Annotated in this window: 49 protein-coding genes and 4 pseudogenes (2 of these 53 cut by a window edge); 12 read left to right on the forward strand and 41 right to left on the reverse strand. The window is 60.6% G+C overall.

Annotated features, from left to right (window positions below; all coding sequences use genetic code 11):
* The 8 genes from ACZIRK_RS19515 to ACZIRK_RS19550 form a co-directional block, all read right to left on the reverse strand.
* Positions 1-973: the 5' portion of an ABC transporter substrate-binding protein gene (locus ACZIRK_RS19515; protein WP_130225206.1), read on the reverse strand. 245 nt of this gene lie to the left of the window's left edge; 973 of the gene's 1218 nt are visible here — the first part of the coding sequence; it begins with the start codon at positions 971-973; the stop codon falls past the left edge of the window.
* A gap of 154 nt (positions 974-1127) precedes the next feature.
* Positions 1128-1655: an oxidoreductase gene (locus ACZIRK_RS19520; RefSeq protein WP_463327957.1), complete on the reverse strand. Its 528-nt coding sequence runs from the start codon at positions 1653-1655 to the stop codon at positions 1128-1130.
* Between the two features lie 177 nt (positions 1656-1832).
* Positions 1833-2204 (reverse strand): hypothetical protein, encoded by a 372-nt coding sequence (locus tag ACZIRK_RS19525; protein WP_165435153.1) that lies wholly within the window; start codon positions 2202-2204, stop codon positions 1833-1835.
* Positions 2205-2274: 70 nt separating this feature from the next.
* The gene (locus tag ACZIRK_RS19530) at positions 2275-3201 is read right to left on the reverse strand and encodes a TauD/TfdA dioxygenase family protein (protein ID WP_130225205.1); all 927 of its coding nucleotides are present in this window, start codon (positions 3199-3201) and stop codon (positions 2275-2277) included.
* A gap of 637 nt (positions 3202-3838) precedes the next feature.
* Positions 3839-6211 (reverse strand): hypothetical protein, encoded by a 2373-nt coding sequence (locus tag ACZIRK_RS19535; protein WP_130225204.1) that lies wholly within the window; start codon positions 6209-6211, stop codon positions 3839-3841.
* Positions 6212-6241: 30 nt separating this feature from the next.
* The gene (locus tag ACZIRK_RS19540) at positions 6242-6991 is read right to left on the reverse strand and encodes an ABC transporter permease (RefSeq protein ID WP_130225203.1); all 750 of its coding nucleotides are present in this window, start codon (positions 6989-6991) and stop codon (positions 6242-6244) included.
* A gap of 8 nt (positions 6992-6999) precedes the next feature.
* Positions 7000-8001, reverse strand: a complete 1002-nt coding sequence (locus tag ACZIRK_RS19545; RefSeq protein ID WP_130225202.1) for an ABC transporter substrate-binding protein — start codon at positions 7999-8001, stop codon at positions 7000-7002.
* Entirely contained in the window at positions 7998-8777 is a 780-nt protein-coding gene (locus ACZIRK_RS19550; RefSeq protein ID WP_463327958.1) for an ABC transporter ATP-binding protein, read from the reverse strand. The genes ACZIRK_RS19545 and ACZIRK_RS19550 overlap by 4 nt, the downstream gene beginning before the upstream one ends.
* Before the next feature lie 122 nt (positions 8778-8899).
* On the opposite strand from ACZIRK_RS19550, the gene ACZIRK_RS19555 reads away from it, so the two are divergent.
* Positions 8900-9718 (forward strand): GntR family transcriptional regulator, encoded by an 819-nt coding sequence (locus ACZIRK_RS19555; protein WP_474418363.1) that lies wholly within the window; start codon positions 8900-8902, stop codon positions 9716-9718.
* 326 nt (positions 9719-10044) lie between these two features.
* A pseudogene (locus ACZIRK_RS19560) lies at positions 10045-10398 on the forward strand (hypothetical protein); the annotation flags it as partial.
* Positions 10399-10935: 537 nt separating this feature from the next.
* Here ACZIRK_RS19560 and ACZIRK_RS19565 read toward each other — a convergent pair.
* A pseudogene (locus ACZIRK_RS19565) lies at positions 10936-11298 on the reverse strand (efflux RND transporter permease subunit); the annotation flags it as partial.
* A 164-nt stretch (positions 11299-11462) separates the two neighbouring features.
* Here ACZIRK_RS19565 and ACZIRK_RS19570 point away from each other — a divergent pair.
* Complete coding sequence (locus ACZIRK_RS19570) at positions 11463-12020, forward strand: hypothetical protein (protein ID WP_463327959.1); 558 nt, start codon at positions 11463-11465, stop codon at positions 12018-12020.
* A gap of 160 nt (positions 12021-12180) precedes the next feature.
* Positions 12181-12375, forward strand: a complete 195-nt coding sequence (locus ACZIRK_RS19575) for an integrase core domain-containing protein (RefSeq protein ID WP_463327960.1) — start codon at positions 12181-12183, stop codon at positions 12373-12375.
* A 194-nt stretch (positions 12376-12569) separates the two neighbouring features.
* Here the strand turns inward: ACZIRK_RS19575 and ACZIRK_RS19580 are convergent, their stop codons facing one another.
* The 22 genes and pseudogenes from ACZIRK_RS19580 to ACZIRK_RS19685 all read right to left on the reverse strand — a co-directional run bounded on the left by ACZIRK_RS19580 (position 12570) and on the right by ACZIRK_RS19685 (position 38013).
* Positions 12570-13508: an electron transfer flavoprotein subunit alpha/FixB family protein gene (locus tag ACZIRK_RS19580; RefSeq protein WP_463327961.1), complete on the reverse strand. Its 939-nt coding sequence runs from the start codon at positions 13506-13508 to the stop codon at positions 12570-12572.
* A complete protein-coding gene (locus ACZIRK_RS19585) occupies positions 13508-14257 on the reverse strand; it encodes an electron transfer flavoprotein subunit beta/FixA family protein (protein ID WP_463327962.1) in 750 nt (249 codons plus the stop codon). Before ACZIRK_RS19585 ends, ACZIRK_RS19580 begins: the two co-directional genes overlap by 1 nt.
* A gap of 78 nt (positions 14258-14335) precedes the next feature.
* The gene (locus ACZIRK_RS19590) at positions 14336-15130 is read right to left on the reverse strand and encodes an SDR family oxidoreductase (RefSeq protein WP_463327963.1); all 795 of its coding nucleotides are present in this window, start codon (positions 15128-15130) and stop codon (positions 14336-14338) included.
* 7 nt (positions 15131-15137) lie between these two features.
* On the reverse strand, positions 15138-16751 hold the full coding sequence (locus ACZIRK_RS19595; RefSeq protein ID WP_463327964.1) for an AMP-binding protein: 1614 nt from the start codon (positions 16749-16751) through the stop codon (positions 15138-15140).
* A gap of 47 nt (positions 16752-16798) precedes the next feature.
* Entirely contained in the window at positions 16799-17185 is a 387-nt protein-coding gene (locus tag ACZIRK_RS19600) for a Zn-ribbon domain-containing OB-fold protein (RefSeq protein WP_463327965.1), read from the reverse strand.
* Positions 17186-17191: 6 nt separating this feature from the next.
* Entirely contained in the window at positions 17192-18358 is a 1167-nt protein-coding gene (locus tag ACZIRK_RS19605) for a thiolase domain-containing protein (RefSeq protein WP_463327966.1), read from the reverse strand.
* A gap of 21 nt (positions 18359-18379) precedes the next feature.
* Positions 18380-19300 carry an SDR family NAD(P)-dependent oxidoreductase gene (locus tag ACZIRK_RS19610; RefSeq protein ID WP_463327967.1) on the reverse strand — a complete coding sequence of 307 codons (921 nt, stop codon included), beginning with the start codon at positions 19298-19300 and terminating at the stop codon, positions 18380-18382.
* Between the two features lie 136 nt (positions 19301-19436).
* Positions 19437-20983: pseudogene (locus tag ACZIRK_RS19615) on the reverse strand (acyl-CoA synthetase).
* On the reverse strand, positions 20980-21840 hold the full coding sequence (locus ACZIRK_RS19620) for a MaoC/PaaZ C-terminal domain-containing protein (RefSeq protein ID WP_463327968.1): 861 nt from the start codon (positions 21838-21840) through the stop codon (positions 20980-20982). The pseudogene ACZIRK_RS19615 and the gene ACZIRK_RS19620 overlap by 4 nt, the downstream one beginning before the upstream one ends.
* A gap of 15 nt (positions 21841-21855) precedes the next feature.
* Positions 21856-23064 (reverse strand): CaiB/BaiF CoA transferase family protein, encoded by a 1209-nt coding sequence (locus ACZIRK_RS19625; protein ID WP_463327969.1) that lies wholly within the window; start codon positions 23062-23064, stop codon positions 21856-21858.
* Positions 23015-24046 carry an ABC transporter ATP-binding protein gene (locus tag ACZIRK_RS19630; RefSeq protein ID WP_463327970.1) on the reverse strand — a complete coding sequence of 344 codons (1032 nt, stop codon included), beginning with the start codon at positions 24044-24046 and terminating at the stop codon, positions 23015-23017. The genes ACZIRK_RS19625 and ACZIRK_RS19630 overlap by 50 nt, the downstream gene beginning before the upstream one ends.
* A gap of 7 nt (positions 24047-24053) precedes the next feature.
* Positions 24054-24908: an ABC transporter permease gene (locus ACZIRK_RS19635; protein WP_463327971.1), complete on the reverse strand. Its 855-nt coding sequence runs from the start codon at positions 24906-24908 to the stop codon at positions 24054-24056.
* Positions 24908-25864, reverse strand: a complete 957-nt coding sequence (locus ACZIRK_RS19640; RefSeq protein ID WP_463327972.1) for an ABC transporter permease — start codon at positions 25862-25864, stop codon at positions 24908-24910. Before ACZIRK_RS19640 ends, ACZIRK_RS19635 begins: the two co-directional genes overlap by 1 nt.
* Positions 25865-25885: 21 nt before the next feature.
* A complete protein-coding gene (locus ACZIRK_RS19645; protein WP_474418369.1) occupies positions 25886-27277 on the reverse strand; it encodes an ABC transporter substrate-binding protein in 1392 nt (463 codons plus the stop codon).
* Positions 27278-27486: 209 nt separating this feature from the next.
* Entirely contained in the window at positions 27487-28524 is a 1038-nt protein-coding gene (locus tag ACZIRK_RS19650) for an ABC transporter ATP-binding protein (protein WP_463327974.1), read from the reverse strand.
* A gap of 10 nt (positions 28525-28534) precedes the next feature.
* Positions 28535-31885: an acetyl-CoA carboxylase family protein gene (locus ACZIRK_RS19655; RefSeq protein WP_463327975.1), complete on the reverse strand. Its 3351-nt coding sequence runs from the start codon at positions 31883-31885 to the stop codon at positions 28535-28537.
* A gap of 41 nt (positions 31886-31926) precedes the next feature.
* Positions 31927-33420, reverse strand: coding sequence for an MmgE/PrpD family protein (locus tag ACZIRK_RS19660; protein WP_463327976.1), 1494 nt, complete (start codon positions 33418-33420; stop codon positions 31927-31929).
* A 35-nt stretch (positions 33421-33455) separates the two neighbouring features.
* Positions 33456-34172 carry an ABC transporter ATP-binding protein gene (locus ACZIRK_RS19665; RefSeq protein ID WP_463327977.1) on the reverse strand — a complete coding sequence of 239 codons (717 nt, stop codon included), beginning with the start codon at positions 34170-34172 and terminating at the stop codon, positions 33456-33458.
* Positions 34169-34942, reverse strand: coding sequence for an ABC transporter ATP-binding protein (locus ACZIRK_RS19670; RefSeq protein WP_463327978.1), 774 nt, complete (start codon positions 34940-34942; stop codon positions 34169-34171). The genes ACZIRK_RS19665 and ACZIRK_RS19670 overlap by 4 nt, the downstream gene beginning before the upstream one ends.
* Positions 34939-35937 carry a branched-chain amino acid ABC transporter permease gene (locus ACZIRK_RS19675; protein ID WP_463327979.1) on the reverse strand — a complete coding sequence of 333 codons (999 nt, stop codon included), beginning with the start codon at positions 35935-35937 and terminating at the stop codon, positions 34939-34941. The genes ACZIRK_RS19670 and ACZIRK_RS19675 overlap by 4 nt, the downstream gene beginning before the upstream one ends.
* 2 nt (positions 35938-35939) lie before the next feature.
* Positions 35940-36809 carry a branched-chain amino acid ABC transporter permease gene (locus ACZIRK_RS19680; protein WP_463327980.1) on the reverse strand — a complete coding sequence of 290 codons (870 nt, stop codon included), beginning with the start codon at positions 36807-36809 and terminating at the stop codon, positions 35940-35942.
* Positions 36810-36852: 43 nt separating this feature from the next.
* Positions 36853-38013, reverse strand: coding sequence for an ABC transporter substrate-binding protein (locus ACZIRK_RS19685; RefSeq protein WP_463327981.1), 1161 nt, complete (start codon positions 38011-38013; stop codon positions 36853-36855).
* A 137-nt stretch (positions 38014-38150) separates the two neighbouring features.
* Between ACZIRK_RS19685 and ACZIRK_RS19690 the strand changes: the two genes are divergently transcribed.
* Together ACZIRK_RS19690 and prpB are read left to right on the forward strand one after the other, a co-directional pair.
* A complete protein-coding gene (locus ACZIRK_RS19690; RefSeq protein ID WP_463327982.1) occupies positions 38151-39686 on the forward strand; it encodes an aldehyde dehydrogenase in 1536 nt (511 codons plus the stop codon).
* Between the two features lie 47 nt (positions 39687-39733).
* The gene (prpB, locus tag ACZIRK_RS19695) at positions 39734-40660 is read left to right on the forward strand and encodes a methylisocitrate lyase (protein ID WP_463327983.1); all 927 of its coding nucleotides are present in this window, start codon (positions 39734-39736) and stop codon (positions 40658-40660) included.
* Positions 40661-40696: 36 nt separating this feature from the next.
* Here prpB and ACZIRK_RS19700 read toward each other — a convergent pair whose 3' ends face one another.
* The 5 genes from ACZIRK_RS19700 to ACZIRK_RS19720 form a co-directional block, all read right to left on the reverse strand.
* Positions 40697-41470 carry a GntR family transcriptional regulator gene (locus ACZIRK_RS19700; protein ID WP_463327984.1) on the reverse strand — a complete coding sequence of 258 codons (774 nt, stop codon included), beginning with the start codon at positions 41468-41470 and terminating at the stop codon, positions 40697-40699.
* 218 nt (positions 41471-41688) lie between these two features.
* A complete protein-coding gene (locus tag ACZIRK_RS19705; RefSeq protein ID WP_463327985.1) occupies positions 41689-43647 on the reverse strand; it encodes an oxidoreductase in 1959 nt (652 codons plus the stop codon).
* A 14-nt stretch (positions 43648-43661) separates the two neighbouring features.
* Positions 43662-44804, reverse strand: coding sequence for a PrpF domain-containing protein (locus tag ACZIRK_RS19710; RefSeq protein WP_463327986.1), 1143 nt, complete (start codon positions 44802-44804; stop codon positions 43662-43664).
* A gap of 13 nt (positions 44805-44817) precedes the next feature.
* Entirely contained in the window at positions 44818-45609 is a 792-nt protein-coding gene (locus ACZIRK_RS19715; RefSeq protein ID WP_463327987.1) for an N-acyl homoserine lactonase family protein, read from the reverse strand.
* A 13-nt stretch (positions 45610-45622) separates the two neighbouring features.
* Entirely contained in the window at positions 45623-46630 is a 1008-nt protein-coding gene (locus ACZIRK_RS19720) for an NAD-dependent epimerase/dehydratase family protein (RefSeq protein ID WP_474418375.1), read from the reverse strand.
* A 217-nt stretch (positions 46631-46847) separates the two neighbouring features.
* Between ACZIRK_RS19720 and tcuA the strand changes: the two genes are divergently transcribed.
* Positions 46848-48350, forward strand: a complete 1503-nt coding sequence (gene tcuA / locus ACZIRK_RS19725) for an FAD-dependent tricarballylate dehydrogenase TcuA (RefSeq protein WP_463327989.1) — start codon at positions 46848-46850, stop codon at positions 48348-48350.
* 230 nt (positions 48351-48580) lie between these two features.
* Positions 48581-49465 carry an NAD(P)-dependent oxidoreductase gene (locus ACZIRK_RS19730; protein WP_463327990.1) on the forward strand — a complete coding sequence of 295 codons (885 nt, stop codon included), beginning with the start codon at positions 48581-48583 and terminating at the stop codon, positions 49463-49465.
* Positions 49466-49565: 100 nt separating this feature from the next.
* Here the strand turns inward: ACZIRK_RS19730 and ACZIRK_RS19735 are convergent.
* The 3 genes and pseudogenes from ACZIRK_RS19735 to ACZIRK_RS19745 form a co-directional block, all read right to left on the reverse strand.
* Positions 49566-51121, reverse strand: a pseudogene (locus tag ACZIRK_RS19735) (tripartite tricarboxylate transporter permease).
* Entirely contained in the window at positions 51121-51594 is a 474-nt protein-coding gene (locus ACZIRK_RS19740) for a tripartite tricarboxylate transporter TctB family protein (RefSeq protein ID WP_463327991.1), read from the reverse strand. Before ACZIRK_RS19740 ends, ACZIRK_RS19735 begins: the two are co-directional and overlap by 1 nt.
* 63 nt (positions 51595-51657) lie before the next feature.
* Entirely contained in the window at positions 51658-52539 is an 882-nt protein-coding gene (locus ACZIRK_RS19745; protein ID WP_463327992.1) for a Bug family tripartite tricarboxylate transporter substrate binding protein, read from the reverse strand.
* A gap of 256 nt (positions 52540-52795) precedes the next feature.
* Here ACZIRK_RS19745 and ACZIRK_RS19750 point away from each other — a divergent pair, with 256 nt between their 5' ends.
* Positions 52796-54328 carry a class I adenylate-forming enzyme family protein gene (locus ACZIRK_RS19750; protein ID WP_463327993.1) on the forward strand — a complete coding sequence of 511 codons (1533 nt, stop codon included), beginning with the start codon at positions 52796-52798 and terminating at the stop codon, positions 54326-54328.
* Here ACZIRK_RS19750 and ACZIRK_RS19755 read toward each other — a convergent pair whose 3' ends face one another.
* Positions 54329-54802, reverse strand: a complete 474-nt coding sequence (locus tag ACZIRK_RS19755) for a MaoC/PaaZ C-terminal domain-containing protein (protein WP_463327994.1) — start codon at positions 54800-54802, stop codon at positions 54329-54331.
* A gap of 17 nt (positions 54803-54819) precedes the next feature.
* Positions 54820-55977: an acyl-CoA dehydrogenase family protein gene (locus ACZIRK_RS19760; protein ID WP_463327995.1), complete on the reverse strand. Its 1158-nt coding sequence runs from the start codon at positions 55975-55977 to the stop codon at positions 54820-54822.
* Positions 55978-56143: 166 nt separating this feature from the next.
* Between ACZIRK_RS19760 and ACZIRK_RS19765 the strand changes: the two genes are divergently transcribed.
* The 3 genes from ACZIRK_RS19765 to ACZIRK_RS19775 form a co-directional block, all read left to right on the forward strand.
* Positions 56144-56575, forward strand: coding sequence for a hypothetical protein (locus ACZIRK_RS19765; protein ID WP_463327996.1), 432 nt, complete (start codon positions 56144-56146; stop codon positions 56573-56575).
* A 50-nt stretch (positions 56576-56625) separates the two neighbouring features.
* Positions 56626-56979 carry a MaoC family dehydratase gene (locus ACZIRK_RS19770; protein ID WP_463327997.1) on the forward strand — a complete coding sequence of 118 codons (354 nt, stop codon included), beginning with the start codon at positions 56626-56628 and terminating at the stop codon, positions 56977-56979.
* Between the two features lie 530 nt (positions 56980-57509).
* Positions 57510-57671 carry the beginning of an ABC transporter substrate-binding protein gene (locus tag ACZIRK_RS19775; protein ID WP_463328024.1) on the forward strand. 1032 nt of this gene lie beyond the right edge of the window, so 162 of the gene's 1194 nt are visible here — the first part of the coding sequence; its start codon is at positions 57510-57512; its stop codon lies off the right edge, out of view.

The following is a 57671-nucleotide window of genomic DNA, read 5'->3' on the forward strand; positions in this document are numbered from 1 at the left end:
CGGCGTATCCGAACATGGCGGCGCTTTCGTCCCTGCCACCGATTCGTTGATATTTCTCCAGAAATGATTGCCAATCAGAGCCGGACTGTCCGACCTTCCAAGCCGGATCGTCGGCGTCCTTGAGGTATGCGGCGGTGATTACACCTACCGCATTGTCCAAGCCGGCAGGTTTTAGAGCCATTGCGATCGACGAGGCCATCTGGTTCAGGATGAAGGTGGGACGCCAATTAATGTCCGCTGCCAGGCGGATCACTTTCGCGGCGTTTGAGGCTACGCCCGCAAAGACAACGATTTCTGCACCTGATCGCTTCAGGATCGATACGTGTGTGTCTAGATGTTCGTCCCTAAGATCGTAGGCGATACCGACCCTGATCATTCGGGCGATCTCTCCTAGCCCATCCTCCAGACCCTTGATGATCTCACGACCGAAGTAGTCATTCTGCCAGAGAACCACGATCCTCTTTCCCGGGTACACTGCCTGGATGTAGTTCGCGTAGATGCGTCCCTCTTCTCGGAACGAAGGCTGCCAGCCCATTGTCCATGGGAACGAGCTTGGATCGCTGAGATGATCGTCGCCGGAAGCAACAAACAGCTGAGGGATCTGTTTTTCATTCAAGTATTGGCGAACGGCGAAATTGCCTGGTGTACCGAAGGAACCAAACATCAGGAGAACATTGTCCTGCTCGACAAGCGCACGCGTCAAGCTCAGGGAGGATGCCGCATCAGATTTGTCATCGTAGGAGATGAAGCGCACTTTGCGGCCATTGATGCCACCGCGCTCATTGAGCATCTCAAAATAGGTCGCCTCGGCCTTGCCGATTGCCCCGAAGATCTCAAGGTTTCCACTATACGGCATGAGATTGCCGATGCGGATTTCGTTGTCGGCCACCTCCTCACGCACGCGCTCCGAGATCGCGCCCAACGAGGCAACAGCAACAGCGATGGTCAGCAGGGTCCGGAGCAGCGTATCCATTGCAGAAACTCGACTAGATGGAGCGCGCTTGCCTAGATTTCGAGCCTGCCGGAGTGATTACTTGATCTAGATCAATAGAGGGCTGCTTTGGCGGTGTCAGCGGCGCGGCTGCCGCCGCGAGGTTGTTGTCTTTACTGCGCGCAAAAGTGGCGGGTCAATTTAGCTGACGCAAAAACGATCGGCGTCGCAACGGTATCTGTTCGCCCGGAATGAGCGTCTGCCGGAGCGTGGGCATTTGACCTTTGACTACAGTGTTCTCCAAGACTTCCATCAGGAAGCGCGTGCGATCTTCCATGCGGCCCCCGCCGTAACTGTCGGTGCGCGTATTGAGCACCGAGTTCATGAACTGCTCGAACAGATAGCCGTTGGCTGCATGGAGTTCGACACCATCGAACCCGACCTTCCGTGCATTGGCGGCAGCTTTGGCAAAGGTGCCGACTATGGCCGACACTTCATCCGTGCTGAGGGGCCTCGGCGTCTCCGTAGGCATATAACCCAACCGGCCATCCGGGCCGTGGGAAAACACCGACGAGCCCTTTGCCCGTTGCTCGGTCACGCCCACCGGCGCCTGGCCGTTCGGCAGAATCGAGGAATGGGCCATCCTGCCGACGTGCCACAACTGCAGAAAGATCGTGCCGCCATGACGGTGAACCTCATCGGTCACCGGGCGCCAGCCCTGCATTTGGGCTTCCGAGTGTCCTTGCGTAACCGTGGCTGGACTGATCCACGTCGGCGGCCTCGGTGATGATCAGGCTCTGGATCTGGCTGAAGGCAAGCGTGACGATACCGCTTGACGTCTGCGCGTCGGTGCCGAGATAGGCAATGACCGCCTTGATAGGCGCGCCCGCAGCGGCGAGCTTCAGGATAGAGCCGTTGAAAGCGCCGCCGAAGTCGATGTCACCGTCACTGCCGCCTGGATGTCCTGAGGGCCACTAATTGTATTGCCGATCCAGTTGAGTTTGACGGGCGCGAGGTATCCGAGCTCCTCGGCGAGCTCGGGGTAGAGCACGCGGCCCGACCAGCCCTGATATCGCAGCTCGAGCTTTTCCGGCGCCGGCCCCGGCTGCTTCGGCGCATCCTCCGCACGGAGAGGGCCCGGGGCCGAGACCAGCAGAAAGCAGAAGAGAGTGAAGAAACGCAACGCCTGTTCAGCAGCGAATTTCGGACATTCACAAGCTGCAGCCAGAGTTCGGCCGCCTCCGCTCCCGATCCGCAGATAACAAATACGCATCGACCGTCTCTCCTGGCTTGAGATTGCACGCCGGCCCCCATGGTAGGGCTGGCGCGCAATCATCGGACGTCTAGAATACGCCGTCATATTCCAATGTGAGGCGGTGGATGCGGCGCGGAGCCTTGCCGTAGTCACGAGTCGCGTAATGCTGGACCTGTCTGTTGTCCCAAATCGCGACGTCACCCTCCTGCCACTCGAAGCGAGCCTGCACTTCGGGCGTCTTGATGAGATCGTACAGATAGTTCAACAAGCTCTGGCTGGCGGTCTTGGAGACGCCGAGCAGATGGCTGGTGTGGGCCTCGTTGACGAAGATCAGCTTGCGGCCCGTCTCCGGGTGCGTCTTGACGACGGGCACTTCGATCGGCGGAAACTTGACGGCGGCATCCCTGACGCGCGCCAGCCCCTCTTCAGCCGTTTCTTGTCCTCCTGCCGCATAGCCCGAGAGAAGATCCGACAGCCCGGCCTTTTTCGGCGAGGCCCAGAAGGTGTTCACTGCCGTCAATTTCTCGAAATAGCGGGCTAGGTCGGGATCGAGCAGATCATAGACAGCGCCGGAGGAAGCCCAGATCGTATCACCGCCCCCGCCGGGAGGCACCTGCTTGATATGCAGCACCGTCGCCTTGGGAGGCTCGCGTTGCCATGAGACATCGACGTGCCAATTGTCGGTTCCGCCCGACTTGGTGTGTTCGTCATGGGCGATGACCTCGATCTCGGGAAACTCGTTCACCGACGGCAGATAGATATTCTTGCGGATGGGGTTGCCGAAGACGCGGGCGAGTTCGACATGCTGGCCGGAGTCCAGCGCCTGATTGCGGATGAAGATGACGCCGTGCTCGATCAACGCACGGTTTAGATCCTGCTTGTTGCGATCGCTGAGCGGCTTGGTCAAATCGACGTTCTCGATCACCGCTCCGATCAGTGGCTTATAGCGACGGACAGAAAGGTCTTGATGTTGCCCTGTATTCCCGACGGCAGCCTCCGCCAGCGCAATGCTCATTGTTGATGGCCCTCCCGGAAAGTTAAAGCGATTAAAATCGTTAGTCTGCGCACAACCGGAGTCAAGCTTGATCGGAAAATAAGTAAACTCCATTCGACAAACCGGTGAGCAACCCCTCATCCATGTTTTCCTTCATGAAGAAACGAAAATTTTGACCTATGGAACATCGGCGCGAGCAAACGAGTCCTGCGAAAATACGACCGTGCGCTCGATGCGGCCATGAATGAAGCTCACGCCCGCTCCCAAGCCAGCGGACCAGCGGATATTTGTTGCTGTTTGCAATGGAAATTTGGAATGGCGAGGTCCGTCCTTTCTTGTATTTTCCTTGTCGCCTCACGTCGGGTGATGCAATGGCTCAGTCACTTTCGATCATCGACTTCCATAGCCACCACGTCCCGCCTCAATGGCAACTGACAACATTGCGGAATTTTGCGCCGAGCGAGCGCTCACGATGAGGGCGCATCAACACCCGCCTCGTCGATCCCGGCGCGCTGACCGCTGCGATCGATGACGGTGATATCGCCGGACGCGTGGTAAACATCCTGACCGCATTATCCTCGTTCGGGCGCGAGGTACCTGCCATTGACGTGTTAGGCAATTGCAAGCGCAGATTGGAGACGCGGCTGCTGATCCTGCCTCAATTTCCCGGCGTCAGGAAGAGCGGCGACGTCCAGATTCTCGACTGGTCCCGCTGCCGCGCGGTGATGAACAGCGGATGCTCGACGCCCGATGTGAGATCGAAGCCGGAGAGATCGATCTCGCCGCCGACATCGCGCGGCAGCGCGACGTCAGAGACACGCTCAACGGCCACCTCCAGCTCGATTCCGCTGAGAGCGAGCGCGCGGCCGCCTGCAAGAAGGTCGGTGCCGGAGATCTCGAGGCTGAACTGCGGCGCATGTACGTGAGGCGACGGACTCAAGGGATCACCGACCTTCACATAGCCCGCAATGCCCCCTCGCACTTCGATCCTGGCACCCGCGAGGCTCGACAGGGTCAATTCGATGGCATCCGTGTCTCCATGGGTCGCCGTGACAAATCCCACGGTGGTCGTGTCCTTGCGCCAGGCCCGCTGTTCCGGATGATCGAATCCGACGCCGCGGACATCAAGGATTGCGGCGCCGAGCACCGTGATCTCGCCGCTCCAGTTGGCGGCACGATAGCGATCCCTGATGCGCGCACCGGCGAGACGCACCCTCACCTTGCGCTCGGAGAGACCGGCTTCCGCATTCAGGTCCCGGCGCCAGATCAGGCGGCCGGCATCGAACAGTTCGACGCTTTCCCAGCCCTGATCGCCCAGCAGCCGGTAGGTCAACGGCTCATGCCGATTGGCGGCGACAACCTCGCCCATCCAGGCCGCGCCGAGCCGCAGGCTCGCGAAGCTGCGCTCGCCGGTCGTTGCGAAGGTGCGCCGCGCGCGCAGTGCCTGCCCCACACTCGCGCGGTCGAGGCGCTCCGCGAGGACGCCCGTCAATCCACCGCGGGAGCCGAACACGGCCGTGGCCGGCGCACCACCGCCGCATCGTCCCTGGTGTTCGTCACCCGCAGCGGACGCACCGACGCGATAGCCACGCGCCAAGGCGTCGGTATAGAACCAGTGGAACTGGCCCCAGGACGATCCCACCTCGACAAGGCGCTCCAGTTCAGGGTGATGCCAATCGAGGATGCAGCGTCGCCCGCCCACATGGGGAATGAGGAGATGCTCCTCCGGGCTATCGGCATACGCCGCATAAAGCTCGTCAACCGGCCACACGCCGGGACGAATGGTGCCGGCCGTCGTCTCGTTCCACTCGAACGAGCGCACTGAATGGCCTTCTGCATCAAACGGAAACCGCGGCTTGCCTTCCCCCAGAAACACGACGTTGCGGTCGCCGCCGGCGCTGGAGTTGCCGCACCACTCGGTCCCCGGATAGCAGACGAACCGGCCCGGCGCGTTGAGCCCGGCAATGATCTCGACCGCCCGCTCCCAGTCGGCCTGCTTGATGTTGAAGTCGTTGACGGTGTACCCGACGATGTCGAGCGCCGCCACGTCGCGGCCATAGGCAAGGTTGTAGAGCGTATCGTTGGTGCCCACGGTGTCATGGGAATGCACATGGAGATCCGCGTAAAGCGGACGCATGTCCTGCGCAAGCGGTTCGACCTGGACGAAGGCAACCGCCGGCGCGGCGAGACCTTCGACCTGCGCCTCCAACCGCCACTCGCCTCTGCGCTCCAATGCCAGGCCGTGGACGCGCGCGACGTTCCATCCCTCGGCAGCGAAGTTGAGCGGCTGCGATTGCACATGCCCGGCGGGATCGATCAGGCGCAGCTCGCCACGCGCTGCACGGTCGCGACAGGTGTTACCCCACAGATCGTCCAAGCGAACCACGATGTCGAACAGAGACTGCGGTGCCACCAGCCGCGGCGCGGTCAACACTGGCGACCGCGGCGGCCCGGGCACGATGTTGATGACACAGTCGCCGGGCACCTCTGCGAATTTCGAGCTGCCGAGCGGGTCGATGAACAGGCGGAAACGAAAGTCCTTCTCGACGAAGCTCTGCACGCGGGTGCCACCGCCGCCCTGCCGGCGGTCGCCGAGCCGGATCACGATGCGGTCGCCAGGGTTGAGATAGCCGTCCACGATGTCGACGATGATCGCCTTCTGGAAGGGCCGCTCGTGCCCTTTCTGGTCGAAGCGCACCTTCAAGCCCTGCACCGTCGACGGACTTTGCCCCGGCCGCAGCGGTCCAGCGTGATATTCGGCGGACACGTAGTTCGCACCGGCCGGATCGGAGGTCTGGAACAATGCCCAGTCGGAATAGAACTTGAACGCGAGCTTGAGCCAGGCGCCGTCGGCGAGGCCGACCGCGCCGACCTCATAGACCAGCTCGATCTCGGTCCATTCGCCGGCGACGAGCTGCTCGCGACTGCAGCTGACCCGCCCGAGGAACGGCAAGGCCTTGTTCTGCTCGTACAGGCCCTGTGGCGCGACGTAGCGGCCGGCGCGAATGCGCGGATCAGTCTCTGCGGTCATGCGATGCTTTCTCTGAGGGCTGTTTCAAAATCATGGGGTACGCCAGGCCTGGTAGTGGCGCTCGACGCGACGAAACACCAAGCTCTCTGCAAGCCATGCGATCAGGCCGATCAGCACAATTCCAAGCAGCACCTGGCTGGCATTGCCGACCTGGCCACCCATTGCGACCATCCAGCCGATGCCCTGCGACGCTCCGATCATTTCCGCGGCGACGAGTGCGCGCCAGGCCTGGCTGAAGCCGATCCGCAGCGCCGCAGTGACGAAGGGAAGCGATGCCGGCAGATAGACGTGACGCAGCAGTTGCACAGGGCTTGCGCCGAGCGTGCGCGCGGCGCGCACCTGGCCGGCAACAATGCCGAGCACGCCTTCCTGGATGGTGACCGCCATCGGGAATACGGCGGCGATGAAGATGACTACCGCAATGGCGAGATAGCCGAGCCCAAAGAAGATCAGGCAAAGCGGCGCCCAAGCGATCGGTGGAATGGCCATGAACAAGCTGACCAGCGGCGAGGCGAAGGCGCGGAACCGCTGCGACAGCCCGCCGGCAGTGCCGATCGCCAGCGCGACGAGCACCGCTATGGCAAAGCCGCCGGCTTCGCGCGCGAGGCTTGCACCCACCTGCCGGCCGAGATCGCCGCTCCGGATCCAGCGCAACGCTTCAATCGCCACGTCCCAGGGCTGCGGCAGCACGTAAGGAGGCACCCGGCTCGCGGCCATGCACCAGACCAGCAGCAGAACCGGCAGCGACGCCCAGCCCCAGGACGGTTTCGGCATGCGCATTGCGGACGTCAATTCTGCTCGACCGCGCGCGTCCATGGACCGTCATCGACGAGCTGCTCCACCTTCAGCGGCCGCGCGAGCAGACCTTGATCACGGGAATAGTCCATCAGCCGCTGGATGAAGGCGCGGTCCGACGCGGTCAGCTCGTCAGACCAGCCCAGGCGCTTGCGCGCCTCGGCGACAATCGCCTCCGGCGGGATCGTGCTGCCGTCCCGAGCCGTGACTGCCTCCAGCTTGAATTCGCGGGCGATGATCTGATCAGCCTCCGCGGCATGATCGCGCAGAAAAGCGATTGCCCGGCGATGTGCGCGCAACAATTTCACCAGATCGTCAGGACGATCCTTGAGCGTCTTCGCCGGCGCCATCACGACATACCATGGATATCCTGGAATGGCCGCGTTGACGTCGAACACGAGCCGGCCGCTGCCGCGCAGCAGCGCCTGGCTGACGAACGGCTCCCAGGAAAACACCGCATCCACCGTGCCGGTGTCCAGCGCCACGTTCATGCTGCCGACGGGCAGCTGCGACAGCGCCAGATCGGCCTCGGGATTGAGAGCCGCGGTGTCCTTCAGCACGTAGCCGCGTAGCAGCACATCCATGCCGCTGCCGCGCGCCACGCCAGCGAGTCTGCGGCCACGCAGGTCATCGAGACTGCGGACCGGTCCATCAGCCCGGGCCACAACCGCGGCCTGGCCGTAGTTCACCTTCGCAAGGATGCGGCTGTCGAGGCCACGAGAAAACCACTGATAGACCGGCGGCGCGCCGATATAGCCGACATCGAGCTCGCCGCTGGCCATCGCCTGCTGAATCAACGGGCCGTCGCCAAACGGCTTCAGGTCCACCTTGAGACCTTCCTGGACATAGAATCCCTTCTGATCGGCGATCAGCGCCGGCGCATTGGCCATGGCAGCAACCCATCCGATGCGCAGCGGAGCCGGTTGGCTCTGCGCCGACGACGGCCCGCTCGCCGCGAGCATCGCGACCATCGCACACAACAGAGATCTGATCATTGGACTGACTCTTGTTCGACAAAGGAAGCGGGCGTCGACCGCGCCTGCATCACACCGGCGATCCGCTGCAACAGCGTGTCGCAAAGCTCGGCGAACCCGGGCAGCACGCGGGTGCGGCGGAGGTCGCGCGGCCGCGGCAGATCGATCGTGACCTCGCTGTCCAGGCCATGGGGAGGGAAGCCGAGGACGAGCACACGATCGGCAAGAAAGACCGCCTCCTCCACATCATGGGTGATGAAGAGAATGGTCTGGCCGAGCGTGGACCACAGCCGCAGCAGCTCCGCGTTCATTGCGCTGCGCGTGATCGCGTCCAGCGCGGCGAACGGTTCGTCCATCAGCAGCAGGCTTGGTTCGAGCACGAGCGCGCGTGCGAGGGCGACACGCTGCTGCATGCCGCCCGAGAGCCGATTTGGCAGCTCATCGGCCACATCAGAAAGGCCGACCAGGTCCAGATACTGCAGCGCCTTGCGCCGCTGCTCGTCAGGATCAAGCTGCCCTGCCATGCGCAGGCCGAACCGTACGTTCTCGCGCACGCTCAGCCACGGAAACAGGTTCGGCGCCTGGAACACGTACCCGAGCTCGCTCATCTCGGGCCTGACCGCGCGGCCGTCGATCGTCACCGTGCCGGAATGCGGCGCAAGAAAGCCTGAAAGCAAGTTGAGCAGAGTCGTTTTGCCGCAGCCTGAAGGACCGAGCAGCGCGACGAACTCGCCGGGCCTCGCCTTCAGTGTGACATTCCGGAAGATGTCCCTCCCCGGCCGGTAGCCAAAACCCATGCCATCAACGATGAACGAGGCGCCGCGACGCGTGGTCGGCGCTGCGGCGCGCGCAAACTGAAAAGGCTCGGTGGCGCGGGCGCTGGTGTCGGAAGCAAGCATGTAATACATTATGATACAAGTTGACGCTGCCGCAACCGGCGCGCAGCGGCCGACCGCAAAACGAAAGATCCGCCCCTGCTTCCGGCTGGAATGAGCACAGAATGTCTCTCGTGAGAGAAAACGCGACAGCTCTCTACCAACAGATCGCCGATCGGCTGCGCCAGGAGATCGCGGCCGGCCGGTTCGAACCCTCCGGCCGCCTGCCCTCGGAAGCCGAGATCGGCGCGCGCTTCGACGTCAGCCGGGTCACCGTACGCCTCGCCCTCGACGATCTGGACAAGGACGGCCTGATCGACCGGAGAAAGGGCAAGGGCACTTTCGTCGCCGGCAAACAGGTGCGCCACGAGCTCAACGTCCTGCGCAGCTTCCACGAGACGTTGCGGCGCCAGGGACTGGAAGCCACCATGCGCGTAACGGCCCTGCGCATGGTCGCAACGCCAACCGGCCTGCGTCCCCTGTTCGGCAAGGCACGCCGCGATTGCCTGCTGCTTCAACGGCTGCACCTGATCGACGCGGAGCCGATCGCGTTCGGCCGCAGCTACCTTCCCGTGGACATCGGCAGCCTCACGCCCGCGGAGGTGGAGCAACAGCCGACCTACTCGGTCATCTCGACCCTTGCCGGCGCCCCCGTGATCCAGGCGAAGATGGAGCTCGGCGCACAGATCGCCAGCAAGGAGCTCGCCGGCAGTCTGCACACGACACCGGGCGCAGCTCTGCTGACGATGGAGCGGACCTCGTACTTCAGGGACGGCAAGTGCGCCGAGCACTCGACCTTCTTCATCAAGCCGGAGCGCTACAAGTTCGTGCTGAACGGAATCTTCAGTGAGACGGCATCATGAGGTGCATTGCGAACGGCAATAAAAACTAAAGTTCCGTGGGCGGGGTGGGCGGCCGCCCGGAGACAATCGCCTGCTCCAGCAGATCGAGGCGATCCTGGCCCCAGAACGGTTCGCCGCGATAGAATAGCCCTCAATTCGCGGAGCCTTATCATGTCTTCTCTCAAAGAAGCTGCTCGATTCAGGACCAGCCGCCCTTTCCAGCTCGATCTCGCGGAAGACAACAGCTTGGCCAACACCCTGCGTAGACGCGAGGAGATCTTCAATGGGGATGTGCTGCCCAGCGATGCCGCGCTGGTGGATCCGAGCGACTTCTATGCAACGATTGCTTTCGGGCCATCGCGAAGACCTATTTCGAAAGCGCCGGCAGACAGATCGAACAGCAACAAGCGACGTTCAAGGACATCGCCGCCGCGCAGGCAAAGGCCTGGCGCGAGGCCGTCGACAAGTTCCGTGAAGCCGAGGGCAAGGTTGCCGCAACGCATACCGGGGATTCCGATGCCGCACTCAAGCAGCTGAAGTCCGACGCAACGGAGGTCGAAGCGCGCTTGCAGAAGCTGAAGCAGGCTGGCGGCGAGTCCTGGTCGGTGCTGAGCGCAGCGCTCGCGGAGTCCCGCAAGGCGTTCGATCTGGCCAATCAGGCGGCCTGGAATGCTCTTAGAGGTTCTGGCGCGAAGAGCTGAAGGTTTCTGACAAGCCCCGCCTCAGGCGAGATGCGCTGGGGAAGATTCGCTCAGTTCTCAACGGAGGTCGAGCGCCTGCGGCACAGCGTTTTGACCGCGGAGTTGATCACCTTGGTGAAGCAGGGGAGCGGCAAATCTCTCTGGGAGACAATTCCGGCCCCTGCAATAGCCCGTTACCATCAAGGGCGCGAAATCGTACAAGATCGTAGCTTGGCGGGTAAAATCGCAGGATTGGTAGCGGGGGTCCGCTACATCACTATACCCACTATTTCGGAACCGCTATTTTCTTATCGACGAGCAGCGTAGCTGGCTTAGCCACGCCTTGATAGTGCGCCGAAAGCCGCCTTTTGCACGCGATCCAACTACGCCTCGAATGTTGATGGGCGAACTTTAGATCCAGGAGGCGCAATACCCGATCTCTAAGAGGGTACCCGCAGGAGACCCAGCATAGCGGCGCCACGTCGCGGCGGGCAAGTTCTCCGAAACCCTTGCAGCGAATTGGCTGAAATCGAGGTGGTTGTTCATCGAATCTCCGACCTACGGGCTTGGAAACCGCTCACATGTGACAATAGGTGACTCAGCGACCGTATGTTGCAGATCTGTTGTTGGTGCACACCATCGCGTGATGCCGTCGAGATAGATGTACGCGACCGGCGTCGTGAACAGCGTCATCAGCTGCGAGACGATCAGCCCGCCGACGATGGCAAAGCCGAGCGGCTGGCGCAATTCGGATCCGGTGCCAGTGCCGATCATCAGCGGAACGCCGCCGAGCATCGCGCACATCGTCGTCATCAGGATCGGGCGGAAGCGCGCCCGGCAGGCCTGATAGACCGACTGTTCGGCGGAAAGGTGCTGTTGGCGTTCGGCCTCCAGCGCGAAATCGATCAGCATGATGCCGTTGTGTGTACCGAAAACCTTATCCGGGTTGATGACGTAATGGAATCGCCTAAGCTGGCGGAATGATCGGGCTGCTCTGTTTCGTACTGGCCGTCTTGGCTTCGCCTCTCAAGTCGAAGAGCCGACTTGAAGCAGAGAATGCGGCGCTCAGACATCAGTTGATTGTCTTGAGGCGTAAGCTGCAGGGTCGCGTCCGGCTCAGCAACGATGATCGCTGGTTCTTCATTCAGCTGTATCGCTGGTTTCCATCGATCTTGCAGGTCCTCACGATCATCCGGCCCGAGACGGTCGTGCGTTGGCACCGGGCCGGCTTTCGCGGCTATTGGCGTTGGAAGTCGCGCCCGATCGGTGGGCGACCGCCGATCGACACGAGGCTGCGCGCGTTGATCCGGCGGATCAGCGTCGACAATCCGCTTTGGGGCGCGCCACGCATCCACGGCGAACTGCTCAAGCTCGGGTTCGAGGTCGCGCAGTCCAGCGTCGCCAAGTACATGGTGAAGCGACGCGGGCCACCCAGCCAGGGATGGCGCACCTGCTTGCGTAATCACGCGCCGGACATTGCCGCCATGGACTTGTTCGTTGTTCCCACCGTCGGATTCGATCTGCTCTATGCTTTTGTGATCGTCCGGCTCGACCGCAGAGACCTCGTCTGGATCAACGTCACAGCAAATCCGACGGCGGAATGGGTTTGCCCGTCAAATCACGGAGGCATTTCCTTGGGATGAGGCTCCGCACTACCTCATCCGCGATCGCGACCGGATCTATGGCAGCGTCGTCACGCGCCGATTGCGCGCCATGGGCATCCGGGACAAGCCTACCGCACCAGCCTCGCCTTGGTAGAATGGCTTTGCTGAACGGCTGATCGGATCGATCCGGCGTGAGTGTTTGGACCACGTCATTGTTTTGGGCGAGGCGCATCTGCGTCGGGTTCTGCAATCCTACGCCGACTATTACAATAACGTCAGAACGCATCGATCCTTGAACAAGGACGCGCCGATTTCTCGCCCGGTTCAGCGAACCGGTGCGATCAGTTCACGCCCCATCCTGGGCGGACTTCATCACCACTACGCCCGAGCTTAAGTTTTCGGTACACACAGGAGTGCTCCGAGCAGCATATACTTCGAAAGCTTCCCAATTCTCATTGTCATCTCCACCGATGTTCGCTCAACTAAGAAGACGGGCGTAAATCGAGCCTGCAGGCCGGTGCGCGACGCACGCGTTGCTGTCTCGATTCACGCCCGCTTCTAGTGACGCACCATTGCGTCGATCGAAGCCTACCCAAGTTTCGCCGTGAATTCGGGAAGCACTTCGTAGAGGTCGGCGACCAGGCCGTAGTCGGCGACCTGGAAGATCGGGGCGTCCTCGTCCTTGTTGATCGCGACGATCACCTTGGAGTCCTTCATGCCGGCCAGATGCTGGATCGCACCGGAGATGCCCACGGCGACATAGAGCTCGGGGGCCACGACCTTACCGGTCTGGCCGACCTGCCAGTCGTTCGGCGCATAGCCGGCGTCCACCGCCGCGCGCGAGGCACCGACACCGGCGCCCAGCTTGTCGGCGAGCGGCTCGATGTATTTGGCGAAGTTCTCGCGGCTCTGCATGGCGCGGCCGCCGGAGACGATGATCTTGGCCGAGGTCAGCTCGGGACGGTCGCTCTTGGCGACTTCCTCGCCGACAAAGGACGACAGGCCGGGATCGGCCGCCGCGGCGACGCTCTCGACCGGCACGCTGCCGCCGGCAGCGGCGGCCTGGAAGGTCGAGGTACGGACCGTGATGACCTTCTTGGCGTCCTTCGACTTCACCGTCTGGATGGCGTTGCCGGCATAGATCGGACGCTCATAGGTGTCGGGGGCGACCACCTTGATGATCTCCGAGACCTGCATGACGTCGAGCAGCGCGGCGACCCGCGGCATCACGTTCTTGAAGCGCGATGTCGCGGGCGCAACGATCGCGTCATAGGACGGGGCCAGCGAGACGATCAGCGCGGCCAGCGGCTCGGCGAGGTCGTGCGCGTAGGCCTCGCCTGCGGCGACCAGCACCTTGGCGACACCAGCGAGCTTCGAGGCGGCCTCGGCCGCAGCCTTGGTGCCCTGCCCGCCGCCGGCGACCAGCACGTGAACATCGCCGCCGAGCTGGGAGGCCGCGGTCAGCGCCTTGTTGGTGGAGTCCTTGAGGACCTCGTGTTCGTGTTCAGCAATCAACAGAGTCGTCATCAGAGCACCCCGGCTTCGTTCTTGAGCTTCGACACCAGCTCGGCGACGTCCTTGACCTTGACGCCGCCCTTGCGACCCGCCGGTTCAGTCGTCTTCAGAACTTCGAGGCGCGCGGTGACGTCGACGCCGTAGTCGGCGACGGTCTTCTCCGCGATCGGCTTCTTCTTGGCCTTCGTGATGTTCGGCAGCGAGGCATAACGCGGCTCGTTGAGACGAAGATCGGTGGTGACGATCGCCGGTCCCTTGAGCTTGACGGTCTGCAGACCACCGTCGACTTCGCGTGTCACCTTGAAGTCGGAGCCTTCGACTTCGAGCTTCGAGGCGAAGGTCGCCTGTGACCAGCCGAGCAGGGCGGCCAGCATCTGGCCGGTCTGGTTGCTGTCGTCATCGATCGCCTGCTTGCCGAGGATGATGAGACCCGGCTGCTCTTCTTCAGCAACCTTCTTCAGGATCTTGGCAACGGCGAGCGGCTCGACGGCGCCCTCGGCCTTCACCAGGATGCCGCGATCGGCGCCCATGGCGAGTCCGGTCCTGACAATCTCAGATGACTGCGCTGGGCCGATCGAGACCACCACGACTTCGGTCGCCTTGCCGGCTTCCTTTAGGCGCAGTGCTTCCTCGACCGCGATTTCGTCGAACGGGTTCATCGACATCTTCACGTTGGCGAGTTCGACGCCCGATCCATCGCCTTTGACGCGGACCTTGACGTTGTAATCGACCACTCTCTTTACTGGTACCAAGACCTTCATAGACACCTCGCTTCAGGTACTTCACCTTCCGGCCAGAAGGGCCAGAGTATTCGATAGATCGCTCATCCAATTTCCCCGCTAGTTGCCGGGCCGCGTTGGAATGGGTTCACCGGCATAGTTTCGCCCCCCAAGCAGTGAGGCTCCCCCATCCACGGGGATCAGGGCTCCCGTGACGTAGCTCGCGCGCTTCGACGCGAGGAACATCGCCAGCTCAGCGACATCCGCGAGTTGACCGACACGCCGTAGCGGAATCCTGTCCTCGATGCGCCGTCGTTCCTCCCGAGAGACTAGCTTTGCGAAACCAGGCGTGCCGTCTATAGGCCCTGGCATGATCGAGTTCACGCGGACACCGTGCATGCCCCATTCCATGGCGAGCACGCGCATGATCTGGTCGAGGCCTGCTTTCGCTGCGCAGGCATGCACTTGCATAGGACTCGGAGCCACGGATTGGTTCGAGGAGATGTTGATGATCGAGGCGCCGGGCCGTCGAAGAAAGTCGAACGCAGCTCTAAGCACATGGAACGTCCCGACGAGATCGATGTCGATTACGGCCCGAAACCCATTCGAAGAAAGGTTCAGTGCCGGAGCAAGAAAGTTTCCGGCCGCGCCCGACACGAGCACGTCAAAGTCTCCGAACGATCGGTGAGCCGCTTGCATGTTTCGGCGGACCACATCCATGTCGCGCACATCGCCGACGCATCCCAAGCCGTCACCTCGATGCCGCCGAAGGCGTTCGGTCGCAATCTTCACCCGTTCGGGATCGCGGCTCATGACGCAGACCCGCGCGCCGGCTGCCGCAAACGCCTCCGCTATCCCGAGGTTTATTCCGCTGGTGCCGCCGGCGACGAACACCGACGCTCCTTCGAATTCCATGACTTCTCTACCGATTTGTCTTCGGGACGGACGTGGCGTCGAGCTTTTGACGCCATTTCCTTAGCTCCGCCTTGGAGACCTTCCCTATGTTGGCCCGCGGGAAGTCCTCAAGAACGTGTACTTCTCGCGGAACCTTGAAGTCCGCCAACAGGCGCCTGCATTCGGCCTGAACGATTTGAGCCACCTCTGCGTGATTTCTGTCCTGCAGGATGCCGCCGACCCTCACAAAGGCGATCGCGACTTCGTCCAACATGGGGTGTGGCCACGCGACGACTGCCGACTCCTCTATCCCTTCGACGGCGCCTACGACTCGTTCGATCTCGAGCGATGCGACGTTCTCACCGCCAATCTTCATCATATCCTTGATGCGATCTGCGAAGCGGAGATACCCGTTCTCGAGCAGAGTTACTTGATCGCCCGTGCGGAAGAACCCGTGCTCATCGAAGGCGTCTCGCGTAGCGTCGGCGTTCCGATAATACTCTCCGAACAAGGAGACGCCCCTGATTCCTCCGATATGCAACGAGCCGGACGCACCCTGTTCGACGGGCTTTCCGTCGGGATCAAGTACGCGAATTCGATACTCCGGAGCAGGACGGCCGATAGCGCCGTACGGAACGGGCATGTGCGGAAAGCCGACGATGCCTTGGGTTAGCGTTTCCGTCATGCCCCACCAGCTCACCGGCCGGATGTCGAACTTCTCGACCACGACGGGATCGGAGAACGCTATCCCCCAATTTCGGAAGAAGTGCGATCTCGGAATATCGCCGTTGAGAAGCGCGCGATAGCAGAATGCTGTGATTGAACTCCAGGTGCAGCGATTGCGCAATGCCACGGACCAGAAGCGACTCGAGGAAAACCGAGGCTGCAAGACAAGCGTTACACCCGCCCACAAGCATGCCAACCACGAGTACGACAGCGCGTTGGTATGAAACAGAGGCAACACGCAATGGTGCGTGTCCGTCGGCAGCAGACCTTCATGCGTCGCACTGATCCTTGCAGCCCACAACGCGTTGGCGTGTGTCCATAATACCGCCTTGGGACGAGCAGTGGTTCCTGACGTATATTGGATAGCCAACGGATCCAACGGACCGGATCCACCCGGGCTGCCCTCCTCGGCCTCGATCAGCAAGCCGGAGAATGCTTCGCTGGCCTCGCGACGCTCGTCGCTTGGTTGCCCACTATCGTTGTCAGTTACCACGACCCATCGGAGCTCGGGACAGGCGCGTTTGACCAACATCGCGTAAGCGGGCTGCGTGATGGCGGCGACGGGCTCGCTATGCGCCGCGTAGTATCTTAGCTCTTCCTCCGAGGAGCGCGTGTTGGTCGTGACCGCGACAGCGCCGGCGAGAGCGCAGGCGGACCAACTCAACAAGAACTCCGGACAATTGTCGAGGTGGACGATAACGCGGTCGCCTGGTCGAACTCCTCGCCGCCTCAATCCAGCCGCCAGCCCGCTTGCTGCCGCGTAAAACCCCCTATAAGTCAGCACCACTGCGGGGCGGTCGAACGGTTCAAAGACCAGAAACGGGTGACCTCCACGTTCGTTCGCTTGCGTCGCGAGCAGCCAACCAAAGTTGAGGCCCTCGAACGGATTTAGGCACTCCGGAGTGGAGCTCGCCATGACTCGTGCTTCCTGACTGGGAGACCGACCTCGGTCGGGCCGATGGGCTAGAGCGGCTCGAAGACCGGAAGCTTTCCGCCCTCGAAGTCCGAGAAGCAGAGCCGTACGCTCTGACCGATCCGAATTTTGTCGAAGTCACAATTGACGAGGTTGGTTAGCATGAGGGGGCCTTCGGCCAACTCGATGTAGGCGACCGCGTAGGGCACGGGCGCGCGGCGCAACACGGAAAACGCGTGGATCTTGCCTTCGCCCTCGGCATCGCGCCACTCGGTTGCGTCGCTGAAGCAGTGCGGGCAGATGGCCCGTGGATAATAGTGATGCTTCTTGCAGGAGTTGCAGTACCTGAGCGCCAACCGCTTCTCGCGGGCGGACCTCCAGAACTCCTCCGTCTCCGGGTTCGGAAGGGGAGGAATGATCTCTCGTGACTTGCTCATGTCGAGTTACTCCCGCTCAAGGATAAGGGTGGCGCTGCAGTGCTTGTTGGCCAAACCGCCGCCCCCGATGCCGTTGACGAGCGCAAGCCGACAGTCCTTGACCTGAACGGCGGGATTCGCCTCACCTCTCAATTGGCGCACCGCTTCGATCGCCTTGGTAATACCCCCGCGGTTCGCCGGGTGATTGTTGCAGAGACCACCGCCGTCCGTATTGAAGGGAAGTCGGCCAACGCCAGAGATCAGATTGCCGTCCGCTACGAATTTCCCGCCATCTCCCTTAGCGCAGAAGCCGAGATCCTCGAGCTGCGTGAGCACTGTGATGGTGAAGCTGTCGTAGAGCGACGCGTAGTTGATATCTTTCGGGGCAACTCCCGCCTCTGAGAATGCGGCCGGGCCAGACTTCGCTGCCGCGGACGACGTCAGATCGATTTGCCCTCCGGCACTATGCTTGATTGCCTCGGCTGCACCGCGCACTTTGACGAGCGGCTTCTTCAAGCTCCGCGCGATCTCGGGGCGGACGACCACGAGTGCTCCACCACCGTCGCTGATCACGCAGCAATCGAGCCGGTGAAGCGGTTCGGCGACGAGCGGAGAGTTGACCACATCCTCGACCGTCACGACTTCTCGAAGCATCGCATTCGGATTATGCTGCGCATGGTGCGAGGCGGCGACCTTGATCCATGCGAGCTGTTCGGAGGTCGTTCCGAACTGGTGCATATGACGCGCTGCCGACATTGCGTAGAGATGCACCAAGGTCGCTCCGAACGGCGCCTCGAACTGCACATCTGGCGCAGAAATGTTATAGATGCGCGGCGTTGTGCCAGTCGCAACGCCCTCGGACCTCGGACGTCCGCCGAGAGTGATGAGCGCGACATTGCACTTCCCGGCGGCGATAGCTTGCGCCGCGTGGCCCACGTCCAGGACGTAGCTGGTGCCGCCGGCTTCGGTCCCGTCATAGTGCCTGATGTTGAGCCCGAGATACTCGATCATCTGGACGCCGCCAGGCGCGTCTCCGGCGCAGAAGTAGCCGTCGACGTCGGCCGCCGAGAGCCCACAATCGCGCAAGGCCCCCAACGCCGACTCGGCGTGCAGTTGGGCGACCGACTTGTCCGTTGCTTTGCGCGTCGGATGTTCGTAGATTCCGGCGATGTACGCCTTATCTCGGATGCTCACCTTGAATTCTCCGTCGCTAGATCAAACAGGGTCCCATCCGATGACGTCGCTCGTCCGATGCAGAGGAGAGAAGTTGCTCTCCATTGCCGGCATGCCGTGCTCGGCGATAGTCTCCGGCGTCCAGCCTTCGCTGCGATGCATCCCGCGGATCGGCCTGGTCTGGTTGAAGAGATAGATCTCGTTCATGCGCGAAGCGAAGATCTGCCCAGTCACGTGCTTCGACAGATCACTCGCGAGATACACCGCGAGCGGCGCGACCTTGTCGGGCCCCATCGCCTTCAGTCGCTCTACCCGGCGCGCCGTCTCCTCGGAATCGGTCGGGATTGTTCCAATCAACCGGCTCCATGCAAACGGCGCGATGCAGTTCGAGCGGACGTTGTAGCGCTGCATATCCATCGCAATGCCCTTCGACAGGCCCACGATGCCCATTTTCGCCGCGGCGTAGTTCGATTGGCCGAAATTGCCGATAAGGCCGGAGGTCGACGTGAAATGGATGAAAGAGCCGCTATTCTGGTCCTTGAAATACGGAGCGGCGGCGCGCGCGACATAGAAGCCACCTAGGAGATGGACCTTGATTACCATCTCGAAATCGACGACTGACATCCGGTGGAAGATGCGGTCGCGCAAGATTCCCGCGTTGTTGACGACGCTGTCGACGCGACCGAAATTGTCGATCGCCGTCTGTATGATCCTGTTGGCGCCGGCGGGCTCCGCTACGCTGTCGCCGTTGGCAACCGCAATCCCGCCGCTCTTCCTGATTTCGTCGACGACGGCCTCCGCCGCAGTCTTATCGGCACCTTCGCCGTCAGGGCTCCCGCCGAGATCGTTGACCACCACCTTGCCGCCGCGGCTTGCAGCAAGCAGAGCAATCTCGCGGCCGATGCCCCGCGCCGCCCCGGTCACGACGATGACCCGATCCTTCATGCAACCTTCGCTCGACATATTCCTCTCCTGACGCTGAATCTGGCCGTTAGCCGCGCGGCCCGGCCTGGGTCTAAATGTAATCTGTCGACAGTTTTCACAATAGTCAAGCGCGGTCGCGGCATGGCCGCATTCCGCGCCGGCGCCGAATAGACGTTCAGATTCGGCGCTGCTCGCCGGCCCAGTACGGGTCTCGAAGACGCCGCTTCAGAAGCTTGCCCGCATCGTCGCGCGGCAGATGGTCTCGAAATTCGATAGCTTTCGGCATCTTGAACTTGGCAAGGCTCTTTGCGAGCGCTGCGCGGATGGCCGCTTCTGTTATCGAACCATCCTGCACGACGAGGGCATGGACGGCCTCGCCATATTCGGGATCGGGGATGCCGATGACTGCGCAATCCAGAATCGAAGGATATTCAGGAGAGCAGCCTCAATCTCCGAGGGATAGATGTTGACTCCGCCCGAGATCACCATGTCTTTCCTGCGATCGCAGAGAAACAGGTAGCCATCTTGGTCAAGATACCCGATGTCGCCGCCGGTTATCAGTCCATTGCGTCCGATCTGGCGTCGTTCCTCGTCACGCCTGTGGTAGGTGAAGTCCGGATAGAATTCGAGCCCGATGTAGAGTTCGCCCGGCTCGCCTGGTGGCAATAGATTGCCGGCCTCGTCGATGACTTCTATGCGTGCGCCCTCGATCGCCCGACCGACAGTGCCTGGATGCGCCAGCCACTCTTCGCTATTGCAGCTCGTAACCGCGCTGGATTCGGTTGTTCCGTACCATTCGTGGATGATCGGGCCGAACCACTCGATCATGGCCCGCTTGATGTCCGGTGGACAGGGCGCTGCCGCATGATAGACCGCCCTTAGAGAACTGAGGTCGTAGCGTCCTCGTATGCTTTCCGGCAGTCTCAGCAGCCGAACGAACATGGTCGGCACCATTACCACTGTGGATATGCGATGCTTCTCCACCAGTCGGAGGAAGTCCTCGGCGTCGTATTTCGGCATCAGGACGAGCTCGTCGGCGACCTGCAGACCTCGCATAGCGAATACGTTCGGCGCTGCGTGGTACAGCGGGGCGGGGATCAGCAGCCGAATTCCGGGACGCAGACCATAGATCTTCTCGCGCATGGCCTCGATCTGTTGCCGCTGTATCGGGGTCGGCGGATTGCGTCGGACTCCCTTCGGACGGCCCGTGGTCCCCGACGTATAGATGATGCTTTCCGGCGCCGCGACGGCTGCTTGCGGTAGCGGCGCCTGTTCTGAAATCCACTTCTCCCATCTTTTGACGCCTACCCAATCGGAGCATTCTTCCTCTGAAATGTTGTAGGCGGACCTAACCTCCTCCGGAGTATCAGCGACCAGCACTGTCAAGCTGCTGCCCCGAACGAGCTTCTGCGGCACGAGGTCCAGCAGATCGGCATGCAGGACGAGGACTTTTGCCTCGCAATCGCCGAGTACGTAGGCGATCTCCTCCGACGCGAGGTGCCAGTTCAGAGGCACGGCATAGGCCCCGATTCGCGCTGCACCGGCGCAGGCCTCTAGAAACGAGATGTCGTTGCGCATGAGGATCGCGAACGCATCGCCTGGATTCAAACCGAGCTTAGTTAAGCCACTTGCGATGCGAGCGATCCGATCGGCGATCTGCTCTTCGGTCCGGACATTTTCGCCGGATATAACGACTCGCTGCGGCACGGCTTGCCCTCTCATTGGTATCGCGCCAGACCGCTGTCGAGGACGACCAAGTCGCGCTCCAAGACGCGACAACGGAAGCCGGCGACCCCCGTGTCCTCTCTCCAGATTTCCGTGCGGATTGTCTCGCCGGGATAGACCGGCGCGGAAAACCGGACGTCGAGCTGACGCAAGCGCGTCGCATCGTTGTTGCAGAGTGTCCGGACCAGGGCCCGTCCCGCCACGCCGTAGGTGCAGAGCCCGTGGAGGATGGGACGCTCGAATCCAGCCGCGCGCGCGACTTCGGGGTCGCCGTGCAGCGGATTGTAGTCGCCGTTAAGCCGATAGATCAGCGCGGAATGCTTCCATGTTCGCAAGTCGCAGGTCACATCGGGGGCTCTATCAGGCAGCTTGTGAGCGGGCTTTGCAGGCCCGCTGGGACCTCCGAAGCCGCCATTAGCTCTCGCGAAGCTCGAAAGACCGACCGTGCAGACGAGATCGCCGCTTTCAGCATCGAGGAGTTCGCGCTTGATGTAGATCAGCGCTCCTCGCCCGGGGCCTTTGTCGACGATTTCCTCAATGTGCTGCCGGCCGATCAGCTTGCCCGACGGTGGCAGCGGGCGATGGATCTTCAGAAACTGTTCTCCATGCAGAACATGACGCCAGTCGACTCCCGTATCCGGCTCCTTCAGCCAAAATCCCGGAGAGCAGAGGACTGTCGCCATCGTCGGCAGGGCTTGCATGCTGTCTTCGTAGGCGAAGCGAAGATCACGCGGATCGGTTGGATCGTCGCCGCAGCAGACGCCGAGCGCGTAGAGCAACGTATCCCTCGTGCCGTATTCCTGAACGATGTCCCCAAACTTCCGATTCTTGAGCTTGTCGTATGCAATAGCCATTGTCCGCTCCCGATTTCAGCTCGCCGCCTGCACTGCTATGCCATCGCGGATAAAGCCATCGACCTGTTCGCTCGTGAAACCCCAGCCTGCGAGCCCATCCCGGGTCTTCTGACCTGCCCGCACGGCGGCCCCGGCGACCTCCGGCCGCGTACGGCTGAAACGCGGTGCGGGCGCCGGCTGCACGACTCCCTCGATCTCTACGAAATTGGAGCGCGCGACGTTCTGTGGGTGCGACGGTGCTTCGAGTGCACTGAGGACCGGAGCAAAGCAGGCGTCGGTGCGCTCGAGGAGTTGGCTCCATTCGTCCCGCGTCTTGGTCTTGAACACCGCCGCAAAACGCCCGCGGAGGCTGTCCCAGCCTTTCGGGTCATTTTGAGCGGGCAGCTTCTCATCGCCGATACCCAGCCGTTCCAGCAATTCCTTGTAGAATTTGGGCTCGATCGGCCCGATGCTGACGTAGTGACCGTCCTTTGCTTCATAGGTGTCGTACCAGGGTCGGCCACCGTCCAGCAGGTTTTCCCCACGCCGATCGGTCCATCCCTTCCGCGCCAGCGCGCCGTAGAGGAAGCTGGTCAACGAGTTGACACCATCGAGGATCGCGGCATCGACCACTTGGCCGCGCCCCGATTGCTCCCGCTCCCACAATGCACAGAGCATTCCGAACAGCAGGTACATCGATCCGCCGCCAAAGTCGCCGACGAGATTGAGCGGCGGTGTCGGTGCCTGGCCCGTCCGGCCGATGGCGTGAAGTGCGCCTGTCAACGCGATGTAGTTGATGTCGTGTCCGGCCGCCTGGGCAAGCGGACCATTCTGCCCCCATCCGGTCATTCGGCCATAAATGAGCCGAGGATTGGTCCGTTCGCAATCCGACGGACCCAGGCCCAAGCGCTCCATGACTCCCGGGCGAAATCCTTCGATCAGCATATCCGCCTTGCCCACAAGCTGCAGGACGACTTTGACCCCAGCCGGCTTTTTCAGGTCGAGCGCGACAGATGGACGCCCCCTATTCAATATTTCGAAGCGCGGCTCTCGCTCGTGAGAAGCACCAACGGCGTCCGCTCGATCGATTCGAAGGACGTCCGCGCCCATATCGGACAGCATCATTGCGCAGAATGGCCCAGGCCCCATCCCGGCCATCTCGATTACCTTAAGCCCCTTTAGCGGTCCCATAACTTCACACTCCGTTTCCAATTCTCTCGACTGCGCCCGGCAAGCTGATCTCATCAGCCCTCACGCAGCGGACGCGCGCGTCACCGTTCGACCGCAATTCAGGCTTGGTGAGACACGTCGACTGTGCGTATTGGCAGCGCTCCCGAAACCGGCAGCCTGTCGGCATGTTGCCGAGGCTCGGAACGCGGCCTCCAATCGATGGCAGCGCCTCGCCGCGAACGCTTAAGCTCGGCATCGAGCGAAAGAGACCGGACGTATATGGATGCCGCGGCTCGCGATAGACCGTCTCGATCGGAGCATCCTCGACCACCTGTCCGGCATACGCAATCACGACCCTCGTGCAGAGCTCCGCAACGACCCCAAGGTCGTGGGTGATGAAGATCAGCGCCGTACCGGTGCTCTCGCTCAGTCTCTGCAGCAGATCGATGATCTGTGCCTGGACGGTGACGTCGAGCGCGGTCGTCGGTTCGTCCGCGATGAGCAGTCGAGGTTTGCAGATCAACGCCATCGCGATCATCACGCGCTGCTGCATGCCGCCCGAAAGCGTGTGAGGGTAGTCGTCGTAGCGACGGGCAGGCGATGGAATGCCGACCTCGGCGAGAGCATCGATGACCCTGGTGCGCGCCTCCCGCTTTCCGATCGGCATATGCGCTCGCAACGTCTCCGATATCTGCTCGCCGATGGTGAAGACCGGGTCAAGCGCACGCATCGGCTCCTGGAAAATCATCGCGATGCGGCGGCCGGAGATAGCCCGTAGCTCAGGGCGTTTCATCGCGATGAGATCACTGCCCTCGAAGTACGCCCTCCCAGTCACGCGAGTGAGGAAGGGAGGCAACAGGCCGAGAAGCGCGAGCCCAGTAACGGTCTTGCCGCATCCGCTCTCACCCACGATTCCAAGACGCTCACCAGGGGCAAGCGAAAAACTGATCGAATCCGTCGCCTGAACCTCGCCGGTTCCGGCACGGAAGAAGACGCTGAGATCCTCAACCTTCAACAGTGGAGCTGTGCAGCTTTCGGCGTCGAGAACATGCTTCATCGGTTGCTCAACGGTTCTTCATCGTTGGATCGAGGCGAACGCGCAGATTCTCGCCGAGGGTGTTGAACGCGAGAGCCGTCAACAGGATGGCCAAACCAGGCGCATACATCTGCGAAGGCTCGATTTCCATGTATTGGTAGGCTCGGGCGAGCATCGCGCCCCAACTCGGTTGCGGCGGCTGCACGCCCAGTCCCAAAAAGCTAAGGCTGGCTTCGGCCAAGAGCGCAGTCGCGAGCAGTAGCGTGACCTGAACGATGACCGGTTGGACGGCATTGGGAAGGATGTGCCGAAAGAGTAGCCGCGTCGTGGACGCCCCAAAGCAACGCCCAGCGTCGACGTAGAGCGCGCTACGGCAGATCAACGTCTGCCCTCGGACCAGTCGCGCGATCGTCGGAGAGAATACGAGACCGATCGCGATCATGCTGTTGGTTAGCCCGACGCCGAGCGCACCGGTTACTCCGATCGCAAGTACGATCGCGGGAAATGACAGCATCGTGTCGATTACACGACTAACAACCGTGTCGACCCATCCACCAGAGAAGCCGGCGACCAATCCTACTGGCAATCCAACGGCGCACGCCACGAAGACTGCCAAGATGCTGCCGAACAACGTAAGCGGCGCCCCATAGATCAGCCGGCTGAAGACGTCGCGACCCAGGTCGTCCGCACCGAGCAGATGGCCGCCACTCGGCGGAGCCAACACAGCGGCATAGTCCTGATGCGTCGGTGAGTAAGGAGCGATCCATGGGGCAGCGGCCGACACGGAAATCAGGACCAGGAGATAAGCAGCGCTGACATAAAAGCCGACGTGCCGAAACGGGATACGCGGAGATAGTCGCGTGCGACGTGCCTGAGCGACCATCACCGATTCACCCTAGGATCGAGGACGGCGTAGAGGATCTCGATCGCCAGATTGACGACGATGACGATCATGACCATCGCCAGCATCACCCCTTGGACAACGGGAAAGTCTTTGCCGGTGGCAGCGGTCACGACGAGGCTTCCCATTCCCGAGATGGCGAAGACAGCCTCGATAACCACGGTGCCGCCCAGGAGCCTGTTGAATAGAAGCCCGACCACAGTCAGCAAAGTTACGCTGATATTCTTCAGGCCGTGCTTCCAGAAGATCGCGGACTGAGGAAGGCCTTTGGCTGCAAGCGTACGCATGTATTGGGAGGCCTGCACCTCCATGAGCGCGCTTCGCGTTTGACGTGCCACCTCGGCAACTCCGCCGGCCGCGAGCGCGAGCGCAGGTAGGAACGCATGGTAGAGTGCGTCGATTGGGTTCTGAACGGGACTAACCATTCCGGAAACCGGAAACCACTGGAAGCGAAGCGCAAGAAACGACACCAAGATCATCGCAAGCCAGAAATTCGGCAGAGCGATCCCGACGGATGCCAGCGTCGTGACAACGGAGTCCGCGGTCGATCGGGGCTTAAGCGAAGCGAATACCCCGAGGGTGATGCCAACAGCGAGCGACATGACCATAGCCAGCGACACGATCAGCAACGTAACCGGCAATCTGTAGAGGATCGACTGCAGGACGGGCTCACGAGAGAGCAGGGAGACCGATAGGTCACCATGGATCATTTTCCAGAACCATGTCGCGTACTGGACGATGATCGGCTGATCCAGCCCGTACATCGCCCTGATCTCCTCGATCCTTTCGGCGGTCGCGGATTCACCCGCAAGCGTGATCGCGATGTCGCCCGGAACAAGGTGCATCAGAACGAACACGACAAAAGTCGCCGCGACAAGAATAGGTCCTGCCTGGAGAATGCTTGAGCCGATCAATCGAAGCGCACGCTTGTCCCGCATGCCGCCCTCCCCTTGAGCCCGTTAGTCGACGAGAGAGACTTGCTCGAAGCGCGGCTTGCCGAGCATGTTCGGTTTGTAGCCCTTAACGCGGGGAACGGCTGCGTCGAGCTCGGGCTGGAGGAGCAACGGCACGTACAACGCGTTGTCTCGGACGATCTTGAGAACCTTGCCGATCGCCTTTTTCCGCCCCTCCATGTCGAAGGTCGTCCGGCAATCCGACATCGCTTGCTCGAGATCGGGGGCCCCCCATATCCGAGCCGCATTGATGAACGACTTTGCATCGAACATGATGCTGAAGAACTGGCTCGGGTCCGTACGTCCCGTATACACGGACAGCGCTGCATGCCCGAGCTTCTCTCCCATGAACTTCGCACCGAGTTCGTTGACCGGGACGCTCAGCAGTTTGATCCGAATATTCGCCTTCTTGTATTGTTCGGCCAGCACTTCGCCTCGCTGCATGGAGCGCTGATCGTTATTGACGAACATCTCGACGTCGACACCTGACGAAAGCCCGGCCTCCGCCAAGAGCTTCTTGGCAAGATCCGGGTCGTACTGGTAGCTCCCCTCGAGTTCCTTGTTGTATGCCCAGTGCGATTTTGGCAGTGTTTGAATGGTCGGCTCACCCAAACCGGCCATCGTAACCTGGTTGAGCTCCTCGCGATTGACGGCATGACACATTGCGAGCCGAACCTTCAGATTATCGAACGGCGGCTTGGCGTAGTTCAGATAGATCTGATAGGTCGCAACCGTCTGGCCTTGCACGACGACTAGGCCCGTGCGATCGATCAGCGGCTTTTGCTGAGGTGCGAGCTGGAATATGAAGTCATTTTGTTTGGCAATGACGGTTCGCAAACCTGTATTCACTTCAGGTATCACCGACATCTCGATCTGATCGACGCTCGGCTTTTGACCCCAGTAGTCCGCATGGCGGGCGTAGCTGAGCCTCTCAGCATCGCGCCAAACCGTCACGCGCCAAGGTCCCGTACCAACCGGCGTTCGATCGTACTGATCGCCCTTCTCTTTGATCGCGGTTGGAGATGACATCATGCCGGCCCGATCGGACAGCACGGCGAGAAGAACGACATCTGGCTCCGAGAGCTTGAGCGTGACCTGATTCGCCCCCGTAACTTCGATGGTTTTGACGTAGATCAGGTCGATCTTGACACGTGAGCGGTCGTCCGACCGTGCACGCTCGAGGTTGAAGCGGACAGCTTCCGCATCCATAGGCGTTCCATCGTGAAACTTCACGCCGGACCTGAGATTGAGCACGAGCGTCAACGGGTCCGGATATGACCAGGATTCGGCGAGACCCGGCTTCGGAAGCAGCGTGTCCAGGTCGGTGTTGATCAACGTTTCGAACGCCGGGAACAGCATCGTATGGTCGCCGCCGTGCCGGCCGGCGATCGGATCCATGCTGGTCGGATTATGCGGGGTAACGACCTTCAGGGTTCCGCCACGCCTGGGATCTTCCGCTGCCACGATTGTCGCGGAAAGCGGGAGTGCGCCACCGGCCACCGCGCCGGAGAGCAGGGCGAGCCAATGCCTGCGCGTCATCCGGATTTGCCGACCGATGTCCTCGTTTCCCTTCCTCATCGTTCTTCTCCCGCGTTGTTATGATTTGATTAGGTTTGTTGAATTTGGCCGGCGAAGTGGCACGCGACCCAGCGTTCCGGTTCGATGCTTCTCCAGATCGGCACTTCGCTGGCACATTGAGCCTTCGCGTACGGGCAACGGCTCTGGAATGCGCACCCGACGGGATACGTGATCGCGCTCGGCACTTCGCCGGTCAGCGCCGGCTGCCTCTTTTCACGTAGCGACGCAGGCACGGGCGAAGGCCGTGATCGCAGCAAGGCTTGAGTGTAGGGATGCTTGGGAGATGCGAGGAGCTGTTCGACTGGGCCGAGCTCCACTAGACGTCCCAGGTACATGACCGCAATCCGGTCGCTGATGTGGGCCACCACATTCAGATCGTGGGATATGAAGACGTAGGTCAGTCCCAGCCGTCGCTTGAGGTCGCAGAAGAGATTGATGATTTCCGCCTGGATCGAGACGTCGAGCGCAGCGACCGCCTCGTCGCACACAACGACCTTCGGCTGCATTGTCAGAACGCGGGCGATATTGGCCCGTTGCTTTTGACCGCCTGACAGTTGATGCGGATAGCGGCTCGCAAAATCTGGACCAAGCCCAACTTGCTCGAGGCAAGTCATGGCCATCCGATCCCGATCCTGGCTGCTTCCGGTGCCGGCAATGTCGAGCGGCTCTCTGACGCTCTGCAGCACCGTCATTCGCGGGTTTAGGGCTCCCTCCGGATCTTGAAAGACGATCTGATAGCCGCGCCTATGGCTTCGGAACTCACCGCTCTTCAGCTTGGTGAGGCAAACGCCGTCGTGAAGGACGGCTCCCTCGGTCGGGCTAAGCAGGCCGACGAGCACGCGAGCGACCGTCGACTTTCCGGATCCGGATTCGCCGATAATCCCGAACACCTCCCCTGCATTCACGTCGAAGCTAACGCCGTTTACGGCTCGCAAGACATCTCGACGATTAAGCTGGAAATGTACGTGGAGACCGTCGATTCTGATCAGCGGCGGCTTATCCGACATACCGCGGAACCGCTCCGCGGCCGCGCCGTGTTGAGGTGCGATTTCGATCACCGTTCCCATGCGATGACCTTCAGTCGCACCAAGCAGAACCGGACGGATCTTCATCCGGACGGCCGTTGCTCTTTGTTCGGGTGCGTTCTCGCTGTTTCACGACTTGCAGGCCGGCCATCAACCATGCGCGCGACTGGAGTGGATCGATGACATCATCGATTGAAAGGTAAGGCGCGGTATTGAGTGCACTTCCGCGATCATGAAGTTCGGCAACCATCTGGCGGACGCGTGCCTGACGCTCGGCATCGCTCGACAGTGCTTCTAGCTCCTTGCGGTAAGCCAGCTTTACATGCCCCTCGAGCCCCATCTTGCCAAAATGACCTGTTGGCCAGGCGACACAGAACATCTGCTCGTATGAATTTCCGCCGACCATCGCGACGGCGCCGAGACCGTACGCTTTTCGGACGACAATCGTGAACAACGGCACCGTTAGCTTGGAACCGCCGACGAACATCCGGCCAGCGCTACGAACGAGCCCGGTCTTTTCGGCCTCCGGTCCGACCATGAAGCCCGGCGTATCGCACAGAGTCAGCAGCGGAATTCCGAGGGACTCTACCAAACCGAGAAACCGCGCGGCCTTTTCCGATCCATCGGTGTCGATAGCGCCGGCCAGATGGGCCGGATTGTTGGCGACGACTGCGAAAGCATGCCCCTCGACACGGATGAAGCCCGTGATCATGCCCACGCCGAACTTCGGTCGTAACTCGAGAAACGAGCCTGTGTCCGCCAGCAGCTCGATCACCTGCCGCATGTCGTAGGCTCTACGAGGCTCTTCTGGAATGATGTGCCTCAGCAGACGCTGATCACTGCTCGACCAATTCGCCTTGCTTCCCTGAACATAGGACAGGAATTGCTTGGCAACGGACACCGCCTCCTCCTCGTCACGCACGATAACGTCGATGACCCCGTTGCGCGATTGGACGGATACCGGACCCACTTCATCAGCCGTCACCACCCCCAGTCCGCCGCCTTCGATCATTGCGGGTCCGCCCATTCCGATCGACGCGTTCTCAGTGGCGATGACCAGGTCCGCGCAGGATAGGAGCGCGGCGTTCCCTGCGAAGCAGCGGCCGGACGCGATGGCGACGATAGGAACCTCTCCGCTCAGTCTGGCCATGCCCCAGAAAGTCGCGTTATAGAGCTTCAATCCCGTCCGATCGTCGGTATCGCCCGGACGACCGCCGCCACCTTCTGCGAACATGATGACGGGTAGCCGCCACTTCGTCGCGAGTCGGATGATCCTGCGCTTCTTGGTATGGGCCATATAGCCCTGCGTGCCGGCGAAGACCGTATAGTCATAGGCCAGTACGGCGCATCTCGTCCTGTCCGCGCCGAATAGATCCGCGTTCACGGTTCCGACTCCCGTGATCAACCCGTCGGCGGGACTGACTTCCTGTAGTTCCTCGATGCTTCTACGCGAACGTTGCGCGGCGACGGCGAGCCCACCATATTCAAGAAAGCTCCCGTCGTCGCACAGGTTTGCGACATTCTCCCGCGCAGTCCGCTGGCCGGTCTTTCGGCGCCGAGCGACCGCGTCCGGACGGGCAGCATCCATCAGGCGATCGTGCGCGGAAAGTACCCGGGCGAGGTCAGTTCGTATCTCCTCGAGGTCGCGCTCACTTCGCTCGACGTCCTGATCGGCCTGCCCGGAATCACAAGCCTCCAGGAACAACAACGGCTCGCCTTCGAGTAAAGACTCGCCCTCCTTTGCGACGAGGGCCGCGATCGTGCCTCCGACATCGGCCTGGATGACGAATTCCATCTTCATAGACTCAGTGACGGCCAAGGGCTGTCCTGCGGTGACCGTATCGCCCTCCCGAACCCGGATTTCCACGATCCGGCAGGTCGCCGGCGCCACGACAGCGAGGGAGTCGCTCGGCTGTTGGACTACCCGGACCCCGTCGCGAGGCCGATCACCTTTAACGTCGTCAAAGTGAAGCACAGGGTGAGAGCTGCCGCTCGACCCGGCAAGTTCGTGCATGTACTCGTCGATGAATCGCGTGTGAACACGGTTCGCCTCGACTTCCGGGCGCCGAAGGAGACCTTTAAGAAACCGAAGGTTGGTCGCGATACCGTCGATGTGCGTCTCACACAGCGCTCTGTAGGCCTTGCGAACAAGCACGCCGTATCCACCCGCCGGCACATGGACGACTATTTTTGCCAGGAGCGAGTCGAAGCTGACGCTATTGCGGAAGCCCACATAACCCGCGGTATCGGTGCGCACGCCGGGCCCAGACGGAAGCTCGAACGTCCGCAGTTCGCCTACGGCAGGCGCTATCGAACCGTCAGCCTGCAAACTTTCCATGTTTACGCGTAGCTGCATGGCGATGCCGCGAGGTTTCAGTGGATCCGGCAGGGTCTCCTGCGCGAGCCGGCCGCCGGCTGCCAGACGCAACTGGAGCTGAACAAGGTCGACGCCCGTGACTTCCTCGGTCACTGTATGCTCGACCTGCAGCCGTGGATTGACCTCCATGAACAGCACGCGGTCGCCGCCTGACCGTTCGTCTGCGCACACCAGGAATTCGAAGGTTCCAAGGCCCCGATACCTCACGCGCCGGCCTAGGCGTTCACTCGCCTGATACAGCGTCTCACGCGTCTCCCGGGACAAGTCGGGCGATGGAGCAAGTTCAACGAGCTTCTGATGCCGCCGCTGCAAGCTGCATTCGCGCTCGCCTAAGATCGCGACTTCGCCTGTTCCATCGCCAACCAGTTGCACTTCGATGTGCCTGGCACCCTCGATCAGTTCTTCGGCGAACACTCTATCGTCGCCGAAGGACGCCTTGGCTTCCGATCGGCAACGCTCAAATGCCCCCGCGACCTCGGCGGCGGATCGCGCAATGCGTATGCCGCGCCCACCACCGCCTGCAACCGCTTTCAGAAGTATCGGCCTCTCTTTTTGGTCGGCGAAGAATCCTATTGCCTCGTCCGCCGTCAATAGTTCAGGGCTTCCGTTCGGCAGCGGCACGCGACAAGCCGCAGCCAATTCACGAGCCTCCGCCTTATTCCCAAAGATTTGCAGTGTCTGTGCGGCTGGACCCACGAAGGTCAGCCCCGCGGCCTCACATCTCGCCGCGAAGTCAGCTCGCTCGCTAAGGAATCCGTAGCCGGGATGCACCATGGTGCAGCCAGTCTGCTGCGCAATCTCGATCATCCTATCGATATCGAGATAGGCCGCCGCTCCCCCTCTTTCGAGCGAGACGGAAAAGTCCCCCTTCTTCGTGTGGAGGGACGTTGCGTCGTCGTTCGAGTACACCACGACGCTCAGCCAACTCAACTCGGAGACGGCTCGGCAGATTCGGATCGCTATCTCGCCGCGGTTGGCAACAAGCACTTTGCGCTGCTGGCCGATTGACGCGGCTCTAGTCACCATTGAGATTTCCAATCGCAGTTGGGGCGCGGGACGACGCTCTTCTAAGACCACGCGCTCCGCATACTGTCAACAGTTGACATAACGTGTTTGACAATGTGCCGCGGGTCGGAGCCAAGGGCGGATGGGCGATCCGAGACAAGCAATTGGGCGACCGCTCCTGCTTGGCACTTTTCCAACTCAAGGATCGCGACGCACGCATTTCGAGCCACCTCTTCGCTGACGGTCATCGTTGCGTTCGCCATGAACTTTCTAGTAACCGTCTCTCGCTGTAGGGCGCGATGTCCGCTGCCCTCGTTGATCGGAACGTGCTTGTACAATTCGCGACCATCGTCGAGCGTCACCTTGACGCCGCCCGAGAAGGCTTCTGGAAATCTTGTTTCTGGGTCAGAATGGCATTGGACTTTAGCGGTGAGAGCCAGCACGTTTTCGTCGGTCAAAGCAGCCTTTGACAGTTCAGGAAGGCCAAATCTTCCCTTCAGTAATCCGGTGGCGACACAAAATTGAACGCTGAACTTGGCTTCGTAATCAGTCTTGGGATGCTTCTTCGCGGGCGCCGGCTCGGCGATGATGGGCAGCGTTTTCTCTGGAACAAACGCATCCACCGAGACGATCCTCCTGTCGCCAATCTCTTCGTGAAGAAGAGTCGCCGCCTCCAGCGCGCCGTGGCTGAAGTGGCAGACAGGGTAGGGCTTGATTGCGGTGTCGGCGAAGTGCCAGCGCTGCCCCAATTCTTCGCCGACCATGTCGAGCGACGTATCGGTCGCGTGATCTTGAAGATAGGCATGAAGAAGACCAAAGCGACCCTCGTAGGGTCGACTAGGCCCATGAAAGCCGGAACCGGCAAGCGTCGCGGCTGTGAGGCCAGCGACGGCGCCCCAGCCGGGATGGAAGCGCTTGGTCCAGGCGCCTTCCTCAAGGAAGACTTGAACACCCGAAGCTGTACTTGCTGCAATGCCTTGGGCTGCGACCATCTGCGCTTCGGTCAACCCCATCAATTTCGCCGCAACGATGGTGGAGCTGAAATGCGAAATTACACCAGTTGCGTGGAAGCCAACGTGATGAAATCCCCCGCGGATGGCCATGCCCAGGCGCACGGCTGTTTCCATGCCGGCAATATATCCGGTCAGCAGGTCTGCCCCAGATAGGCCGAGATGCTCGGACACAGACAATGCGCAAGGCAGACAGGCCGCAGTCGGATGGACGATCGCTTCGATATGCGTATCGTCATAGTCGAGGCCATGGACCAGAATGCCATTAGCAAGCACGCTGTCTCTTATCGGAAGTTTCGACGTGGTCCCGATCACCGTGCAATCGCCGCCACCACCGGCCAGCTTTGCTATCGCAGCCAGCGAAACCGGGCCGAACTCATAAGCGTGAGAGGCGAGCCCAAGCCCGATTCCATCAAGGATCAGGAGTTTTGCGCGCTCGAGGGCGGCGCCAGGAACGTCTTCGAGTCTTAGTTTCGACGCAAAGCTTGCAAGGTCTTGAGCGGGCTTCGTCGTGCACGGCGGGAGTTCTATCGAATGGACACTCATGAAATATGAAACACTCCTTGCAAAGACGCGGGACGTCAGACGCCAAGATAGGCGCGCTGCACGTAGTCGCTCTTAACCAATTCCGCGCCTGGACCAGACAGTGCGACGCGACCGTTCTCGAGAACGTAGGCGTAATGACACAAGCGGAGCGCCAAGCTCGCATTCTGCTCGACTAGAACAATGGCCAGGCCCTGCTCCACGTTGATCTTCTCGATCAAACGGCCGATCTCCTGGACCATGATCGGCGCCAAACCAAGCGAAGGTTCGTCGAGCAATAGCACCTTCGGTTGCGCCATCAGGGCGCGCGCGATCGCCAGCATCTGCTGCTCGCCGCCAGAGAGCGTGCCTGCCATTTGGCTCCGCCGCTCGCGCAGTCGCGGGAAGTATCCGAACATCCGCTCGACCGAGCTTCGCAAGACCTGTCCCTGCGGCTGGAGATAGCCACCCACCAGCAAATTGTCCTGCACGCTCATCCGTGGGAAGACGCGGCGGCCTTCAGGGGACAGCGCAACGCCGCGCGATACGATCTCCGGCGATGGTAGACGGTCGATCCGCGTGTCGCCGAGACGGATCTCCCCGCGGCTCGGCGGATTGAGGCCCATGATTGCGCGCAGCGTCGAGGTCTTGCCTGCACCGTTGCTGCCGACCAGCGAAACGATCTGGTTAGGCGCGATATCGAGGCTGACGCCGCTAACGGCGACACGGCTGCCATATTCGACGTGAATGTCGCGAAGGCTCAGGACATCGCTCATGGGACCACCTCGGTGCCGAGATAGGCCTGCACGACCTTTGGGTTGACACTGATCTCCTTCGGCGCTCCCTCGGCGATCTTCTCACCATGGTCGAGCACGACGATGCGGTTGCAAAGGCCCATCACCAGCCGCATATGGTGCTCGACCAGAAGCACCGAGAGCTTTTCGCTCGCATGCAGCTCGCGGATCAGGCTGCCGAAATCGGCAGCTTCTTCCGGGTTGAGACCGGCGACGGGCTCGTCGAGCAGCAGCAGCTTTGGATTAGCGGCGAGCGCGATCGCGACGCCGAGCCGGCGCTGACCACCATAGGAGAGTTCGGAGGCCTTGCGATCGCGAAACTGGTCCAGCGCGAGCCGCTCGAGCAACCGCTCGCAACGTTGGCGGGTCGCCGCGCGCGATGCGCGCGAGGCACGGGTGTTGAATATCGAGCCGAGCATCGACACCGGCGTGGTGGTGAAGGCGCCTCGCATCACGTTCTCGATCACCGACGAGGCAGGGAAGACGGTCGTCGCCTGAAACGTCCTAACCAGGCCGTCATGCACAATCTGGCTGGTCTTCCGCCCGACGATGTCCTGGCCCCCGAACCTGATCGCGCCCGACGACGGCGGCACTACGCCGCTGACCACGTTGAAGCAGGTGGTCTTGCCGGCGCCGTTCGGCCCGATCAATCCGACGATCTCGCCCTCGCCGACGGAGAAGGAGACGTCCTTCAACGCGCTCAGGCCACCATAGCGCCGGCTGATCCGTTCGACCTCGAGAAGCGCACTCATTTGTGCTTCTCCCCGGTGCGCTTGAAGACGCGACCGATGGACACCAGTCCGCCCGGCAGGAACAGCAGCACGCCCAGCAGGATGACGCCGTAGAGGATCTGCTGGGCGCCGGCGAGGCCGCGCAGCGCTTCGGGAAGAGGTGTCAGGAACAACGAACCCAGCACGCCGCCGATCAGCGAACCACGTCCGCCGACCAGCAGCATGGTGATGTAGGCGATGGAGTCGCTAAAGGTGAAGCTGTCAGGCGAGATGAAACGGATGTAGTGAATCATGACGGCGCCGGTGCTGCCGGCGATGCCGCTGCCGAGGGAGAATGCGATGATCTGATACCGGCTGACATCGATGCCGCTTGCTTCGGCCAGCCGCACGTTCTCGGCTATCGAGCGGAAGGCACGGCCATACTGCGAGCGCATCAGGGCCCAGACGAAGGCGAAGACGAGCACAAAAGCCGCGAGCGCGAAGTAGTAGAAGCGCAGGCGTGTCCCCAGCGGGAAGCCGAACAGCCAGATGGGCGAGATGCCGACCAGTCCATTGGCTCCGTGTGTCACACTCTGCCAGTTCAGTGCGATCAGCGTGAACACCTGGCCGGCGAGAAAGGTTACGAGCACGAAATAGACGCCGCGCAGCCGCAGGATGACCTTGCCGAGCGCCGCCGCGGCCAACCCGGTCATCACGCCCGCGAGCAGGATCCCCAGTAGAGCCGGAACCTTGAAGTTCAGCGCCAGCAACGCCGATATGTAGCCGCCGGCCGAGACGAATGCGGCGTGCCCGAGCGAAATCTGGCCGACCGACATGATCAGGCCGAGACTCATGGCGAAGATAGCGTTGATCAGCACCATGTTCGCCAGATGCAGATAGAACTGGTTGGCCGTAAGCTGCGGCAGGACAATCGCCAGCGTCAGCAGGACGGCTATCGCAAGCCCGGTCGGCACGCCACTGCGCCGCGTCCCGGGCGGCCGATCAATCTTCGCGAGGGTCGTCGACGAGGCATCCAAGACTAGTACTCCCGTTGTCCCAGCAGGCCCGCGGGACGAACCAGCAGGATCATGATCACCAGCAGAAGCTGAAGGATGTCAGAGACGAGCGAGCCGAACAGGGTCGCCGTGAAGCTCTCGATCAGCCCGAGCAGGATTCCGCCGACGACCGCGCCGGGGACCGAGCCAAGGCCGCCGAGGATGACGACAACGAACGCTTTCAGCATCGGCGTCAGCCCGACGAAGGGCGAGACCGAGAAGACTGGGCCCATCAGCCCTCCCGCCAGGGCAGCCAGTGCGACGCTCATTCCGAATGCAAGGGGATAGATGGCGTTGATCCGGATTCCCTGGATCAACGCAGTCTCCTTGTCCTGGGCCACCGCCCGCATAGCGCGGCCGGTTCTGGTGCCCCGCATGAACAGCCAGAACGCCGCGAAGATCAGGGCCGCCGCAGCGATGACGACGAGCCGCGACCACGGAAAGCTGAACGGGCCGAGCACGAGCGTGCCTTGCACGATATCGGGCATCGGCCTGGGTGCCGGCCCCCAGGCCATCACCGCGGCGTTCTGAATGATCACCGAGATCGCAAGTGTCGCGATCATGCCGGAGGTCTCGTCGTCTCGGAACGGCTGGATAACCGCGCGCTCGACCAGCGCGCCGAGGAGGCCGATGGTCAAGGCCGCGATGAGCAGGCAGGCGACGAAGGGGATCTCCCAGTAGATATAGGTAAAGAACGCCGTGAAGGCGCCCAGCATATAGAATTCGCCGTGGGCGAAGTTGACCACACGCATGATCCCGAAGGTCAAGGTGAAGCCGACGGCCATGAGCATGTACATGGCGCCGATCACCAGGCCATTCAGCGTCGCTTGGCCGATCAGTGTTGCGTAATCCAAATCAGCGCCCTCAGGTCAGATGACCGCCGAAATCCGGCTCCGTCTATTCGCACCGCGTCCGTTCGCAAGTTGCCACGATTGCGGGCATTCCACCCTTGAGCACAGCGATGTAATAGGGAGCGTCGAGCTGCTGGTTGGACTTCCATTGCTCCTGCCCGGTCCAGCCGACCTTGCCGAGCACGGTTTCGAAGCCACTGAGGCTCAGCATTTGTTCACGTACCTTGTCGGTATCCGCGACCGTGCCTGCCTTCTTCATCGCCTCGAACATGAGCTGGATGTTCGCGTAGAAGAACGGACTGAAGGCGTTCATGGGGACCTTGTATTTGGTCTCGAAGCGCTTCGTGTAGGCGGCCATCGCCGGCGCCGACGGATCGATCGACTGATGCACGTAGATTCGCTCGGATGCCTCGGCGCCTGCTATCTTCACGATGTCCGCCGTTGCGTCGCCGCCGGTTCTGATGATCGGGCCCTTAAAGCCCAGTTCGCGCAGCTGCTTGACTAAGAGCCCCGCAGTCTGCGGCGAATTGCCATCGAGCTCGAAGGCATCGATGTTTTGAGCGAGCACGCGTGTCAGGAGAGGCACGAAGTCGACGCGCTCACGCTCGAAGAATTCCTTGGAGACCATCTTCGCGCCGGCCGCCTCATAGGCCGCCTCCACCACGACCGCAATTTGCTGTCCCGACTCGTCGTTTGGGAACAGGGCGCCGACGCGCTTCACGCCGAGTCGCGTGGCTACCCACTTGATCTGCGGATCGGAAAAAATGTCGGTTGGGATCACTGGACGGAAGCTGAAGGGAAGATCGGGCGACAACGCCTTAGGCGTGAAAGCCATCGTCATCGTGATGACCTTGTTTTCGGTCGTCACGGGCAGCACGGCAAGAGAAGGCGCTGAACCAAGCGGCCCGGCGATGTACTTGATGCCATCATCGAAGATCAGGCGATTGGTCGCCGTAAGGGCATCCGCAGCCTTATAGTGATCGTCGTAAGCCACAACTTCGATGTTGTACTTCTTGCCGCCGACTTCGAGGCCGCCCTTGCTGTTGACGTCTTCTGCTGCCAGCTCGGCTGCACCCTGCATCGAGATGCCCCACGCAGTGCCCGCACCCGAAAGCGTCGCAAGCACACCTAGCTTCAGCCTCTCGGCGGAAGCCGGTTGCGACAACACGGCTCCGAAGCTCAAGAGCATCGCAATCTTGTAGCGCATGGTCCCAGTTCCCTCCTCGTCGGCGCGTTTTCGCGCATCTCTCATTTTCCGGACGTGCTCCGTCGATTCCCGTCGGAAACGACAAATGCCAGTCCGGCGCTATCTGTTTAGCTTGGTAGATTGATGAAAGTCAACTGTTGACACTTTTTGCAGGGAGCGGCTATCTGGGTTTCCCGAACAAGCGGATTGTGAGAATGGTCAAGACCTGCAAGCTTTTCATCGACGGCCAGTGGACAAACAGCGCGGACGGGAAGACATTTCCCGCCGTCAACCCGTTCAATCAGGAGACGTGGGCAACTGTCCCCGCCGCCACGGAAGCGGATGTCAACGCGGCGGTTGCTGCAGCGCGGCGAGCGTACGACACCAAGTGGCGGCATACGACCGGGGTCGAGCGCGCTACACTGCTGAACCGGCTCGCGAATCTGATTGAGGAAAACGCGGAGCCTATGTCCGTGCTCGAGACAACCGACAACGGCAAAGTGATCCGCGAAACGCGTTCGCAGATGCTGTTTGCCGCCCGCCTCTTCCGCTTCTTTGCCGGGTATGCCGACAAGATCTACGGCAGCGTCATCCCGCTGGACCAGCCTCAGATCGTCGATTACGCGGTACGGGAGCCGTATGGTGTCATCGCCGTCATCACGGCATGGAATTCCCCGATCTCGTTGCTATCCAATAAGCTGCCCGCTGCCCTGGCCGCCGGTAACTGTGTCGTCGTCAAGCCGTCCGAGCATGCCTCCGTGACGACGTTGGAGATTTGCAAACTGGTGGAGAAGGCCGGCTTCCCACCGGGCGTCATCAACGTCGTGACCGGTGCAGGAGATGTCGGTCGGGCGCTCGTCGCCAGTAAGGGCATAGACAAGATCAGCTTTACCGGAAGCCCGAATGTCGGGCGCGAGATCGCTGCGACTGCGGGAAGGAACCTGCGCCCGGTGACTTTGGAACTCGGCGGCAAATCTCCGAATATCATTTTCGCGGACGCCGATCTCGACAAGGCGGTCGTTGGAGCTTTGGCGGGAATCTTCGGAGCGACCGGCCAGACCTGCATCGCCGGATCCCGCTTGCTCGTACAGCGTCCCGTTTATCAGCAGGTCGTCGAGCGACTTGCGGAACGGGCCGGGAAGATCGTGATGGGTGATCCACGAGACCCCGCGACCGAGATGGGAACGGCGGCCAACGAGCCGCAGTTCAATCGGATCATGGAATTCATCAATGCCGCCCGCAAGGATGGAGCCCGTCTGGTCACGGGCGGAGAGCCTGCTCGCGAGGGCGCTCTTGCCAAGGGATTGTTCATTAAGCCGACTATCTTCGCGGAGGTGAACAACCAGATGCGGGTCGCTCGCGAGGAGATCTTCGGGCCGGTGCTTTCGATCATTCCGTTCGAGGAAGAGGACGAGGCCGTGGCAATTGGCAACGATACGGAATACGGGCTCGCCTGTGGCGTCTGGACGCAGAACCTGTCCCGGGCGATGCGGATGATCCGATCGATGCGAACCGGAGTCGTCTGGGTGAACACTTACCGCATGGTCTCGGCCCAAGCGCCCTTCGGAGGAATGAAGAACTCCGGATTCGGCCGGGAACGCGGTGAGCAGGGGCTCCTCGAATTTACCGTCAGCAAGAACGTGATGATCGACTACTCAGACGAGAAGCGCGATCCGTTTGCGATCAAAGTTTAACCAGGCCGTCGGCCACTCTCCAAGCACTACAGTGAAGGTACTTCAACATGACCTATCTGGTCGCCGACGATCTGCCGACCGTTCCAGCGGGCGAGCGCTTTCGCACGCTGCTTAAGCGCCCGGGAATTTTGCAGATTCCTGGAGCTTATTCGGGCCTAGCGGCTCTCCAAGCCAAGCAAGCCAAGTTTGATACCGTCTATTTGTCCGGAGCGGCCGTATCGGCATCGATGGGATTGCCTGATCTAGGGATCCTGACCATCGATGATGTGTGCTTTTATATCCGCCAGGTCTCTCGCGCCGCTCATCTTCCTGTCCTGGTCGACGGCGACACGGGCTATGGCGAGGTCCTCAACGTAATGAACATGGTGCGGGCATTCGAAGATGCCGGAGCAGCAGCTGTTCAAATCGAAGACCAGATCCTGCCGAAAAAGTGCGGCCACCTGAACGACAAGAGACTGGTTGCGCCACACGAAATGGCGGCTAAGGTTGCGGCAGCGGCGAAGGCACGGCGGCATCTGTACATTGTTGCGCGCACGGACGCAGTCGCCAACGAGGGAATCGACGCGGCGATCCGACGAGCCAAGCTCTACGTCGAAGCCGGCGCCGACGCGATTTTCCCCGAGGCATTAACTGATCGGGATGCGTTCGCCAAATTCGCCAGCGCTGTGCAGGTCCCCCTGCTCGCCAATATGACCGAATTCGGTCGAACCCCATTTATGACCGCCGAGGACTTCGAAAAGCTCGGCTACAAGATGGTCATTTGGCCGGTCAGTTCGCTTCGCGTAGCTGCAAAGGCGCACGCGGACCTTTACGAAGGAATCCGTAAAGACGGTGGTACGCATCGATTAATCGACCGAATGCAAACGCGAGCCGAGCTGTATGCAACGATTGGCTATCATGAATACGAGGCACTAGACTCTTCAATCATCAAGTCGATTGCACCCGACGGGATGCCGCAAGAGAAGGCCGGCTAACCCCACACCGAACATGGACTGAACAGCGACTGTCTATCAGCGCCGTTCAGTCAACGCGGCTTTCTCACGCAATTGACGCCCTGAACTGACTTTTGGCTTGGTTTCGATGCCGCGCTCGACGTCCTGGCGAGCAGGCGCTTCTAAGACCTGTTCTTCAACGTAACGACGCGCATTTCTGATGTGGAGACGCATCCTTCGTTCCGCTTCTTCAGGATCGCGCCGAACCAATGCAGCCACAATGTCTTTGTGTTCCTTCAGAGCCTGCTTCGCTCGCCCAGGTTTCGTGCTCGACTTGTAGCGGTAGACCCTGAGCAAATAGTACAGGTCTTCACAAAGCATATGGATCAACCGGACGTTACGGCTCCCCTTAACAATCCGAAAGTGAAAGTCGAAGTCCTTTGATTCCTGATAATAACCAGTGCCCTCTTGCACGCTCCGTTGCTGTTGGTGCTGATCGAGCAACTCGGAGAGAGCCTCCAGCTCTTCATCGGTCATATTCGTGGCGGCCAACGAGCAGGCAAGCCCCTCGAGCACCTCGCGAAGCTGGAGGACCTCGTAAAGGTCCTTGGGAGAGATTGTCGCAACCCGCACGCCGATATTGGGCGTGCGCTCCAGCAGCTTGCGTCCCTCCAACCTTCGGATCGCTTCCCGAAGTGGACCGCGACTTACTCCGAGAGACGCCGCCAAGGTCTGCTCTCGCACCTTGCTGCCAGGTTGAAGCTCACCGCTGATGATCGCGGCCTCGATACGCTCGACGAGCGTGTCCACCAGCGATCTCGCCGAGACTTTGCGATTCAGTAATTCGGTCATAGTGCCCTTTCGAAGACTACGGCAGCTTGAAAACTCTCGGAGTTTCGGTCCGCGATCAGCGCCAGGCCCATAAAGCCCATTCAACGCAGCTCCGGCCTAATTCCCCCAACGCAAGGTCGCATCGCCGACACTTATGTAGCACGGCGGTTGCCGATTCCCACTATATCTCGGTTCGACTCCCTCATTTATCAACGGGAAACAGCCCATAAAACAAGTGGTTAGGAGAGCTCAAGAGCCACCAGGGTGCCCTCCTCGATCGCTTCGAAGAATTTGCGGGGGCCACGGACGTCGCCAACGTAATGGATCGGCACTCCCAATTTCTCGAAATGCTCGGTTTCCGCCCTCCTCGAGCCGTACCCAGTGCAAAGCACGACATTGTGGACCCCGTGTAGCACGCGCCGACCCGCACCTTCCGACTGGATTTCGACCCAGGCCTCACCTATCGCGCGCAATTCCGCCTTCGAGATCACCTCGACTCCAAGTTCCCTAATGCGATCCAAATAGTAGACTTTATCGGCATGGACCGCCTTCTTGAGAAATTCTGACCGCACGAGAAGGGTGACGCGCGTCCCCCTAGTTGCCAGAAGATCGGCCACCTCGACACCGACGAGGCCGCCTCCGACAATCACGCACGCACCTTCAATTTCTTTGGTCCTGGCGAGCACTTGCCACCCCCCAACTACATGCGGGAGTTCGGCGCCCGCCAAGTCCGGTTTCGTTGCCTCAGCCCCAGTTGCTATGACAACCGCGTCCGGCGCGAGGGTCCGTAATTCGTCAAAGGACGGCTGGTGGCCGACGCTCACCGCAATGTCCAGGCGATCGATTTCGGACGAGAAATATCGAAGTAGATTTCCAATCTCTTCGCGGTGGGGAGGCTGAAAAGCGAGCCTCAATTGACCGCCAATGTACTCGTCGCGCTCGTAGAGATGAACGTGATGTCCACGACGGGCGGCCGTCAGCGCGGCGGAGATTCCAGCAGCGCCCGCGCCCAAAACTGCAATTCGTCGCGTCGTAGGTTTCTTGGAAAGCAGCGGCTTCAATTCCAACTCGCGACTCACGATGGGATTCACGGTGCAGGCCAACCCCTTGTGCCGGTGGATGGTCGCTATGCACTCGTTACATGCGATGCAGGGAGCAATCCTGTCACCTTGACCGCTCTTAGCCTTGGCAGGAAAGTACGGATCGGCAATCAGAGCTCGACTGAGACATATGAAATCGGCGTCTCCGCGGTCGAGGATCTCCTCCGCAAGCGCGGGCGTGTTGATCCGTCCCACGACCATCGTTGGAATGTTGACGTGTCGCCGAATTGCGCTGGCATAGTTGACGTAGCATCCCCGCTCCACCGACATGCCGGGCACGACCATATATGGGCGGGATGAGTGCACGCCGCCCGAGACGCTTAAGGAATCTGCGCCGGCTGCCGCGAAGAGTTGCGCGAGGATGATCGCATCATCAATTTCGAGCCCCTGCTTGACGTGATCCGATCCATTCATCCGCACGATGACCGGAAACTCTTGGCCCAATCGAGCTTTAAGCGCACGAATGATACGTACGCAGAACCGCGACCGGTTCTGCGGAGTGCCGCCGTACTCGTCCTCACGCCGGTTGGACTCTGGGGATAGAAACTGGCCGATGAGATATCCATGTGCACCATGAAGCTCTATCGCGTCGTACCCTGCCTTTTGAGCTCTGACCGCAGCGTCACCAAAGCGCTCCACTATGCGATCGATCTCTCGGATGCTCAATTGCTTGGGTATGACGGCTTCGCCTACGCCCGTGAATTCTGAAGCGAAAGGCGATGGTGCCAGGGGTTGCGAACCGCACACCTCGGGTATCGATTCTCGCCCGCCATGATTGAGCTGCAGCGCGGCCTTCGCACCTGCGGCATGAACGGCTGCTGCGACTCCTCGCATACCCGGGATGAAACGGTCATCGTGCAGCATGGCGTTGTGGCGAAGCCGTTTGCCCTCCTGCTCCACATAGGTCGCTTCAACAATGATTAGTCCAGCTCCACCACGCGCACGCTCGGCGTAGTATTCGGCGACGTCGTCCCCGACGAAGCCTTCGCTATCAGCAAGTTCCGAGCTGGTCGCTGCAAACACGATCCGGTTCGAGACCTCCAATCCCCCTATGTTGGCGGGTGCGAAGAGCTTCGAAGAAGACGTCAAAGCAATCACCCGATTTGCCAAGATTAAGTGGATGCCCGATAGATCACGTGCCCCTCAAATAGCCGACGGGCAGTTCGATAGACGGCACCATACTCTGCTCGCAACTCCGTTCCGTCGCCCGACACCAACGCGTCTACAAGCGTCACACCAGAAGGATGGGCAATGCGGACAGGACCAGTCGCGTGACACATTTTGGCGGGAAGACTGCCCGGCACCCGAGTAGCCACGGCCAGGCAAATCGCCCCCGTTATTGGTACCGCGCGATGTGGTTGCCCCACGGAGATCATGCGAACCCAAAGATCGGCGTCTGACGGACTAAGCGCACGGCCCGAGAGTGTTCGCCCCGATCGGGCTGGCGAGATCATCGCCACCTTTGGAAGGCCGGTCATTCGCCCGGCGCTTTCCCGGTCTTTGGCTATCCCCATCGCGACCGACGCGCAGCACCGAATGTCCTCCATACGAGCCAAGAAGACCAGGTCGCGCTCGAGCTCTTGCGGAAGCTCGTCGCCCATCTTTTCGACCGCAGCTACGTCCACAAAAACGCAAGGATTTGCCGCGTCGACGCAGGTAGCCTTTACAAGTCCCAACCCTGCGATCTCTAACTCATCATAGGCGTTGCCGGTCGGAAGCAGCTTTCCGGTCTTCGCTCCCCCCGGTGCGAGAAATTCAAGCCGGATTGGGGCCGACGTACCCGCAACACCATCGATTTCGGCATCTCCGCTGGCAGCCAGCTTTCCGTCCTGGACCGGGAAGCGTGCCACAATCACTTTCGAGGTATTAGTGTTGTGGATTCGAACGACTGCCTCGCCATCCGGCGGCTTCCGTACAATTCCCTCTTCGACCGCGAATGGCCCGACCGCCGAAGACATGTTGCCGCAATTTCCGCCGTAGTCGACGAAGGTGTCTTGGACGCCGATTTGTACAAATGTGTAATCGACGTCGGCGTCTGCCCGCGTAGGCGGTCCAATGACGCATATTTTAGACAGGGAGGAGATGCCTCCTCCCATGCCGTCGAGCTGTCTTCCATTTGGATCGGGAGAGCCCATGACCTGCAGGAAGATGGCGTCCCAGTCCTGCCGATTCTTCGGAAGATCCCCTCGCTGGAACATCACAGCTTTGGACGTACCGCCTCGCATGAAAACTGCAGGAAGACGACGATACTGCATGACTTCGCGATCCTTACGTCCGCTGGTCGGCATCTAGCCGAACGATATCTGCAGGGCCGCCAGGCTGCGCCGGATACCGCTTCAGGACAAGGGGATCGTGACCAGGGATGATATGGGCCGGCGATGAGGCGAGCTTCTGCATGGTGTCGAATCCTTCGAGCATTTCGCTCACGTCGACGACGATCGGGAACGGCCGCCTCTGTTCAAAATTCGCGTAGTAGTGCGACGCATCCGATGCCAAAACGACCCAGCCTCGCCGAGTCCGCACCCTGACGCACTGCAAACCTTTGGAATGACCGCCAACTAGATGAACGGAAACACCGTCAGCGATCTCGCCTGCTCCGTCATGAAATGTTACGCGCCCCTGGTAGAGCTTGTTGACCATGGCGGTCACATCCTCCGCCTCGAAAGGATGTCGGAGGGATGAATGGCACATACACCTCCCCGTGCAGTACTGCATCTCTCGGTCCTGCACATGGTATGTCGCATTCGGCAGGAGATCGTGGTTGCCTGCATGATCGTAGTGCATATGGGTAAGTACGACGTCTTTGACGCTGTTGGCATCGATACCGGCAGCCTTTAGGCCATCGGCCACCGATCGGGACACTTTCCGTTGGCGCTTGAGCCCCATCTTGTCGTCAAAGCCTGTATCGACCACGATCGTCCGTCCCCCACCCTTCAAGGCCCAGACAAAGAAGTCCATAGGCATCGAACCGTCATGCGGATCGCCTCCGATGAAGTTGTCGCGCGCCTTCCGCTCAGCAATCTGGGCATAGTGAATTGCGAAGATCTCGTATTCTGACATTTTGGGCTCCAGATCAGGCTGCCGGCTTACGGCTTTGCACCGCGTCCTCGCGCTCTCTCCACGCAATAAGACGACGTATTCCTTCCTCGATCGACACCTCCGGCTTCCAGCCCAAGAACTTTTCGATCTTTGTTACGCTGAAGTCGAGTTGGGAGGTGACGCTTGCCCGCACGGCGGACGTGTTGGCCTTGTGCACGGGCTTAAGTTTGGTGCCTGTGATCTTGACCAGCAGTTCCACGATCCGATTCAGCGAGGTCGAGCTTCCGGTGGTCACGTTGAAGCTTTCGCCCGTTACCTCCGACGCCATAGCCATGACATTAGCCCGGGCTACGTCGGAGACATGGATGTAGTCGTGGACTTCGCTGCCGTCGTCCGGGATGACCGGAGGCTCTCCGCGTTTGATGCGGTCGTAGTTCTCCATGATGTAGAGGGCGTTGACGCCCCGGTAGTGCTGGCGTTCGCCGTAGACGGTCGAGTATCGCAGCGCGACCGCCTCGATCTCATGCTTGGCGCTATAGAGCTTGCAGAGATTCTCCCCGATGAGCTTCGTGCAAGAATAGAGCGCCGCGGCCGGCTGGAAGGTCGCGAGATTGGTGGGCGCCGATTCCTCGATGAGGCCGGGGGCAGGATCCCCGTACACTGCGACCGAGGACGAGAACACGACCTTCTTCACACTGCGGTAACGGCAAGCTTCAAAGATGTTGACTTGTCCTTCCACATTGACGGCTAGACCCAAGCTGGGGTTCTGACTAAGCGGCAGGGTCAGGAAACCTGCTATCGCGAACACGCCGTCCGCCCCCTCGAATGCGTCGTAGAGCTCGTTGAGCCGCAATATGTCTCCTCGAACGAGCTTGACACGCGGGTCTCCCAGAATCTCCTTTACGGTGTCGGGGCTACCGAGCGCATAATTGTCCAGGAGCACCACCTCGCGGGCACCGCGCTGCAGCAATTGTTCGGCGACATGCGAACCGATCAAGCTGGCGCCACCGGTGACGACAAATTTTCCTTGAGAGATTTCCATCTGCGCCTTTATTCTAGGTTTCTGGTTTGAGACGCGGGACCGCGCCGAAAGGCGGAGCGACCGAAACCGCCGCCCCGCAATCGCGGGAATATGCCAGCATGCCAAGCCAAAAGTGTCAACAGTTTTCAAAACGCAAACTGACAACTGTAGACACCTTGGCCGATCCCTAGTATTACGACGCCGGGTTCGAAAACCATCATCCGGAAAGGAAACTGCCGTGAAGGAATACGACGTCATTGTTGCCGGCGCGGGCAACGCCGCGCTCTGTGCCGCAATCTCCGCGCATGAGAACGGAGCTCGCGTACTGGTCCTCGAGCGCGCGCCGGAGGAGGAAAAGGGCGGCAACTCCTACTTCACGGCTGGCGGTTTTCGGTTCGTGCATGAAGGCGCAGAGGACATCGCCAAGGATGTCATTCCCGACCTCACGGCCGAGGAGCGCGGCAAGATCGTCATCCCCCCTCACACCCGTGAGTTCTTCTACAACCAGTTGATGGAGGTCACCCATCATCAATCCGATGAAGACCTCGCCAACCTGCTGATCGACCGCTCCCGATCCACCATGGGCTGGCTCCGCAGCCACGGCATTCGCTTCGTTCCGATGTATGGCCGCCAGTCCTTCTTGGTAGACGGCAAGCACCACTTCTACGGCGGTGTCAACATCGAGTCCGTCGGTGGTGGCGCGGGTCTGGTCGAGGCGGAACTCGCCCGCGTGCAAAAGCTCGGCATCGAGATCCGTTATGGTACCGCGTTGATCGGCCTGGTGCAGGGCGACGACCGGGTCATCAAGGGCGTCAAGGTTCGTACGAAGCAGGGCTACGCCGAGATTGCCACCAAGTCGGTGATCCTCGCCTGCGGCGGCTTCGAATCCAACCCGGAGATGCGCGTCCGCTATCTCGGCCCCGGCTGGGACCTGTGTCGCGTCCGCGGCACCCGCCACAATATGGGCGAAGGCATCTTCGCAGCACTCGCGATCGGCGCCCGCCCCTACGGCAACTGGTCGAGCTGCCATGCTTGCGAGTGGGATATCTCGGCGCCGCCCTACGGCGACCGCTGGGTGCTGGACAACTTCCAGAAGCACTCCTACCCGCTCGGCATCATGGTCAACATCAACAGCAAGCGCTTCGTCGACGAAGGCGAGGACTATCGCAACCTGACCTACGCGAAGTTCGGTCGCGAGATCATGAGCCAACCCCGCCGTACCGCGATCCAGATCTTCGACCAGCAGACGGTTGGGATGCTGCGCGACGAGTACCGGATCAAGCAGGTCACCAAGGCCGAGTCCGACACGATCGCCGGCCTTGCCAAGCAGCTCGAACTCGATCCGGTTGAACTCGAGAAGACGGTCAACGAATATAATGCGGCCTGCGGCCCCGAACCGTACAATCCGGCCGTTCTCGACGGCAAGGCGGCTCGCGGCATCTCGCCGCCCAAGTCGAACTGGGCTCTGCCGATCAACAAGCCGCCCTACGTCGCCTTCGTGACCACCACCGGCATTACCTTCACCTTCGGCGGTCTCCAGGTGAACACCCGCGGCGAAGTACAGGATATGACCGATCAGTCCATCCCCGGCCTCTACGCCGCAGGTGAGCTCGTCGGCGGCCTGTTCTTCGAGAACTATCCGGGCGGCACCGGCCTCATGTCCGGCTCGGTGTTCGGCAAGCTCGCCGGCGAAAGCTCCGCCGCTTACGTCGGCGCTAAGCCGCGTAAGTCCGCAGCTTAAACTTAGCTCTGCGAGGCGCTCCCGAGAGCGCCTCGCTCTGCTTTTGACGCCAAGGCAGGTCAGCGTGACGGAATTTGGGACTGCGGCGGTATCTCTGAACCACGCCTGTCCCGCCCGCAAACCTGACGACCTGGTCTGCCCGCTGGCAACATAAAATTGCTGAGCCCGCCGACCACGACCAAGCCGCCTTCAAGGCAACTTCCAGTAAGTAACTATCGATGGAGATTTGGATGACACAGAAGGTTGCCGTAATCGGCATGGGACAGATGGGATCGGCGATGGCCGCGCGGCTCCGAGACTCGAATTTCGACGTCTTGGGGTTCGATGTGAGCGCCGACCAGCGCGCCAGGCTGACGAAGGACGGCTTCCGGATAGCCTCGAGCATCTCGGAAGCCCTCGCGGATCGCTCGATCATTCTGACCAGCCTCCCCGATCCAAAGGCCGTGACAGAAGCCTGGCTTGGTGCCGCCGGTATCGTCGCGAGCGCCCAGAAGGGAGCACTCTGCATCGAACTCAGCACGATCGATCCGCAGACAATGCGGACCGTCGCGGAAGCGGCGGCAGCCCGTGGAGTCGCCGTCGTCGACTGCCCCGTAAGCGGCGGCCCGAACGAGGCCAGGTCGGGCAAACTCATTCTCATTGCCGGAGGCGAATTGTCAGACATCACTCGCGCGGAGCCGATTCTGCAGAGACTTGGCGCCGAGTGGAAGCACACAGGCGGAGTTGGCACAGCCAAGGCCGTCAAGATCGTCAACAACATGATGACGATGGGCAACGTGCTAGTGGCGGCCGAAGCATTCGCGCTGGGTGTGGCCGCCGGCGTCGAACCACAGAAACTGTACGACGTATTGTCCGTCAGTGGCGGTCGATCGCATCACTTCACCAAGCGCTTTCCGAACGCGCTCAAGGGGGATTTCTCTCCCGGATTCAAGATGGAGCTTGGTGAAAAGGACCTCGCACTGGCTATCGAACTCGGCCGAGCAATCAAGATGCCGACCCCATCGGCATCGTCATCGCGCGAGCTGTACGCATTGGCCTTGGCTGAGGGCTTTCGGGGACAGGACATCGTGGCGCTGCTATCGATGTACCAGAACTGGGCGGCCCCGACGAAGTGACTCGGACAGACAGGCGGGCTCCGCCCACCTGTCGACGCAGTCAATTGCACGTTGGTTAAGCGCCCGAAAAGAGCGCCTTATACGGCTCCCCGCTCGCCGCCTATTCTTCGATTGCCAGCGGGGACACGCGCACCCTTCCTTCCGATTCTAATGCGGCCGGCGAGACTTTTGAGTCTCGAAAGCGCAGGTAGACCTGACCAGCAATCAGGGCGGCGGACAGCGCGATGAACACCGCGCTGATTGGATGCTTGACGAAGGCGAGAATGTCGCCGTGCGACAAAAGCATCGCGCGTCGGAAACTTTCTTCGAACCGAGGACCCAGCACAAACCCCAGCAGTATTGGAGCGGGGTGGAAGTCGAGCCGCAGAAGAACGAATCCTACTAGACCGATGAATATCGTCTCGGCGACCTGAAACATCTCGTTGTTGGCGCTGTAGACGCCGATGCAAACAAAGAGCGCGCTCGGATAAAGGTACTTGTAGGGGATCATGAGAAGCTTGACCCAAAATCCGATGAGCGGCACGTTCAGCACCACTAGAATAATGTTTCCCATCCAGAAACTCGCCACTAAGCCCCAGAAGATGTCTGGGTGCTCGCTGATGAGTTGCGGACCCGGCGCGATGCCTTGGATCATCAGAGCGCCGAGAATGAGGGCCATCACTGCGTCGCCTGGGATTCCGAGACTCATGGTTGGAATGAAATCACCCTGAACCGCGGAATGTGTCGAGGCCTCTGGAGAGGCCACTCCCTCGATCATACCCGTGCCAAACGCATCGGGTGCCTTCGAGATCTTCTTCTCGGCCGCATAGGAAATGAATGACGCGATCGTCGGCCCCGTGCCAGGAATCAGGGAGCAAAGACTACCAACTAGCGTGCCACGAAACATTGCCGGAACTGCGCGACGAAGCTCATCGCGCGAGGGCCTCAGGTCGCGAAAGCCCACTTTCGAATATGCGGTCGTAATCTCCGAGGGCTGGTTCACACTCTTCAAGAACTCTGCGATGCCGAACAATCCCAGCGCCAGCGCCACGATCTCCACACCGTCATAGAGCTGGGTAACTCCAAACGTGAAGCGTGGAGTTCCTGAGTCGATATCATTACCGACAATTCCAAGCAGCAGGCCGATCGTGGTCATGGCAATGCCTTTGAGCGGCGAGCCGCGCGCAAGCGTCGATCCCGCAAGCAGGCCGAGCAACATCAACGAGCATATCTCGGTTGGACCGAACTTCAGCGCAACCAGCAAGAGGATCGGTGAAAGGAACACCATCTCGGTGATCCCCCATGAAGCGCCGACGAATGATGAGATTACCGTGACTCCAAGCGCGGCCCCCCGCCGCGGCCCCTGTTTGGTGAGCGGAAAGCCGTCGAGACAAGTCACCGCATGCGGTGGATGACACGGTAGATTCAGCAATATGGAGCAGATTGCCCCCCGTATTGCGCGCCGTAGAACACGCCCGACAACATAAGGATTGCGCCTACCGGCTTAATGCCAAACGTAAGCGGCAGAAGGATTGAGATGGTTGCAAGCGGCCCCATGCCTGGAAGCACGCCGACCATGTTGCCGATGAAAACCCCAATCAGACACCACATCAGATTTTGAGGCTCGAGGGCTACGCCGAAGCCGTACCAGAGATCGCTGAACGCCTGTGCGAGCATCAGAAGCTCCACCTGAACAGAGGAAGGGGCGACTGCAGAAGGCCCACGAATAGGAGGGATCCAACCAGCGATACTCCCAGAGCGAGGATGAAGGATCCCTTGAGTGTCGCGGCGCGATCACCGCATGCAGACACGAAGACACACGGGAATGTTGCAGAAAGAAACCCGAAGCGCTCGCCAAAAATGACGAACAGGATCGGGCCTCCCAGAATGCAGCTCCACGCCCACCAGTGCTTGTCTTTCGGGAGAAATCGCTCCTCGGGGTCGAACGGCGCGGTGACCGCCGTCCCAACGATTAGAACCCCTACTACCGCGAGGACGATGCCCAGCATGAGAGGAAACATACCAGGTCCCATCCGGGCCAACGTGCCGAGGTCGTAGTTGATGCTCGAGTCGAGCGCGACAGAGCTGCCAAGCAGCATGATCGCCATACCGGCGTAGAAATCGCGCTTACGGAACAATGTAGACGACACGAATATTCAACTGCTTCAGTGACCCGCACCCCGCAGGGCACGGATCCAAGTGTCCGCTCGGAGCTAGTTCGGTTCGAGGTGAGCCGCGGCCGCAACGTCGGCGAGTTGCTTCGTCTCCGTGCGGATCTTGTCGGCGAACTCGCTCGGCGTAAGCGTGGAGATCAAGCCTTGCGGCTCGAGGCGGGATTGCACTGCGGGATCTTGGGTAGCGCTTACGATCGTCTTGTGCAGCACGTCGACGATGGACGCCGGGGTCTTCTTGGGAACGAAAATGCCGACCCAGAAAGTAATATCGAATCCCGGGTACCCGGATTCGGCAATGGTGGGAACGTCAGGGAGCGCCGGCAGACGCGTCGGGGAGGAGACTGCGATGGCCCGAAACTTCCCGGCTTTGATATAGGGAATCGCCGAGAGTGTATCGAAGACGGCGATAACTTCCTGCGAAAGAGCCGCGACTTCAGCCGCAGCGGCCCCACGGTATGGGACATGTAGCATCTGTATCTCAGCGCGCTGGCTGAGAAGCTCAAAGGCAAGGTGAGTGATATTTCCGTTGCCCGCCGAACCATAGGAGATTTCGCCCGGCTTACTCTTTGCGGCCGCAACGAGGTCCTTGACGGTTTTGATGTCCTTCGACTTCGGATCATCCGCATTCACCACGAGAATGAGAGGCGCGGCAACGACCGTCGTGACCGGAGCAAAGTCTCGCTCGGGATCGTAAGGCAGCTTCTTGAAGAGAGTGGGATTGAGCGTGATCGAACTGCTGTTGCTGACAAAGATGGTTTGGCCGTCGGGCTCGGCTTTGGCTACGGCCTCTGCTGCCAGCTGCCCGTTCGCGCCGGTGCGATTTTCGACGATGAACGGCTTCCCCAGTTTCTGACCGAGTTGATCGGCAACAATGCGAGCCGTTACGTCGATAGTCCCACCGGGACTGAAGCCCACCATCATCTTGACCGGCCTCGTCGGATAGCTTTGGGCGGTCACCGGTCGAACGGCGAAGGTGGCGCCGAGCGCCAGCAGGGCGACGACAAGCCGGACGACACGATTCATGATTTCCTCCGTATACTTATGGCTTGTGACGGGGCGCGCGGGCCTATCTCGCTGATAGCCCGAAATCTGCCAACTGTCTACAGCTTACAATTCGAAAAGCGTTGTGCTAACGCCTCTTATCTTCGCTCGTCTGCACCCACAGGGCTCAATAAAAATGAACAAAGAAACCAGCATCGTCTCGCAGCTCTCCCTGTCGGCTCTGTTCGCCAAGCAATGCAGGCTAAAGGCGCATCGGACCGCAGTCGTATCGGCCGGACGGGAGCTGAGCTATGCGCAGCTCGACGAGAGATCGAGGAAACTCCAATCCTTGCTTGCTTCTCTCGGATGCGCACCGGGGGATCGCGTATGCATCCTCAGCGAGAATTCTCCGATCTTTCTCGAACTCGCGATCGCGGCGATCCGGCTCAAGCTGATCGTTTCCACCCTGAACTTCAGGCTCTCGGCAAAGGAAATCCGACACTGCGTCGAGCTCGTTCAGCCCAAGGTTACGATCGTCTCGCCTAAGCTGACGACGCTCCTGGCTGACACGGTTTGCGGCGAGATCCTCGAAACCGGAGTTCTTCTCGATCGTCGGATCGAACAGTGCGATCCGATGGACGGTCCTGGTGTCGACGACGACCCCGAAGCCGGACTGTTCATCATCTACACCAGCGGAACGACCGGTTTGCCGAAGGGGGCACTGATCAGCCGCAGAGCGATCCTCGCACGGCTCATGGTGTACGTGAGCGACTACGGAGTAGACGGCGGTGATACCTTTCTAGCCTGGTCACCGCTATGCCATATGGCCTCGGTCGAGCTGGGGCTTGGCACGCTGCTGCTCGGCGGCAAGGTCGTCGTGCTCGATGGGGCAGATCTTCCCGTCATCTGCGATTACCTTGAGAGCGATAGTCTCAGCAACCTGATCTTCTTTCCAGGCATGGTCGAGCAAACGTTGGCTTATCTCCGCGAGCGGCGGCCACAGGTGAAACGGCTCAAGAAGTTCGGCGCCATGGCCGACCTTTTCGCGCCGCAACAGATAGCCGACCTTACGTCAGTCCTTGGCGTCCCGTTCACGAACACGTTCGGTAGCACGGAGACCGGCATGCCGCCGGCGTCTGCAGGGCGGCTCGCGACTGGTGAAATTCCAACAGATTTGGGAAAGACCGAGAGCCTTCTTTGCGAGGTTTCGTTGTTCGATGATTCCGGAACGCCTGTCCTCGAAGGACAGCCCGGCGAACTAGTGATGCGGGGACCGACCTTGTTCAGCGGGTATTGGAACGCACCGGACGCTACGCGCGACGCGTTCCGTGGTGGCTGGTATCATACGGGTGACGTCTTTGTTCGCCGCGCAGATGGCCGTCTAAGCTATGTCGACCGAAGCAAGTATTTGATCAAGTCTGGCGGCGAGAACATCTATCCCGCCGAAATCGAGCGCGTGGCCCTGCAGCATCCGAAGATCGTCGAGGCGGTCGTGGTCCGGCAGCCCGATCCGCGCTGGGGCGAGGTGCCGGTCCTTGTGGTGGCGTCGGAATCCCCTGCCCCAAGCTCCGACGAACTGATCGCGCTGTGCCGCGACGAGCTGGCATCGTACAAGCGGCCCAAGCGAGTGATGTTCGTCTCGAAGGGCAGCTTGCCGCGCAACAACACCGGAAAGATCCTCCGCTCAGAGGTCGAGACCTGGGTCGCAAAGCAACCGCAGGAGGCCTGATCAGGCGACCGCGCGACGGCGGTACATGATCGAAACCTCCATCTCCTGCACTTCCTCGTTGCGCTGATTGACGAAGGCGCGTGCGAACGTCACCACGCCTCGATCCTGCTGGCTGGTCTCCCGCTTGGAAATGACCTGCGTGCGGACGAAGATGGTATCGCCATGTTTGACCGGTCGCTTCATGCGCCACTTGTCGATCCCGAGCAGCGCAAGCAAGGTCCCATCGTTCATCCCCGATGCGTAATTCAGGCCCGCGGCGACTGCGAAGACGAGCGGACCGTGTGCAATGGGCTCCCCGAACGGCGTGGTTTTGCAGTACTCGTGATTCGTATGGACATCATTGAAATCTCCCGAAAGGCAGGCGAAGTTCACGATGTCGGTCGACGTGATCGTTCGCCGCCCTGTAGTCAGGACTTGGCCGACGGTAAAGTCCTCGAAGTACATCCCGCGCGGCGCCGGAGCAGTCGTTGTCATTTGCTGCCTTCCCTACCTTACAAGCCCATCAGTTTGGCGATGATGTTGCGCTGAATTTCATTGCTTCCGCCGCCGATCGGCCCAAGTCGGGAGTCTCTGAAAAGCCGCTGCATGTCGTGCTCCATCGAGAAGCCGGCTCCGCCCATGACCTGCATGCCAATGTTGGCGCATTCGAAGTCGTTTTCGGTGGCCACGATCTTGGCAATCGCCGTCTCCATCCGCGAGTCGTAATTGGCGTCCAGCATCTCGGCGGTTCGATAGGTCACCAAACGGGCGATTTCGGCCTTGATGCGCATGTCGGCGAGCTTGTGCGCGATGACCTGGAACTTCGTGATCGGTTGATCAAACTGGATGCGCTGCGAGGCGTAGTCCTGCGCGATATCGATGGCCTTCTGTGCGTTGCCGGCACCACAGGCGGCGATTGCCATTCGCTCGAGATTGAGACCGCGCATAAGGATGCGCCAACCCTTGTTTTCCTGCCCGATCAGGTTGCGCGCAGGCACGCGAACTTCGTCGAAGTAGATCTGATTGGTATGCGTGGTATGCCTTCCCATCGTCTCGATCGGCCGGATCGTCAGACCGGGGGCCTTGGCATCGACGAGGAACAGGCTGAAGCCGTTGTGCGCTGGCTCCGCGTTCGGGTCAGTCTTGACGACCAGGACGATATAGTCCGCGACATGCGCTGATGTAATGAACCATTTTTGGCCGCGAATGATGTAGTCGCTGCCGTCCCGGACCGCATGGGTCTTGATCGAGGCTGCGTCCGAACCGGTCTGCGGCTCGGTCAATGCGAAGGCGATGTAGATGTCGCCCTTGATCATGGGGACCATGTAGCTCTGCTTCAGCTCTTCGCTACCGTTGTAGAGTAGCTGAAGGCCCGCATAGATCGCGCTGGTCATGTACGTCGTGCCGAGGCAGGCATAGTGGTAGGACAGCGTTTCCAGCAGGATAGCCATGTCCTTGTAGCTGCCTCCGAGGCCGCCGTATTCTTCCGGGTACAGAAGGCCCAGCCAACCTCCCCGCGCGAGAGCTTGGTATGCATCATGAGGCCAACCACCGTCACGATCGAGCTCGCGGATTTTCTCGACCGGAAGATGCTGTTCGGCCAAGCTCAAAAGGCTTTGGCGCATCAGCTTTTGCTCGTCCGTGAAACCGAAATCGTTGAAGAGTGGCATTGCTAATCCTCCAGGATCGAAGTTTGGCGGCAGAGAAGATCGGCTTCGATCCCAAGCGGATTCCGATCTTCTGCCAACTGTTGACACATTCCCCTTCGCTTACTATCAGTCATTCGCGAAGTCAAAAACCACGGCCATGCGATTTCGGCTGATGCGGAGCGAAATGATGGGAGCACTCGAGCCTGACCATCGAATGGGCGGATGGAGCGGCGTAGGCTACGACAGTGTCGAGGTTGGCACGACCTTCCCTCCGCAACCGCTGCTGATCGACTTGAACGACCTGGCACGTTTTTATAGATGTCTTGGCGAAGAAGCGCCCCGGCTTCGGTCCGGCTGTCGAATTCCCGCATTCTTGCTCAATGAATTCAAGGCGCTGAAGGGGCAGATGCGATTTCCGCCAGGCGTGCTGCATGCTCAGGAAGAGATCCAAATGATCAGCGCCGCCCATCTCGGCGAGCCATTGACCGTCGAAATCTCAATCGTCGAGAAGTTCATCCGCAACGAGAAGCGCTTCATTGTCGTGGACCAGCACGTGAAATGTACAACCGACAGTCGGTCCGTCGCCAAGATCAAACACACGTTGTATTGGCCATGCTAAGCATTCATGAACTCGAGGTCGGACAGCAATTTTCCCGCAGCGGACCGCGGATGACGTTGGAGTCATTCCGCGATTTCGGCTCTCTGCTCGGTACCGACGCTCCGATCCATTGCGATCCAGCTTACGCAGCCAATACCCCCTTTGGGAAGGTGATTGCGCAAGGCCCTCTCCTCCTCGCTCCCTTCGAATCATGGATGTGCGAGCTGTTTGGTGAGGACGCATGGAGTCGGACTGGAGCAATCCGTGGAAAGTTTCTTGTTCCCGGCCAAGTCGACAGCACTGTGAGATTAGAGATGGCCATCCGCGAGATCTCTAACGGGACGGTCTCATTCGATCTTCGCGCTCTCTGCGATCACAAATTGCTAGCCGCCGCCACCGCCGAACTCAGCTTACCTTCTTCTTAAGCGCGATCGACGCCATTCATTTCAGAGCAGAGAGCTTCCGAAGCTTGTCGTGCTTTTCCGCACGATGGCAAATCGCGGTTAATCGGCGACCGAGCCCGCTGCACGCGCGTCTTCGATCATACTGTTGTATCTGTCGATAAAAGTCGCCGGGACCATTGGTCCCGGCGAAGTCAAGGGAGGAACGCCCCTAGAGGACGATGCTGCCGCTTGCCAGTGCCGACCGGCGCCGCCGACAGCTGCGGATAGTCACGCGCTCGGACATTCGATTGATCTGAACGACCGAGTACTAATTCGCTTCGAGAGGAACTACGGAGCGAACCCGGCTGGCAGTACTGCAAGCCCTCTCAATGTCAACTGTCGACAGTACCGGGATTTCGCTTTGTTCGCGGAGCGGAAATCCATTCTGTTTGACGGACTATTTTCGACGTGCATAATGTTTACAGTTTGCACAATCCGCGACGCGCCCACACCGGGCATCAAGATCGCCGGCACATTTTGGAGGGAACGTGAAGCTTCGCGCAAAACGCGGGATGTTGGCGGCGATGTTGTTGATGACGAGCGCGCACGGTCACGCCGGTGAGAAAAAGTACGGTCCGGGCGCAAGCGACGCCGAAATTAAGATCGGCAATACCGCGGCCTACTCCGGTCCTGGCTCCGCCTACGGTGCAATCGCAAAGGCCGAGGCAGCGTAT

The organism is Bradyrhizobium sp. Leo114, assembly GCF_055229415.2.

What these genes read in the sequence shown, in the direction of transcription:
- ACZIRK_RS19645 (WP_474418369.1), bottom strand. Translation starts at nt 27,277, where the DNA reads ATGGATCCGATCGCCGGCCGGCACGGCGGCGACCATACGATGCTGTTC.
- ACZIRK_RS19625 (WP_463327969.1), bottom strand. Translation starts at nt 23,064, where the DNA reads ATGAGATCAGCTTGCCGGGCGCAGTCGAGAGAATTGGAAACGGAGTGT.
- ACZIRK_RS19715 (WP_463327987.1), bottom strand. Translation starts at nt 45,609, where the DNA reads ATGTCAGAATACGAGATCTTCGCAATTCACTATGCCCAGATTGCTGAG.
- ACZIRK_RS19520 (WP_463327957.1), bottom strand. Translation starts at nt 1,655, where the DNA reads ATGCAGGGCTGGCGCCCGGTGACCGATGAGGTTCACCGTCATGGCGGC.
- ACZIRK_RS19760 (WP_463327995.1), bottom strand. Translation starts at nt 55,977, where the DNA reads ATGCCACTCTTCAACGATTTCGGTTTCACGGACGAGCAAAAGCTGATG.
- ACZIRK_RS19525 (WP_165435153.1), bottom strand. Translation starts at nt 2,204, where the DNA reads ATGCGTATTTGTTATCTGCGGATCGGGAGCGGAGGCGGCCGAACTCTG.
- ACZIRK_RS19550 (WP_463327958.1), bottom strand. Translation starts at nt 8,777, where the DNA reads ATGGGTTTTGGCTACCGGCCGGGGAGGGACATCTTCCGGAATGTCACA.
- ACZIRK_RS19745 (WP_463327992.1), bottom strand. Translation starts at nt 52,539, where the DNA reads ATGATGGTGGGCTTCAGTCCCGGTGGGACTATCGACGTAACGGCTCGC.
- ACZIRK_RS19655 (WP_463327975.1), bottom strand. Translation starts at nt 31,885, where the DNA reads ATGGTGACTAGAGCCGCGTCAATCGGCCAGCAGCGCAAAGTGCTTGTT.
- ACZIRK_RS19670 (WP_463327978.1), bottom strand. Translation starts at nt 34,942, where the DNA reads ATGAGTGCGCTTCTCGAGGTCGAACGGATCAGCCGGCGCTATGGTGGC.
- ACZIRK_RS19595 (WP_463327964.1), bottom strand. Translation starts at nt 16,751, where the DNA reads ATGGCGAGCTCCACTCCGGAGTGCCTAAATCCGTTCGAGGGCCTCAAC.
- ACZIRK_RS19635 (WP_463327971.1), bottom strand. Translation starts at nt 24,908, where the DNA reads ATGGTCGCTCAGGCACGTCGCACGCGACTATCTCCGCGTATCCCGTTT.
- ACZIRK_RS19620 (WP_463327968.1), bottom strand. Translation starts at nt 21,840, where the DNA reads ATGGCTATTGCATACGACAAGCTCAAGAATCGGAAGTTTGGGGACATC.
- ACZIRK_RS19710 (WP_463327986.1), bottom strand. Translation starts at nt 44,804, where the DNA reads ATGCAGTATCGTCGTCTTCCTGCAGTTTTCATGCGAGGCGGTACGTCC.
- ACZIRK_RS19660 (WP_463327976.1), bottom strand. Translation starts at nt 33,420, where the DNA reads ATGAGTGTCCATTCGATAGAACTCCCGCCGTGCACGACGAAGCCCGCT.
- ACZIRK_RS19590 (WP_463327963.1), bottom strand. Translation starts at nt 15,130, where the DNA reads ATGGAATTCGAAGGAGCGTCGGTGTTCGTCGCCGGCGGCACCAGCGGA.
- ACZIRK_RS19610 (WP_463327967.1), bottom strand. Translation starts at nt 19,300, where the DNA reads ATGTCGAGCGAAGGTTGCATGAAGGATCGGGTCATCGTCGTGACCGGG.
- ACZIRK_RS19700 (WP_463327984.1), bottom strand. Translation starts at nt 41,470, where the DNA reads ATGACCGAATTACTGAATCGCAAAGTCTCGGCGAGATCGCTGGTGGAC.
- ACZIRK_RS19650 (WP_463327974.1), bottom strand. Translation starts at nt 28,524, where the DNA reads ATGGGAACGGTGATCGAAATCGCACCTCAACACGGCGCGGCCGCGGAG.
- ACZIRK_RS19530 (WP_130225205.1), bottom strand. Translation starts at nt 3,201, where the DNA reads ATGAGCATTGCGCTGGCGGAGGCTGCCGTCGGGAATACAGGGCAACAT.
- ACZIRK_RS19640 (WP_463327972.1), bottom strand. Translation starts at nt 25,864, where the DNA reads ATGCGGGACAAGCGTGCGCTTCGATTGATCGGCTCAAGCATTCTCCAG.
- ACZIRK_RS19730 (WP_463327990.1), top strand. Translation starts at nt 48,581, where the DNA reads ATGACACAGAAGGTTGCCGTAATCGGCATGGGACAGATGGGATCGGCG.
- ACZIRK_RS19685 (WP_463327981.1), bottom strand. Translation starts at nt 38,013, where the DNA reads ATGCGCTACAAGATTGCGATGCTCTTGAGCTTCGGAGCCGTGTTGTCG.
- prpB (WP_463327983.1), top strand. Translation starts at nt 39,734, where the DNA reads ATGACCTATCTGGTCGCCGACGATCTGCCGACCGTTCCAGCGGGCGAG.
- ACZIRK_RS19755 (WP_463327994.1), bottom strand. Translation starts at nt 54,802, where the DNA reads ATGACAACGACTGCTCCGGCGCCGCGCGGGATGTACTTCGAGGACTTT.
- ACZIRK_RS19600 (WP_463327965.1), bottom strand. Translation starts at nt 17,185, where the DNA reads ATGAGCAAGTCACGAGAGATCATTCCTCCCCTTCCGAACCCGGAGACG.
- ACZIRK_RS19765 (WP_463327996.1), top strand. Translation starts at nt 56,144, where the DNA reads ATGGGAGCACTCGAGCCTGACCATCGAATGGGCGGATGGAGCGGCGTA.
- ACZIRK_RS19665 (WP_463327977.1), bottom strand. Translation starts at nt 34,172, where the DNA reads ATGAGCGATGTCCTGAGCCTTCGCGACATTCACGTCGAATATGGCAGC.
- ACZIRK_RS19545 (WP_130225202.1), bottom strand. Translation starts at nt 8,001, where the DNA reads ATGATCAGATCTCTGTTGTGTGCGATGGTCGCGATGCTCGCGGCGAGC.
- ACZIRK_RS19630 (WP_463327970.1), bottom strand. Translation starts at nt 24,046, where the DNA reads ATGAAGCATGTTCTCGACGCCGAAAGCTGCACAGCTCCACTGTTGAAG.
- ACZIRK_RS19580 (WP_463327961.1), bottom strand. Translation starts at nt 13,508, where the DNA reads ATGACGACTCTGTTGATTGCTGAACACGAACACGAGGTCCTCAAGGAC.
- ACZIRK_RS19770 (WP_463327997.1), top strand. Translation starts at nt 56,626, where the DNA reads ATGACGTTGGAGTCATTCCGCGATTTCGGCTCTCTGCTCGGTACCGAC.
- ACZIRK_RS19540 (WP_130225203.1), bottom strand. Translation starts at nt 6,991, where the DNA reads ATGCGCATGCCGAAACCGTCCTGGGGCTGGGCGTCGCTGCCGGTTCTG.
- ACZIRK_RS19585 (WP_463327962.1), bottom strand. Translation starts at nt 14,257, where the DNA reads ATGAAGGTCTTGGTACCAGTAAAGAGAGTGGTCGATTACAACGTCAAG.
- ACZIRK_RS19750 (WP_463327993.1), top strand. Translation starts at nt 52,796, where the DNA reads ATGAACAAAGAAACCAGCATCGTCTCGCAGCTCTCCCTGTCGGCTCTG.
- ACZIRK_RS19535 (WP_130225204.1), bottom strand. Translation starts at nt 6,211, where the DNA reads ATGACCGCAGAGACTGATCCGCGCATTCGCGCCGGCCGCTACGTCGCG.
- ACZIRK_RS19720 (WP_474418375.1), bottom strand. Translation starts at nt 46,630, where the DNA reads ATGGAAATCTCTCAAGGAAAATTTGTCGTCACCGGTGGCGCCAGCTTG.